The 57,671-nt window shown below is 69.3% G+C and carries 49 protein-coding genes; 23 read left to right on the forward strand and 26 right to left on the reverse strand.

What is annotated here, in order from left to right:
* The first annotated feature begins 386 nt into the window (after positions 1-386).
* Positions 387-857 carry a DUF6278 family protein gene (locus ACFYMC_RS17835; RefSeq protein ID WP_388525687.1) on the forward strand — a complete coding sequence of 157 codons (471 nt, stop codon included), beginning with the start codon at positions 387-389 and terminating at the stop codon, positions 855-857.
* Positions 858-1,141: 284 nt separating this feature from the next.
* Here ACFYMC_RS17835 and ACFYMC_RS17840 read toward each other — a convergent pair whose 3' ends face one another.
* Together ACFYMC_RS17840 and ACFYMC_RS17845 are read right to left on the reverse strand one after the other, a co-directional pair.
* Complete coding sequence (locus ACFYMC_RS17840) at positions 1,142-2,737, reverse strand: CocE/NonD family hydrolase (RefSeq protein ID WP_388525690.1); 1,596 nt, start codon at positions 2,735-2,737, stop codon at positions 1,142-1,144.
* A 107-nt stretch (positions 2,738-2,844) separates the two neighbouring features.
* Positions 2,845-4,071 (reverse strand): Ig-like domain-containing protein, encoded by a 1,227-nt coding sequence (locus tag ACFYMC_RS17845; protein ID WP_388525692.1) that lies wholly within the window; start codon positions 4,069-4,071, stop codon positions 2,845-2,847.
* A gap of 278 nt (positions 4,072-4,349) precedes the next feature.
* On the opposite strand from ACFYMC_RS17845, the gene ACFYMC_RS17850 reads away from it, so the two are divergent.
* Genes ACFYMC_RS17850 through ACFYMC_RS17870 form a run of 5 tightly spaced genes read left to right on the forward strand, consistent with a single transcriptional unit; the run spans position 4,350 to position 9,899 of the window.
* Positions 4,350-5,459 (forward strand): lipid II:glycine glycyltransferase FemX, encoded by a 1,110-nt coding sequence (locus ACFYMC_RS17850; protein WP_388525909.1) that lies wholly within the window; start codon positions 4,350-4,352, stop codon positions 5,457-5,459.
* Positions 5,456-7,111 carry a murein biosynthesis integral membrane protein MurJ gene (gene murJ, locus ACFYMC_RS17855; protein ID WP_388525695.1) on the forward strand — a complete coding sequence of 552 codons (1,656 nt, stop codon included), beginning with the start codon at positions 5,456-5,458 and terminating at the stop codon, positions 7,109-7,111. The genes ACFYMC_RS17850 and murJ overlap by 4 nt, the downstream gene beginning before the upstream one ends.
* Before the next feature lie 54 nt (positions 7,112-7,165).
* Positions 7,166-7,846 carry a response regulator gene (locus tag ACFYMC_RS17860; protein ID WP_388525697.1) on the forward strand — a complete coding sequence of 227 codons (681 nt, stop codon included), beginning with the start codon at positions 7,166-7,168 and terminating at the stop codon, positions 7,844-7,846.
* Between the two features lie 8 nt (positions 7,847-7,854).
* Positions 7,855-9,384 (forward strand): ATP-binding protein, encoded by a 1,530-nt coding sequence (locus ACFYMC_RS17865; RefSeq protein ID WP_388525700.1) that lies wholly within the window; start codon positions 7,855-7,857, stop codon positions 9,382-9,384.
* Positions 9,381-9,899: a hypothetical protein gene (locus ACFYMC_RS17870; protein ID WP_388525703.1), complete on the forward strand. Its 519-nt coding sequence runs from the start codon at positions 9,381-9,383 to the stop codon at positions 9,897-9,899. The genes ACFYMC_RS17865 and ACFYMC_RS17870 overlap by 4 nt, the downstream gene beginning before the upstream one ends.
* 199 nt (positions 9,900-10,098) lie before the next feature.
* On the opposite strand, the gene ACFYMC_RS17875 is transcribed toward ACFYMC_RS17870, so the two are convergent.
* A complete protein-coding gene (locus ACFYMC_RS17875; RefSeq protein WP_388525706.1) occupies positions 10,099-11,358 on the reverse strand; it encodes a phosphatidylserine/phosphatidylglycerophosphate/cardiolipin synthase family protein in 1,260 nt (419 codons plus the stop codon).
* A gap of 163 nt (positions 11,359-11,521) precedes the next feature.
* Positions 11,522-12,250 (reverse strand): hypothetical protein, encoded by a 729-nt coding sequence (locus ACFYMC_RS17880; RefSeq protein ID WP_388525709.1) that lies wholly within the window; start codon positions 12,248-12,250, stop codon positions 11,522-11,524.
* A 307-nt stretch (positions 12,251-12,557) separates the two neighbouring features.
* Between ACFYMC_RS17880 and ggt the strand changes: the two genes are divergently transcribed.
* The 9 genes from ggt to ACFYMC_RS17925 all read left to right on the forward strand — a co-directional run bounded on the left by ggt (position 12,558) and on the right by ACFYMC_RS17925 (position 22,701).
* On the forward strand, positions 12,558-14,384 hold the full coding sequence (ggt, locus tag ACFYMC_RS17885; protein WP_388525712.1) for a gamma-glutamyltransferase: 1,827 nt from the start codon (positions 12,558-12,560) through the stop codon (positions 14,382-14,384).
* Positions 14,385-14,469: 85 nt separating this feature from the next.
* Positions 14,470-14,643, forward strand: a complete 174-nt coding sequence (locus ACFYMC_RS17890) for a hypothetical protein (protein WP_388525715.1) — start codon at positions 14,470-14,472, stop codon at positions 14,641-14,643.
* Positions 14,644-14,725: 82 nt separating this feature from the next.
* Positions 14,726-16,045: a hypothetical protein gene (locus ACFYMC_RS17895; protein ID WP_388525717.1), complete on the forward strand. Its 1,320-nt coding sequence runs from the start codon at positions 14,726-14,728 to the stop codon at positions 16,043-16,045.
* A 190-nt stretch (positions 16,046-16,235) separates the two neighbouring features.
* Positions 16,236-17,078, forward strand: coding sequence for a nitrilase-related carbon-nitrogen hydrolase (locus ACFYMC_RS17900; protein WP_388525720.1), 843 nt, complete (start codon positions 16,236-16,238; stop codon positions 17,076-17,078).
* Positions 17,079-17,113: 35 nt separating this feature from the next.
* Positions 17,114-18,367, forward strand: a complete 1,254-nt coding sequence (locus ACFYMC_RS17905; protein ID WP_388525912.1) for an aspartate aminotransferase family protein — start codon at positions 17,114-17,116, stop codon at positions 18,365-18,367.
* A gap of 63 nt (positions 18,368-18,430) precedes the next feature.
* The gene (gene hydA, locus ACFYMC_RS17910; RefSeq protein ID WP_388525722.1) at positions 18,431-19,834 is read left to right on the forward strand and encodes a dihydropyrimidinase; all 1,404 of its coding nucleotides are present in this window, start codon (positions 18,431-18,433) and stop codon (positions 19,832-19,834) included.
* 31 nt (positions 19,835-19,865) lie between these two features.
* On the forward strand, positions 19,866-20,882 hold the full coding sequence (locus ACFYMC_RS17915; RefSeq protein WP_388525724.1) for a TIGR03842 family LLM class F420-dependent oxidoreductase: 1,017 nt from the start codon (positions 19,866-19,868) through the stop codon (positions 20,880-20,882).
* 765 nt (positions 20,883-21,647) lie between these two features.
* On the forward strand, positions 21,648-21,998 hold the full coding sequence (locus ACFYMC_RS17920; protein ID WP_388525727.1) for an FAD-dependent oxidoreductase: 351 nt from the start codon (positions 21,648-21,650) through the stop codon (positions 21,996-21,998).
* Positions 21,999-22,023: 25 nt separating this feature from the next.
* Positions 22,024-22,701 (forward strand): hypothetical protein, encoded by a 678-nt coding sequence (locus ACFYMC_RS17925; protein WP_388525730.1) that lies wholly within the window; start codon positions 22,024-22,026, stop codon positions 22,699-22,701.
* A gap of 19 nt (positions 22,702-22,720) precedes the next feature.
* Here the strand turns inward: ACFYMC_RS17925 and ACFYMC_RS17930 are convergent, their stop codons facing one another.
* On the reverse strand, positions 22,721-22,930 hold the full coding sequence (locus tag ACFYMC_RS17930; protein WP_388525733.1) for a hypothetical protein: 210 nt from the start codon (positions 22,928-22,930) through the stop codon (positions 22,721-22,723).
* A 15-nt stretch (positions 22,931-22,945) separates the two neighbouring features.
* Positions 22,946-23,092, reverse strand: a complete 147-nt coding sequence (locus ACFYMC_RS17935; RefSeq protein ID WP_388525736.1) for a hypothetical protein — start codon at positions 23,090-23,092, stop codon at positions 22,946-22,948.
* 347 nt (positions 23,093-23,439) lie between these two features.
* Here ACFYMC_RS17935 and ACFYMC_RS17940 point away from each other — a divergent pair, with 347 nt between their 5' ends.
* Entirely contained in the window at positions 23,440-26,310 is a 2,871-nt protein-coding gene (locus tag ACFYMC_RS17940; RefSeq protein WP_388525739.1) for a collagen binding domain-containing protein, read from the forward strand.
* A gap of 135 nt (positions 26,311-26,445) precedes the next feature.
* On the opposite strand, the gene ACFYMC_RS17945 is transcribed toward ACFYMC_RS17940, so the two are convergent.
* The 5 genes from ACFYMC_RS17945 to ACFYMC_RS17965 form a co-directional block, all read right to left on the reverse strand.
* The gene (locus tag ACFYMC_RS17945) at positions 26,446-26,901 is read right to left on the reverse strand and encodes a CBS domain-containing protein (RefSeq protein WP_388525742.1); all 456 of its coding nucleotides are present in this window, start codon (positions 26,899-26,901) and stop codon (positions 26,446-26,448) included.
* A gap of 9 nt (positions 26,902-26,910) precedes the next feature.
* Positions 26,911-27,105: a hypothetical protein gene (locus ACFYMC_RS17950; RefSeq protein ID WP_388525745.1), complete on the reverse strand. Its 195-nt coding sequence runs from the start codon at positions 27,103-27,105 to the stop codon at positions 26,911-26,913.
* Entirely contained in the window at positions 27,098-28,702 is a 1,605-nt protein-coding gene (locus tag ACFYMC_RS17955; protein WP_388525748.1) for an AAA family ATPase, read from the reverse strand. The genes ACFYMC_RS17950 and ACFYMC_RS17955 overlap by 8 nt, the downstream gene beginning before the upstream one ends.
* Positions 28,695-29,558, reverse strand: coding sequence for a universal stress protein (locus ACFYMC_RS17960; RefSeq protein WP_388525751.1), 864 nt, complete (start codon positions 29,556-29,558; stop codon positions 28,695-28,697). The genes ACFYMC_RS17955 and ACFYMC_RS17960 overlap by 8 nt, the downstream gene beginning before the upstream one ends.
* Positions 29,559-29,818: 260 nt before the next feature.
* A complete protein-coding gene (locus tag ACFYMC_RS17965; RefSeq protein WP_388525754.1) occupies positions 29,819-31,153 on the reverse strand; it encodes a phosphoribosyltransferase family protein in 1,335 nt (444 codons plus the stop codon).
* 358 nt (positions 31,154-31,511) lie between these two features.
* Between ACFYMC_RS17965 and ACFYMC_RS17970 the strand changes: the two genes are divergently transcribed.
* Positions 31,512-32,363, forward strand: a complete 852-nt coding sequence (locus ACFYMC_RS17970; RefSeq protein ID WP_388525757.1) for an inositol monophosphatase family protein — start codon at positions 31,512-31,514, stop codon at positions 32,361-32,363.
* A 143-nt stretch (positions 32,364-32,506) separates the two neighbouring features.
* Positions 32,507-33,928: a phytoene desaturase family protein gene (locus tag ACFYMC_RS17975; protein WP_388525760.1), complete on the forward strand. Its 1,422-nt coding sequence runs from the start codon at positions 32,507-32,509 to the stop codon at positions 33,926-33,928.
* A gap of 22 nt (positions 33,929-33,950) precedes the next feature.
* Here ACFYMC_RS17975 and ACFYMC_RS17980 read toward each other — a convergent pair whose 3' ends face one another.
* Positions 33,951-34,799 carry a class II glutamine amidotransferase gene (locus ACFYMC_RS17980; RefSeq protein ID WP_388525762.1) on the reverse strand — a complete coding sequence of 283 codons (849 nt, stop codon included), beginning with the start codon at positions 34,797-34,799 and terminating at the stop codon, positions 33,951-33,953.
* A 131-nt stretch (positions 34,800-34,930) separates the two neighbouring features.
* Between ACFYMC_RS17980 and ACFYMC_RS17985 the strand changes: the two genes are divergently transcribed.
* The 3 genes from ACFYMC_RS17985 (at position 34,931) to ACFYMC_RS17995 (ending at position 38,614) form a co-directional block, all read left to right on the forward strand.
* The gene (locus ACFYMC_RS17985) at positions 34,931-36,409 is read left to right on the forward strand and encodes a glutamate--cysteine ligase (protein ID WP_388525765.1); all 1,479 of its coding nucleotides are present in this window, start codon (positions 34,931-34,933) and stop codon (positions 36,407-36,409) included.
* A gap of 127 nt (positions 36,410-36,536) precedes the next feature.
* Complete coding sequence (locus ACFYMC_RS17990) at positions 36,537-36,965, forward strand: hypothetical protein (protein WP_388525768.1); 429 nt, start codon at positions 36,537-36,539, stop codon at positions 36,963-36,965.
* Positions 36,966-37,108: 143 nt separating this feature from the next.
* Entirely contained in the window at positions 37,109-38,614 is a 1,506-nt protein-coding gene (locus ACFYMC_RS17995; RefSeq protein ID WP_388525771.1) for a DNA-3-methyladenine glycosylase 2 family protein, read from the forward strand.
* 83 nt (positions 38,615-38,697) lie between these two features.
* Here the strand turns inward: ACFYMC_RS17995 and ACFYMC_RS18000 are convergent, their stop codons facing one another.
* Together ACFYMC_RS18000 and ACFYMC_RS18005 are read right to left on the reverse strand one after the other, a co-directional pair.
* Entirely contained in the window at positions 38,698-39,189 is a 492-nt protein-coding gene (locus ACFYMC_RS18000; RefSeq protein WP_388525774.1) for an NUDIX domain-containing protein, read from the reverse strand.
* 40 nt (positions 39,190-39,229) lie between these two features.
* Entirely contained in the window at positions 39,230-40,948 is a 1,719-nt protein-coding gene (locus ACFYMC_RS18005; RefSeq protein WP_388525777.1) for a BCCT family transporter, read from the reverse strand.
* Positions 40,949-41,091: 143 nt separating this feature from the next.
* On the opposite strand from ACFYMC_RS18005, the gene ACFYMC_RS18010 reads away from it, so the two are divergent.
* Entirely contained in the window at positions 41,092-42,246 is a 1,155-nt protein-coding gene (locus ACFYMC_RS18010; RefSeq protein ID WP_388525780.1) for a glycerate kinase, read from the forward strand.
* 141 nt (positions 42,247-42,387) lie between these two features.
* Here the strand turns inward: ACFYMC_RS18010 and pssA are convergent, their stop codons facing one another.
* The 12 genes from pssA to ACFYMC_RS18070 all read right to left on the reverse strand — a co-directional run bounded on the left by pssA (position 42,388) and on the right by ACFYMC_RS18070 (position 56,810).
* Positions 42,388-43,239, reverse strand: coding sequence for a CDP-diacylglycerol--serine O-phosphatidyltransferase (pssA, locus tag ACFYMC_RS18015; RefSeq protein WP_388525783.1), 852 nt, complete (start codon positions 43,237-43,239; stop codon positions 42,388-42,390).
* Complete coding sequence (locus ACFYMC_RS18020) at positions 43,226-43,882, reverse strand: phosphatidylserine decarboxylase (RefSeq protein ID WP_388525786.1); 657 nt, start codon at positions 43,880-43,882, stop codon at positions 43,226-43,228. The genes pssA and ACFYMC_RS18020 overlap by 14 nt, the downstream gene beginning before the upstream one ends.
* A gap of 171 nt (positions 43,883-44,053) precedes the next feature.
* The gene (locus ACFYMC_RS18025; protein ID WP_388525789.1) at positions 44,054-45,268 is read right to left on the reverse strand and encodes an acyl-CoA dehydrogenase family protein; all 1,215 of its coding nucleotides are present in this window, start codon (positions 45,266-45,268) and stop codon (positions 44,054-44,056) included.
* 2 nt (positions 45,269-45,270) lie between these two features.
* Positions 45,271-45,795 carry a MaoC family dehydratase gene (locus tag ACFYMC_RS18030; RefSeq protein WP_388525791.1) on the reverse strand — a complete coding sequence of 175 codons (525 nt, stop codon included), beginning with the start codon at positions 45,793-45,795 and terminating at the stop codon, positions 45,271-45,273.
* A 15-nt stretch (positions 45,796-45,810) separates the two neighbouring features.
* Positions 45,811-46,785 (reverse strand): HpcH/HpaI aldolase/citrate lyase family protein, encoded by a 975-nt coding sequence (locus tag ACFYMC_RS18035; protein WP_388525794.1) that lies wholly within the window; start codon positions 46,783-46,785, stop codon positions 45,811-45,813.
* Positions 46,782-48,833, reverse strand: coding sequence for a protein meaA (locus ACFYMC_RS18040; protein WP_388525797.1), 2,052 nt, complete (start codon positions 48,831-48,833; stop codon positions 46,782-46,784). The genes ACFYMC_RS18035 and ACFYMC_RS18040 overlap by 4 nt, the downstream gene beginning before the upstream one ends.
* Before the next feature lie 21 nt (positions 48,834-48,854).
* Positions 48,855-50,192, reverse strand: coding sequence for a crotonyl-CoA carboxylase/reductase (gene ccrA, locus ACFYMC_RS18045; protein ID WP_388525800.1), 1,338 nt, complete (start codon positions 50,190-50,192; stop codon positions 48,855-48,857).
* A 452-nt stretch (positions 50,193-50,644) separates the two neighbouring features.
* Positions 50,645-51,526: a TetR family transcriptional regulator gene (locus ACFYMC_RS18050; protein WP_388525803.1), complete on the reverse strand. Its 882-nt coding sequence runs from the start codon at positions 51,524-51,526 to the stop codon at positions 50,645-50,647.
* A 115-nt stretch (positions 51,527-51,641) separates the two neighbouring features.
* On the reverse strand, positions 51,642-53,453 hold the full coding sequence (locus ACFYMC_RS18055) for a 3-hydroxyacyl-CoA dehydrogenase family protein (protein ID WP_388525806.1): 1,812 nt from the start codon (positions 53,451-53,453) through the stop codon (positions 51,642-51,644).
* 347 nt (positions 53,454-53,800) lie between these two features.
* Positions 53,801-54,376 (reverse strand): HEAT repeat domain-containing protein, encoded by a 576-nt coding sequence (locus tag ACFYMC_RS18060; RefSeq protein ID WP_388525809.1) that lies wholly within the window; start codon positions 54,374-54,376, stop codon positions 53,801-53,803.
* A gap of 17 nt (positions 54,377-54,393) precedes the next feature.
* Positions 54,394-54,942 (reverse strand): GNAT family N-acetyltransferase, encoded by a 549-nt coding sequence (locus ACFYMC_RS18065; RefSeq protein WP_388525812.1) that lies wholly within the window; start codon positions 54,940-54,942, stop codon positions 54,394-54,396.
* A gap of 290 nt (positions 54,943-55,232) precedes the next feature.
* Positions 55,233-56,810, reverse strand: coding sequence for an alpha/beta hydrolase (locus tag ACFYMC_RS18070; RefSeq protein WP_388525815.1), 1,578 nt, complete (start codon positions 56,808-56,810; stop codon positions 55,233-55,235).
* Between the two features lie 267 nt (positions 56,811-57,077).
* On the opposite strand from ACFYMC_RS18070, the gene ACFYMC_RS18075 reads away from it, so the two are divergent.
* Positions 57,078-57,521, forward strand: a complete 444-nt coding sequence (locus tag ACFYMC_RS18075; RefSeq protein ID WP_388525817.1) for an SRPBCC family protein — start codon at positions 57,078-57,080, stop codon at positions 57,519-57,521.
* Positions 57,522-57,671 lie beyond the last annotated feature (150 nt).

Raw genomic sequence — 57,671 nt, forward strand, 5'->3', positions numbered from 1 at the left:
GCTACATCACCCCACTCGAAACCCGGGTCCGACTGCAACGCGACTTCACCCCCGCAGCGTAAGTTTCCGCTGTCCACGGTCACGGGGGAGCTTCAGAATGACTCGTCTAGGGGGGCCAGGAGGAATGCCGGGACTGTGGCCCCCCACGGGACCAGCGCGACTTTTCGACGACCGTTTCAAAGCGGTGGCACTGGAGCAGCTCGATCGGGTGCCCTGGGGCGCGGATCACCGCGCGACCCCCGGAGCCCGGGCGGGCTCGTCCTGCGGGCCCCTGGTCAGGGCGGCGCGGGGGTGCTGGGGGATGTCGAGTGGCCGCGCGTACCAGCCGGCGGCGGAATTGGCGCGCCTGTGGTGATCACCGGTCTGCTGGTGCCACGCTGGAAGGCATGAAGCTCCCTTTCCTGGGCGCCTGGCGCAATCGACACCAGCCGGTGTCGGGTTCGGTGTTGGCCACGGCTCTCGATCGTGATCCGGACGGTGTGATCGAGTTGCTGTCGGAGTGTGAGCTCCTGCGCTCGCAGGCGGCGACGGCGGGTCTCGTTCTGGACGAGACGCCGGCTTCCCTGGAGGCGTTGGACCAGCTCAAGCCGCGTTGGCGGCGCGATCCGGAGATGGTTCCGTGGCTGGGCAACGATGCCGGGCTCTACCTGGGAACGGTGATCGTTCGTACGGTTCCGGAGGCTCGCTGGGTGGTCTGGCCGAGTGGTCAGCCGGTCATCGCGTTGGCATCCGGGCGGGAGATCAACGTTGTGGAGTCCGGCCTGTCCTGGGCGTTCACCGGCTCTCCGGAGCTTTCGCAGGTGTATGCGGAGGTCGCCGAGCTCAGGGGGTGGGGCAGTCGGGCGAATCATCCCTGAATAACGTTTATACCCCCTTTATGCGTGTCGGAGTGACCGCGCTCGCTGGGGCGGATACGTTGCGGTGACCTCGATACGCGGCGACGGATGGGCAGGACCGTACATGGGTGTCGACCTGGCGATCGGGCCGCCCGGGGCTGGTGTGGTGGACGGGGGTCGGCGAGGAGCGGGTGACTGCCGCGCTCCGACCCGGCCCCTGCGCCGGCGGAAGGGTCGGCCGGGCGGGCCGGTGAAGGAGCTGCCGGGCTGGGAGTAGGGGACACCCGCCCGGCAGCGGCCGGAGATCACTCCTTGCGCAGGGGCACCGTGACGTACGAGGGGTCCGTGCGCGGCGAGGAGAAGGTCAGCTGCGCGCCGGTCGGGTTGTGCTCGATGTAGAGGGGGTCGACGGTGTCGATCACCAAGGCCAATCGGTGTCCGGCGGGCACGTCGTAGGAGGTGGCGAACAGGTCGAGGTCCACGGGGAAGGCGCGGCGCGGGGTCCTGTCGTGGAAGGTGTACGGCGCGTTGCTGATCAGTTTGCCGATGCCGAGCGGACCCACGTCGTACAGGTAGGCGACGAAGGTGCCGCTTGAGCGCGTGCTGGTGACGGTGGTGTGGAGCTTGGCGCTGCCGCGTACGTGTCGTTCCCCGGTGCCTCGGTCGGATTGCCAGACGGCGGCGAAGAAGCGTGGCAGCAGAGGGATCGATGCCATCGGAGGGGTCTTGAGGAACTGGTCGAGGGTGCTGGACAGCAGCAGGAGACCGCCGTTCGCTCCGGAGTCGACATTGGCCCACAGGTGTTCGCGATCCCCCAGCGCCAGTCGTTCGCTTGCCCGGGCGCCGACCTCCTGCCAGCTGCCGTACTCCTCGTAGCCGCCGCCGGTACGGGACTTGAGTCGGACGGGCGCCTCGGTTTCGACGCCGTTGCGCTCACCCTTGAGGTGGTGGTCGAACCAACGGTGAGCGCTTGTCCAGGTGTCGTTGGGCAGGCCGAAGAGGCCGCTGCCCTCGGCGGTGGCGTGGTCGCCGGGACGGAACTCCAGGCGCTTGGGACCCTTGAGCTCTTCGAAGAAGTCGGCGTACTGGTCGGGTGCGAAGATCGTGTCGCCCCACGCGTTGCCCAGCATGACGGCGGTGTTGTTGACGTTCAGCTCGTTGATCTTCTCCGCGGGGGACCGTTGCCGACCCCACTTGATCATTTCCTGCTCCTTGGACAGGTCCGAGGCGAGGAAGTCGCGCAGGATGCGCTTCAGTTCGGAACTGGGGCGCCCGGTCAGCGATCCGCTCAGGCCGAGCAGTGCGGCTGCCTGCCGGTGCTGGGTGCGCCCCGAGTAGATGGACTCGATCAGGTCGGCCCACCCGCTGAGTGCCACCACCGCCTTGACCCGTGGGTCGTGTCCTGCGGCGAGCAGGCAGATCCCGGCGCCATAGGAGACGCCGGCCATCCCGATGTGGGCCGGGTCAGCAGGGGTGTTGGCCAGCGCCCAGTCGATGACCGCGGACGCGTCCGCGACGTCCGGTGGTCCGGCCACCTCGATCTCCCCGCCCGAGAGCCAGAAGCCGCGCGAGGTGTAGCTCACCACGACGTAGCCGGAGTCCGCGAGCTTGCGGGCCTGGGCTGCGTATTCGATCTGTGGCAGACCCCAGCTGGTGGGCAGCACGAGGAGCGGGTAGCGCTGGTCCGCCCGCGCCTTCGCGGGGGTGAAGACGTTGCCCTTGAGGGTGACTCCGCCGGAGCCCGGGATGTCGTGGAAGCGGACCTGGGGGAGACCGCTGGTGGCGCTCAGGGTGGTTGGAGAGGGCAGGTTGGGCGCTGCCTGTGCCTGGTGGGGAGCCAGGCCCAGGGCTGCGGCGGCCAGTAGGGCCGCCGCAGCGGTAGCCGCGGTGGGGGTCCGCATCGGTCACTCCTCGTCGCGCCGGAATCAAAGTGACCCGACGGTAACCGGGAACCCTTACCGGAGGTAACTGGTCAGTAAGTTACGTGCCGGTAACAATTTGGAGTAACTTAGCTGCGCTGTGCGGTCGTTGATCCACCCGACAGGGCGCTCCTGGCCTGCCACTGTGTCCAGGACTCGTTCCACTCGCCGTAGCCATTGCCGAGCTTAGGCTTGCCCTTGCCGCCATCGCCCACGACTTCGAAGGGGTCCCCCACCTGCACCTGCCCGTAGACCTTGGCGGCGTTGGCGTCACTCATGCCGACGCAACCGGAACTGGCGTTCGCGCGGCCGAAGTTGTTGTTGTTCCACGGGGCTGCATGGGCGTACATCCCAGACCAGGTCAGCCGCATCGAATAGTCGACCATCTTGTCGTACGCGTCCCCGAGCCCGACCGTCTGGGAGTCCATCCGGATGGTGCCCTCCTTCGCCATCACGACGAGCTTGCCCTGCCAGGAGGCCTTCTGGCCGCCCGGAGTGCCAGCGGAGATCGGAATCTGCTGGAGCGTCCTGCCGTCCCGTTGCAGGGTCAACTGCTTGGTGTCCAGATCGACCTTGATCCGTTGGTCCTTGCCGATGGTGAACTCGGTGCGGTAGTCGCGGACGAAGAAGCCGCCCCCCTTTCCGGAGTCGACGCCGTTCAAGTTCGCCTGAAGCTCCACCTTGGTGCCGGACTTCCAGTACTCCTTGGGCCGCCAGTCCACCCGGTCCTTGCCCGAGTAGTCCTCGATCCAGCCCCAGGAACCCTCGGTCGCGTTGGACGTGGTGACCTTCAACCGGCGCTCGACGGCGGCCTTGTCCGTCACCGGGTTGTCGAAGACGATCGACAGCGGCTGGGCGATCCCAACCGTGGTTCCCTTCCCGGGCGCCAGGGTCAGCTTGTTGACCCGGTCCGCAGCGGCGGTGGTGAAGCTCGCCGAGGCGGCGGCGCCCTCGCCGTTCTTCGCCTCGACCGAGTAGGCGGTGCCGGGAGAAGCATTGCGCTCCGAGGTCCAGCTGCGGCCGTCGGCGGATATCTTGCCCGACAGCTCACCTCCCTTGGCGTCTGTCACCTTGACGGTGGAGAGCCGCCCGTCCGCGATGGATACCAGCACCGGCTCACCGGCCTTGGCTGCCTCGCCCGTCAGATTGACGGTGAGGGACATCTTCGCGGGGGCCTTCGCCTCCGCGTCGACGGCCGCTTCGGGGGAACCGCCCCCCGAGCAAGCGGTCAGGGCAGCCACCAGGACGGCCGTACCGGCCAGCGCGGCACGACCGGTCCGTCGGCGGAGCGTCAGGGGGCGGTATGTGCGGGTCAACGGGAAACCTCCGAAGGATTATCGGTCCGCAAAGGGAGAGGGCATGAAGGGACTCTAGGTTGCTCATCGGGCGGAACTCCCTGGTGAGACCGGTATGACGGTGGCTGAAGCACAACGGTCATCATTCGGTCACATACCAAGCGCGGACCGGTCACGGATGGCTGTGAGTCTCTTCGTCGATCCCGGAACTGACAGGAGACGGGCGGACCGGAAGGGCCTATGACGTGTGTGCGCTGCTTGCGACCCCCGCTGAGACGGACCGCTTGGGGCAGGTGGAGGTGCGTGCTCTTCCCGGCGACGACTACCTCAGGTATCTCGCAGGCCGAAAGGAGGCGAGCTTTCTGCAGTACCCGTCCTGGGCCGAGGTGAAAGAACACTGGGCTTCCGAAACCATTGGCTGGCACCGGACTTCGGGCGAGCTCGTCGGGGCCGCACTCGTTCTCTACCGCCAATTCCCCGGCACCCGCAAATACTTCGCCTATCTCCCGGAAGGACCGGTCATCGACTGGGCGGATCCTGCGGTCGACCGCCTGCTGGAACCGCTCAAAGCACACCTGCGTCGGGCGGGTGCCTTCGCGGTACGGATGGGACCCACGCCCGAGTACCGGCGATGGGACGCTGCCGACGTCAAGGCCGCGACCGGTCCCGGGCGTCGGATATCCGACGTGTTGGCCACCGAAGTCGACCCGCTCGGTGCGGCCGTCGCCGATCGGTTGCGGAGCCGGGGGTGGACCCGGTGCGGCGGAGAGTCCGATGCGGACGCCCAGCCCCGGCACGTCTTCCGCGTGCCGCTGCACGGCCGCTCCCGCCCGGAGCTGTGGGCCTCACTCAACCAGGAATGGCGCAGGAACGTACGCAAGGCCCAGAAGGCCGGTGTGGAGATCGTCATCGGCTCCGCCGCCGACCTGCCCGAGTTCTACCGACTCCTGGAGATCACCGAGGCGCGCGACGGATTCCGCCTGGGTCGCTCCCTGAGCTACTACCACAACCAGTACCGGGCGTTGAACGCGGAGGAGCCGGGCCGGATGCGGCTCTACCTCGCCCGTCACCAGGGCGAGGTCCTGGCAGCCCACACCATGATCACCACAGGCTCCCGGGTCTGGTACCAGACCGGTGCCTCCGCCGACCACCGCCGCGAGGTGCGTCCCAGCAACGCCCTACAGTGGCGCATGCTGTGTGACGCCCAGGCACTGGGGGCCGCCGAATACGATATGCGCGGGGTACCCTCCACCCTCGACCCCGAGGAACGTCCGTTCGGCCTGCTGCGTTGGAAGCTCGGCACCGGCGGCCGGTTCGTCGAGACCCTCGGAGAGTGGGAGACCCCAATGACCGGAGCCACCAACCATGCGCTGTACCGCGCCTTCCAGGCATACCTGGGCCGCCGGTGACCGCCACCCAGGTCCAGGCAGCCGCGGTGCCCGCGGCCAAGCGGTCGATCCTCCGCAGCGGGGCCGTCATGGCGGCCGGCTCCGTGGTCTCCCGTGCCACGGGGTTCGTGCGCTCCGCAGTGGTAGCGGCGGCCCTGGGCACGAGCCTGCTCGGCGACGGCTACACCGTGGCCAACACGATCCCCAACATCATCTACATCCTGCTGATCGGTGGGGCGCTCAACGCGGTCTTCGTCCCCGAACTGGTCCGTGCGGCCAAGGAGCACCAGGACGGCGGCGCCGCCTACACGGACCGGCTGTTGACGGCGTGCACCGTCGCCCTGCTCGTCATCACCGCCGCCGCCGTTCTGTCCGCGCCGTTGATCGTGGATGCCTACACCGAGTACACCGGCTCGCAAGCCGAACTCACGGTCGCGCTCGCGCGCTACTGCCTCCCGCAGATCCTCTTCTACGGGCTGTTCACACTGCTCGGCCAGGTACTCAACGCGCGAGGCCACTTCGGGGCGATGATGTGGACCCCGGTCCTCAACAACCTCGTCGTCATTGCCGTCTTCGGGCTCTTCCTCGGGCTCGCTGGGGGCGGTGAGGCCGGGTTCAGCAGTTCCGACACCCGGCTCCTCGGCTGGGGCACGACCGCGGGGATCGTCGTCCAGGCGCTGGCCCTGCTCCCTTCACTTCGCTCCGCACGGTTTCGTTGGCGTCCCCGTTTCGACTGGCGTGGCAGCGGACTGGCCCGGCCGATGCGCTCGGCGGGCTGGCTGGTCATGCTCGTACTGACCAACCAGGTCGCCTACTGGGTGGTCACCCGCCTGTCGACCACCAGCGGCGTTCAGGCCGCCCGGGATCACCTCGTGGGCGGCGCCGGCTACATCGCCTACAGCAACGCCTACCTGCTGTGGGCCGTGCCCCAGGGAATCGTCACCGTCTCCCTGGTCACCGCCCTGATGCCCAGGATGAGTGCCGCCGCGGCCGATGGCGACCTCGCCAAGGTGCGGTCCGACGTCGGTTACGCGCTGCGCAACAGCGCCGCCGTGATCCTGCCCGCCGCCGCCCTGCTGCTGGCCCTCGCCCCCTGGGTGGTGGGCAGCGTGTTCGGGTACGGGCGGACCGGTGCCGCGGACGTCGAGGTGATGGCCGGGATACTCATGGCCTTCGCCCCCGGGCTGATCGCGTTCTCCGGGCAGTACGTGCTCTCCCGGGGGTTCTACGCGCTCTCCGACACCCGCACGCCCTTCTTCCTGAACCTGGTCATCGCGGCGCTACATGCCGCGGGAGCTCTGGCCGCCTACCTGTCGCTGCCGCCGAGGTGGGCTGTCACCGGCATGGCGGGGGCCTACTCGATCGCGCTGTGCGCCGGGTTCGCCGTCACCGCATACGCCTTGACCCGGCGGCTCTCTCCCGGGCCCGGCGCTACCGTGCTGCGATCGGCCACCCTGCGGATGCACCTGCGGTTGTTGGTGGCCTGCCTTCCCGCCGGGCTGCTCGGCTGGTTGACCGCACGGCTGGTGGCCGACTCCGGTGCCGGCGATCTGGCCAGCGCAGCGGCGGGTACCGCAGTGCTCGTCGTGGTGGTGCTCGCCCTCGCTCCGCTCCTACGGGTGACCGAGGTCAGCGCCCTTCTCGATCCGCTGAGGCGAAAGATGCGGCGATGAGGGTGCTGGAGCGGAACGGGGAGACGATGATCAACACCTTGGGATACTGACTTTATGTCGCGCGTACTTTTGATCGAGGATGACCATTCTGTGAGAGAAGGGGTCGGCCTCGGGCTGCGCCGACGCGGGCACGCGGTGCACGCGGCCGAAACCGGGGAGGCGGGCCTGGCAGCGCTGACCGAATTCCGACCGGAACTGGTCCTACTCGATCTCATGCTCCCCGGCATGAACGGGGTACAGGTGTGCCGACGCATCCGCGAGCAGAGCCAGCTCCCGGTCATCATGCTCACTGCTCGCGGCGATGACTTCGACATCGTCATCGGCCTGGAGGCCGGCGCTGACGACTACATCGTCAAACCGGCCCGCACCGAGGTCATCGAGGCCCGCATCCGCGCCGTGCTGCGTCGCCTGACCGGCCCGGCCGGCCACCCCGGCACCGAGCGGTACGGGGAGTTGACCATCGACCGGGCCGGGCTGACGGTCACCAAGTCCGGAGAACGGCTCCCGCTCGCGCCCAGTGAACTCAAGCTCCTCCTGCACCTGTCGGCCGCCCCTGAACAGGTCTTCAGCCGCCAGCAGCTCCTTGAGTACGTCTGGGACCACAGCTACCACGCCGACGCCCGACTGGTCGACGCCTGTGTGCGCCGCCTGCGCCACAAGATCGAAGACCCCGCCGACCGCCCCAGGTACATCCAGACCGTGCGGGGCTTCGGCTATCGCTTCGGCCCCCTGTGAGTGCTGAAGTGAAATCCCTCCGCAAGCGGCGGACCACCCCGCAACCCGACCCGACCGCCGCGGCCCGCCGCGATGAGCCTTCCGGTCCCCGGCCCGCCCGCCGGATCTCCCCGCTCGGCCTGCGCACCCGTCTGATCGCGGCCTTCCTACTGGTGGCGGCCATCAGCTCGGTCACCACGGCCGCACTCACCTACCGGGAGGCGCGCACCGCCATCCTCAAGCAGAGCCAGGACACCGCCGTCGCCAGCATGCGGGACCAACTGGAGAAGGTGGAGCTGTCCTCCCTGCCGCCGCCCAAGGAACTGCTGCGCGCCCTCGCAACCGAGATGGCCTCGCGCGGCAAACCGCACCCGTGGACCGTCTTCGCCGAATACGGCGATCTCCGTGTCTCCTCGACCAGTTCACCGACGTCCACCGTGGTCACCGAGGAGATGCGGACCGAGGCTCACAAGACCACACACAGCTCCTTCCAGCGGGTGGTCAAGGGCGGGCGGGTCTACCTGGCCTTCGCCGTTCCCACCATGTTCGAACAGGGCGGCGTCAGAAGGCCCTCGGGCGTCGTCTTCTACGGGGTCATGGCCCTCGACGACGAACAGGCCACCATCGAGGCGATGGTGCGCGCCGCCCGCGACGGGGCCCTGCCCGCGTTGGCAGTCGCCGTCATCCCGGCCCTGCTCGCGGCACGGAGCGTGCTGCGCCCGGTACGGGAACTGCGGCACGCCACCCAGCGGATGGGCCGTGGGCGGCTGGACATCCGGATCCAGGCCAAGGGCCGTGACGAACTCGCCGAACTGGCACGCACCTTCAACGAGACGGCCAGTGCACTGGAGGAATCGGTGGACGAACTCCAACAGGCCGAGGCTCGCGCGCGCCGGTTCGCCGCCGATGTCTCCCATGAGTTGCGCACCCCGTTGGCGGGGATGCTCGCCGTCACCGAACTACTCGACGAGGACGCCGATGGACTGGACACCGATACCGCCGCCGCGGTCCGACTCATCAGCACGGAGACCGGCAAACTCGCCGTCCTCGTAGAGGACCTGATGGAGATCTCCCGCTTCGATGCCCGTGCCGCCGAACTGAACCTCGACGAAGTCGACTTCGCAGAAGCCGTCCGTCAGACGCTGCGCCGTCGCCACTGGGCCGAGGAGCAGGTCCGTGCAGTGGTGCCCGCCGGCATCAGAGCCCGCGTCGATCCACGGCGGTTCGACGTGATCCTCGCCAACCTGGTCGCAAACGCGCTGCGGCACGGCAGCGCGCCGGTGCTCGTCACCGCGCGCGCTGAGGAGCGCACAGCCGGCGAGTTCCTGGTGATCGAGGTCCGCGACAACGGGCCGGGCATCAGCGAGGAGGCGCTGCCCCACATCTTCGACCGCTTCTACAAGGCCGATGCGGCCCGTACCCGCTCGGCGGGCAGCGGACTGGGCCTGGCCATCACCTTGGAGAACGTACGGCTGCACGGCGGTACGGTGCGCGCGGCCAACTCCCCCGCATCGGGAGCGGTCTTCACCGTGGAGATCCCTTTGGAGGCCGGGGCGTGAGGGGCCCGAAGGCGGTACGGGCTGTGGCGGTGGCACTGGCTGTCACGCTGCTCGCCGGCGGCTGCGGAATACGGGCGACCGCCCTGGTGGCGGCGGGTGACCCCGCCCAACTCGATGACACCGCAGTGGATGTCGGAAGGGGCTGGGTGCTGTTCTTCATCGGGCCGGATGACAGGCTGATGCCCGTCGTCCGGCCCGAAGCCGAGCAGAGCGACACCAAAATGGCGTTGGACGCTCTGATCGAGGGGCCTTCGGAGACCGAGCGGGCCGCGGGCCTGCGAAGCGAGGTACCAAAGCCCCGGAAGGGCGCGATATCGATCCTCGTGCGCGGGGGCACGTCGGGTGGGGTGCAGCTCCAGGTCCGCCTGTTCGAAAAGCTCCAGGGGTTGTCGAAGCTCGCCCGACGTCAGTTGGTCTGCACGGCCGCTCACAGCAGTGGCCTTGGAGAGGCGCGAGTCTCGGTGCTGGGCCTGGACGGTGAACTCGCCGCGACACCCTGCGAGACAGGGCCCTGAGGGGAGTGCGAAGGAGGAAGGCGGAGCAGGGCGGGCCGAGGCCCGTCCCGCAGTCCCCGGTGGGCGCGGGACGGCACCCGCGGGGCCTCGCCGCGTTGTCGAACCGCCCGAACGCACCCGGTATGAAAGCGACCCTCCGCCTGGCGCCGCACCGAAGCCGACGCCGGACGCTCACCCACCGGGTACTGCCGGACAGCCCTTAGCCGACAAGGGTGCAGATGCCACCGTTGGAGCCGTTGAGTACCTCGTCGAAGTTGTGCTCGTACCGCCCGTAGAGGGACGGGTCCTTGATCTTCAACAGCGTCTCGTCGTTGCCCCGGAGGTTGGGGAAGGTGTAGTTGTGGCTTCCCGTGAAGACCACCTTGCTGTTGATGAGACCGTCGTAAGTGCCCTCAACCAAAAGGTACTTCGAGTGTATCCCGATGTTCCGGCTCACGCCGTCCTCGTCGGTAGCCGTCGAACGACAGATCCGCAGGGAGTTCAGGCCGCCGCCCATCAGCGTCTGTCGCACCTCAGAGCCCAGGTTGCCGCTCTCGCCGTTGTAGTAGACGTAGACCGAGCAACCGGCGGCCCTCAGCCGGACCAACTCCTGCGCGACCTCCGGGCGCGTGAAGGCGAACATCGCCACGCGCACCTTCGTAGCCTCGCCGCCCGGATACCGAGCACAGTCGACCTTGCCGAGAAGGTCCACCACCGGATCGCCCTCCGCGCGCGGGAAGAAGGTGCTCTCGTATGGACCGGCCTGGGTCGTTGAGGCGTACTCGGGAAGCCCTGCTCCTTGCCCCTGCGTCAACTGCGCCTTCCAGTAGGACCGGTAGGCGTCGTAGAGCTCCACCCGAGAAATCGTCACCGCGTTGTTGTAGTACTGGTTGAGCTGGGTCGCGGTCAGGTTCGCGGAGGTTTGGAAGACGACGTTCTTCACACCCGCCGTCTGTGAGAAGAGGAAGAACTTGTTGTGGTTGATCGGCGGCTTCGAAAGGTCGGTGCGGTTGCCGATGCACCCACGGTCCATCGGGCACGCGAAGACGAAGGAGTCCTGTGCGGTGTCGGTTCCCAGGGCCGACGACTTGGACAACCGCGCGTACTCGCTGCCCGCCGCCGTCCTGCCCGCGTCGTCCATCAGGACCCTCACCTTCACGCCGCGCTGCCGCGCCGCGATCAGAGCTACTCCCGCCTCGTTGTCGTTGAAGAGGTAGATCGAGCCGTAGATCTCCGAACCGGGTGCGGCATTGGCTATCAGGCCCAGAAGCTGTGACTTGATGCTTTCCCGGTCCGACTGGACATCGGAGTCGGGAATGTTGAAGGTGGCCACCGGCGAGGTCGGTACCGAGAAGCCCTCGCTGGAAGCCACAGCCGCTGGTGCGAGCCGGGGTCCGCTGGGCACGGTGAGGGGTAGCGCGACGGCCAGGGCCACAGCCGCAGCCGTGGCGGCAAGTCGAGCGAACGGCCGAACGTGCATGTGAGGAGTCCGATCAAGGGAGGCAGGTGGGGCGTTCACCAGTGCGCATGCAGGGAACGCCTGGATGGTATCCAACGGCCATGCATGCCGGCCGCTCGCCCCGGGCGAGGCGCCCGACCGGCGGGAAGGGACCCTCGTCCCAGGGCTGCGGTCTCACCAACGATCACGTGGTCACCGGCACCTGCGCCGTCCGAGCAGCCGCCGTCACATCTGCAATTAGTTCCGTCACGTCTGGCCCGTAGGCCTGGGAGTTGACGACCTTCAGCAGCAGGCAGAAGGACCGCCGGCGGTAGCTACGAGCCAGTTGCTCGTGGTGGCGGGCGAGGTAGCGGGCAGCAGCCTGGTTGCTGATCGCGGTCTGACCACTGAGCAGGAACACCGGTCGGGCGCTCTGCTCCTGAGTCAAACGGGCGAGCAACACGTACTCCACCAAGCCCTTTTCCCAGCGGTAGGTCTCCCCACCCACCTTGATGGCTCCCCGATCCCGGCGTTCCTCGCTGTCGTGGTCGACGCCCACCCCCGGCAACAGGGACCGGAGGTGGGCGGCCGTGCGCACGTTGGAGATTGGTCCGCCGACGCAGAACTCCGCCCTTTCCCCGAAGCCCTGCTGTGCCGACTCATGGGCGACGATCTGGAGGTTCGCCTGGCAGTCCTTGATCAACGCCGATATCTCCAGCAGGGCGAAGGCGTCGCTCCGATGCACCGACCATTCGTTCGCGCCCATCTGACGGTTCACCACGAAGAGGCAGTCCGAACCGGTGGGCAGGCCGAAAAAGGCCTGCTTGCGGCGGAGCCTGCGCCGCCACAGGAAGGAACGGGCGAACCACCCGATCGCGGCGCTGACCCCCGTGGCCACCACACCGAGCACGATGTTGCGTACGTCCTCATTCATGGCGCGGATGCTAGCGCTGCCAAGAAGGCCCGCCCCAAGCCGCTTCTGTTCTCGTGGTCGTCGCGCTCCCTCGCTCGGCCGGGCACCGTCGGGGTGGTGGAGGCGGGGCGCTGGCGCGACGCCATCTGGTGACGGAGCGCCCCGAGGCGGTCAGCCTTCCCGGTCGTCGGCGGCCCTTCCCCTGAGCGTGGCGGCCGGCCCGGACCTCTGCGGGTCCTGTGCTCGCCATGCCGTCCGTGTCGGAGGTCCTGACGAGAGCGGGGAGGTGAAGTTAGGCTGCGCGCACCCTTGTTGACTGGAGGTACGCATGCCTCGTTCAACCGCCCGCTTGCTCGGCCGGAGCGTGCTCGCCGTGTCCCTGGTGTCCTTGGTGGGGATAGGTGCGGCACCACCGCCCGCTGCTGCAAAGGAGCCGGCGCTCGCCAAGTCTCCTGTCGCCGTCGGCTGGGGTGGGGCCGTGGCCAGCGTGGACGCCGACGCCTCGGCCATCGGCATCGCGGTCCTGCGGGCGGGGGGCAACGCGGTGGACGCGGCCGTCGCCACCGCAGCGGCGCTCGGCGTCACCGAACCGTACTCGGCCGGCATCGGCGGAGGCGGCTACTTCGTCTACTACGAGGCCAAGCACCGCCGGGTCCACACCATCGACGGCCGCGAAACCGCACCGGCCAGCGCCGATGCCTCGCTCTTTCGAGAGGGTCAACTGCCGGGCGGTGCTCCGATCCCCTTCGCCGAAGGTCAGACCAGCGGACTGGGCGTGGGAGTCCCCGGCACTGCGGCCACCTGGGAGAGCGCCCTTGACGCCTGGGGAACCCGTTCCCTGCGCCAGCTCCTGAAGCCCGCGCAGAAGCTGGCGCGACGTGGATTCAGCGTGGACGCCACCTTCCGAGCCCAGACCGAGCTCAACGAGAGCCGCTTCGCGGACTTCCCCGACACCGCCCGGCTCTTCCTGCCTGACGGACGGTTACCGCAGGTCGGGAGCACCTTCAAGAACCCGGACCTGGCCGACACCTATGCCGAACTGGCGCGCAAGGGCACGGGGGTCCTCTACCGCGGCGCGATCGCCAGGGACATCGTCGACACCGTGCGCCGGCCGCCCGTCCGAGCGGACGCCACCCGGCAAGTCCGGCCCGGCGACATGACCATGGCCGACCTACGCTCCTACGACACGCTGCGCCGGAAGCCGACCCGCGTGTCCTACCGTGGCCTGGACGTGTACGGCATGGCACCGTCCTCGTCCGGTGGAACCACCGTCGGTGAAGCGCTCAACATCCTGGAAGGCGGCGACCTCTCCGCACTGGACCAGACGCGGTACCTGCACCGCCTCATCGAGGCCTCGCGGGTCGCGTTCGCCGACCGAGGCCGCTGGGTCGGGGACCCCGACTTCGAACGGGTCCCCACGCGGGCGCTGCTGTCCCAGCGGTTCGCCGATTCCCGCGCTTGCCTGATCAAGGACGATGCGGTGCTGACCAGCCCGCTCGCTCCCGGAGACCCGCGCAAGCCCCGTGCCTGCCAGGCTGCTGCGCCCGCCGCGCCCACCACGTACGAGGGTGAGAACACCACCCACCTGACCGTTGCCGACCGTTGGGGCAACGTGGTGTCGTACACCCTGACCATCGAGTCCACCGGCGGAAGCGCCATGACCGTGCCGGGGCGCGGGTTCCTGCTGAACAACGAGCTGACGGACTTCTCCTTCGCGCCGGCAAGTCCCGAGGTCGTGGATCCCAACCTGCCGGGCCCCGGGAAGCGCCCCCGTTCCTCGATGTCCCCGACCATCGTGTTGAAGAAGGGGCGGGCCGTCCTCGCGCTGGGCTCGCCCGGGGGCTCGACCATCATCACCACCGTGCTGCAGAGCCTGACCGGACACCTGGACCGCGGACTGGCTCTGGACGCCGCCATCGCCGCGCCGCGGGCCAGCCAACGCAACCAGACCACCACGGAGCTGGAACCCGGCTTGTGGGACAGCCCGGTGCGCCCCGCTCTGGAAGCGCTGGGGCACCGTTTCCGGCCTAACGCTGAGATCGGTGCGGCCACCGGGGTGCAGCGCATGCCGGACGGCCGGTGGCTCGCTGCCGCCGAGGCGGTTCGTCGGGGCGGTGGAGCGGCCATGGTCGTCCACCCCTGGGGCAAGCCGTAGTCGCTGGCGGGTCCGTGCCCGTTAGCAGGCGCGGACCCGCCGGCCAACCGGAGCAACGCGAGGTGAGGATCGGTCCCGATCGGGCATGCGTGCACTCGTGGCTTCCTTCGACACGACCAAACGCCTGGGCCTGACGCTGCTCGGTGGCCTCCTCGCGGCCGGCCTGCTGCTGGTTTCCGCACGTGCCGACGCGGCACAGACGGTGGCCGGATCTCGTCTGCCCGGTGATCCCTCATGCCACCCCGCCACGTACAGATGAACTGAGCGTAGCCCGCCTGTAACACGGATGGGATGCAATGCCCTGCGGACCGCAACGATCCTGTCGCTGAGGGGTGTGTCCCATGTCGGTTAGTCAACTTCCGGAACAGGCGGCGTCCTTCGCCGAGCACCTGCGGCGGATGGTGGGACTGCTTGACCGGCGGTCCGGGTGGTACGCGGCCTTCGAACGACGTGAACCGCAGGCCCTACGGGCCTGTCTGGACGGGGTCGTGGTCGCTCCCTGGGATCTGGTCGAGTCCTTGCTCCAGGACCTGGCTTCGGCGCGCGGCAGTGACTTCGCCGCCCCCGTCGCCGAACGTACCGCCCACATGTGGTCGGCAGCGGTGTGCGCGGTGGACCACGCCCCGGCCGGGGCACAACGGCTGGGCACGGAACTCGCCGCAGCGCGTCGCGCGCTCGGTGCGGCCGAGGAACACCACCGGGCGGTCTGCGCGGACCTGGAGGCCGAGCCGGCAGCCGTGCAGCGGCAGACGATGGAGGGCGAACTCGCCTGGGCCCGAGCCGATCTGCTGCGGGCCCAGGCCAGGTGCCGGGAACTGGACAACCGCCTCGCCGCCCTTCGTGGGGCGGCCTCACCGTCGGATTCCGCCCCGTCCGCGGTCACCGGTCCGGTCGAGGAGCGCTCGGCGAAGCGGTCGTCCCCGAGGGCGGCCCGGCTGCGGCGCACCGGAACGCGCGGAGCGCGCTTCGCCGGGGTGGAGGGGGAGGCGCAGGCGCCGGTCCTGCCCGCACTGAGCGGACCGGACGAACCGTTGGGCGTCTCCGGGCCGACGGGGGCACGGTTCGGAGCTCGGCCCGCCGAACAGGTCCTCGCGCGGGCTACGCCCGCCGGTGCCGGGCGGGCGGAGGAGGAAGCGCAGTCCTTCGTCGCCGAGGTGGTGGGCGAACTACTCGTACTGCGGGCCCGTGGGATGACCGGCGAGGCCTATGCCGTGCTCTGCCGGGCTGCGGCAGGGCCGCCGGCCGCCCTGCCACTGTTCGCCGTCCAGCTGCGTCGGTCTGGACTGTCCGCCGACTGGGCCACCTTGCTCTGGGAGGCGGCTTCGTTGCCCCCGGAACGCCTGGCCGCTGCGGCTGGTGCGCTGGCTGCCTCCGGCCGCCCCCAGGATTGTGGCCAGCTGTTGCGGCAGGGTGTGGCGCGCCCGCCTGCGGAGATCGCGGACGCGGTGCTGGCGCTGACCGATGCGGGTCGGCAGGCGGAGGCGGCAGCCCTGCTGGACGCGTTCGTGCGGGTGCGCAGCGCCCAGGACTCCGCCCTGCTCACCGAGCGCGATCCACGACGTCTGGCTCCCCGGCTGTTGGAGACGGCCGGTGCCGTCTCCGAAGCCCGTGGCCGCGAACTCGCGCATGCGCTGAGGGTTGCCGGGGTACCTCTGGGCTGAAGGTGTGGGCGACTGATCTGGGCACCCCCAGAGCAGCTCGAATTCGACCACTCTGCGGCGAAACATGATCGACTCGGCCGGTTAACGGCGATGGTCTTGCCCCACGCTGGGACGGGGCTTACGTTCTCCTACCTACGCATCGTGTCTACGGGCGTAGAAGCTCTCTGACGTCCCGTCGAAGGAGCAGCTCATGGCCAACGTCGTCCGTGCCGCACTGGTCCAGGCCACCTGGACCGGCGATACCGAATCCATGATTGCCAAGCACGAGGAGTACGCGCGTGAGGCCGCCCGGCAGGGTGCGGTCGTCATCGGATTCCAGGAGGTCTTCAACGCGCCGTACTTCTGCCAGGTGCAGGATCCCGAGCACTACCGCTGGGCCGAACCCGTCCCCGACGGCCCGACCGTGCTGAAGATGAGGGAACTCGCCCGCGAGACCGGCATGGTGATCGTCGCACCCGTGTTCGAGATCGAAAGATCCGGCTTCTACTACAACACCGCCGCAGTGATCGACGCCGACGGCACCTACCTCGGCAAGTACCGCAAACACCACATCCCCCAGGTCAAGGGATTCTGGGAGAAGTTCTACTTCCGGCCCGGGAACGCGGGCTGGCCCGTCTTCGACACCGCGGTCGGCCGGATCGGCGTCTACATCTGCTACGACCGTCACTTCCCCGAAGGCTGGCGCCAACTCGGACTGGGCGGAGCACAATTGGTCTACAACCCGTCCGCCACCCATCGGGGGCTCTCCTCCCACCTGTGGCAGTTGGAGCAGCCCGCGGCGGCCGTCGCCAACGAGTACTTCGTCGCGGCCATCAACCGGGTCGGCCGTGAGGAGTACGGCGAGAACGACTTCTACGGCACCAGCTACTTCGTCGACCCGCGCGGGCAGTTCGTCGGCGATCCCGCCAGCGACAAGGAAGAGGAACTCCTCCTCCGAGACCTCGACTTCGATCTGATCGACGAGGTCCGCAAGCAGTGGGCCTTCTACCGCGATCGCCGCCCGGACGCCTACGAGGGGCTGATCAAGCCGTGACCGGAAACAGCCTGCACGACCGCCACCGCTCGGTGATGCCCGACTGGCTCGCGCTGTACTACCGCCACCCCATCGAACTCAGCCACGGCGAAGGCAGACACGTCTGGGACACCGAGGGCAACCGCTACCTGGACTTCTTCGGCGGCATCCTCACCACCATGACCGCGCACGCCCTGCCGGAGGTGACCAAGGCCGTCGCCGAGCAGGCGGGTCGGATCATCCACTCCTCCACGCTGTACCTCAACCGGCCGATGGTGGAACTCGCCGAACGGATCGCCACCCTCTCCGGCATCCCCGAAGCCCGGGTCTTCTTCACCACCTCCGGCACCGAGGCCAACGACACCGCGCTCCTGCTCGCCACCACCTACCGCCGGTCCAACCAGATCCTGGCGATGCGCAACAGCTACCACGGACGGTCGTTCTCCACCGTTTCCGTCACCGGCAACCGGACCTGGTCCCCGACCAGCCTCTCCCCGCTCCAGACGCTCTACGTGCACGGCGGGGTCCGAAGCCGCGGTCCCTTCGCCTCGATGAGCGACGAGCGTTTCATCGAGGCCTGCACCGCGGACCTAGAGGACGTACTCGGCCAAACCCGAGGGGGAGTGGCCGCCCTGATCGCCGAACCCATCCAGGGAGTCGGCGGCTTCACCTCACCGCCCGACGGGCTATACGCCTCCTTCCGCAAGGTCCTGGACCGCCACGACATCCTGTGGATCAGCGACGAGGTGCAGACCGGTTGGGGTCGCACCGGAGAACACTTCTGGGGTTGGCAGGCGCACGGCCAGAGCGGTCCGCCCGACATCCTCACTTTCGCCAAGGGCATCGGCAACGGAATGTCGATCGGAGGGGTGGTAGCCCGGGCGGAGGTCATGAACTGCATCGACGGCAACTCGATCTCCACCTTCGGCGGTTCCCCGGTCACCATGGCCGTGGGCCAGGCCAACCTCAACTACCTCCTGGAACACGACCTCCAGGGCAACGCCCGCCGCGTGGGCGGGTTGTTGCTGGAGCGGCTGCGGGCCATCGGCGCGACGGTGGACTCCGTCCGCGAAGTACGAGGTCGTGGACTGATGGCGGGCATCGAGTTGGTCAAGCCCGGAACCGACCGGGCTGATCCGGACCGCGCGGCAGCCGTATCGGAGGCAGCCCGAGAAGGCGGTCTCCTCATCGGCAAGGGCGGCGGCCACAACACCAGCGTCCTGCGCATCGCCCCACCACTGTCGCTGACCGTCTCCGAGGCCGAGGACGGCGCCCACATCCTCGAAGAGGCCCTGCACAGCGTTGGTTGACGAGCATCCCGCCGAGCCCGGGCCGGCCCGCGGCCCCGCTCCCCGCCCGAGAGGGGACCTCACATGTCCACGCGCACCTTGATCCGTGGCGGCCTGGTCATCACCGCCGCGGAGGAGGCCCATGCGGACGTCCTGATCGAGGACGGTCGCATCGCGGCACTCGCCGCCCACGGTTCGGTCGCCGCCGAGAGCTGGACGGCCGACCGGATCATCGACGCCACCGCCAAGTACGTGATCCCGGGCGGTGTCGACGCCCACACACACATGGAACTGCCCTTCGGCGGTACCTTCGCCTCGGACACCTTCGAAACGGGCACCGTCGCGGCAGCCTGGGGCGGCACCACCACCATCGTGGACTTCGCCGTGCAGAGCCCTGGATCCCCGCTGCGCGCCGGACTGGACGCCTGGCTGGCCAAGGCCGACGGCAAGTGCGCCATCGACTACGGCTTCCACATGATCCTCTCGGACGTCAACGAGGGCACTCTCAAGGAGATGGACCTCCTCGTGCAGGAGGGGATCACCTCCTTCAAGCTGTTCATGGCCTATCCCGGGGTGTTCTATAGCGACGACGGGCAGATCCTGCGCGCCATGCAGCAGGCCGAGCGCAACGGCGGCCTGATCATGATGCACGCGGAGAACGGCATCGCCATCGACGTCCTGGTCGAACAGGCCCTCGCCCGTGGTGAGACCGACCCCCGTTACCACGGCGAGGTCCGCAAGGCCCTCCTCGAAGCCGAGGCCACCCACCGGGCCATCCAACTCGCCCGGGTCGCCGGTTCCCCGCTCTACGTCGTCCACGTGTCGGCCGAGGAGGCCGTCGCCGAACTCGCCGCCGCCCGGGACCGGGGGCTGCCCGTCTTCGGCGAAACGTGCCCGCAGTACCTCTTCCTGTCCACGGACAACCTCGCGGAGCCCGGCTTCGAGGGAGCCAAGTACGTCTGTTCCACCCCGCTGCGCCCCGAGGAGCACCAGGCGGCCCTGTGGCGGGGGCTGCGGACCAACGACCTCCAGGTGGTCTCCACCGATCACTGTCCCTTCTGTTTCAAGGGACAAAAGGAGCTCGGCCGTGGCGACTTCTCCAAGATCCCCAACGGGCTGCCCGGGGTGGAGAACCGCATGGACCTCCTCCACCAGGCCGTCGTGGACGGACACATCAGCCGCCGGCGCTGGATCGAGATCGCCTGCGCCACGCCGGCCCGGATGTTCGGGCTGTACCCGCGCAAGGGGACCCTGATGCCCGGGGCCGACGCGGACGTCGTCATCTACGACCCGCAAGCCCAGCAGACCTTGTCCGCCACCACCCACCACATGAACGTCGACTACTGCGCCTACGAGGGCAAGCAGATCACCGGATCGGTGGAGACCGTGCTCTCGCGCGGCGAACTGGTCATCGACCGGCGCACCTTCACCGGACGGGCCGGCCACGGAGCCTTCACCCCCCGTGCCACCTGCCAGTACCTGAACTGAGCACGCACCACGCCGATCTAGGAGCACCGCCTTGGACTTCGGACTCGTCCTGCAGACCGACCCGCCCGCATCCTCCGTGGTCGGGTTGATGCGCCGCGCCGAACGCAACGGCTTCCGCTACGGCTGGACCTTCGACTCCGCCGTCCTGTGGCAGGAGCCGTTCGTCATCTACAGCCAGATCCTCGAACACACCCGGCTGCTGACGGTCGGCCCCATGGTCACCAACCCCGGAACCCGCACGTGGGAGGTCACCGCCTCCACCTTCGCCACGCTCAACGACATGTTCGGCAACCGGACCGTCTGCGGCATCGGCCGCGGCGACTCCGCGATGCGAGTGGCCGGCCGCAAGCCCAACACACTGGCCCGGCTCGGCGAGGCCATCGACGTCATCCGCGAACTCGCCGAGGGCCGTGAGGCCCTGGTCAACGGCAACCCCGTTCGGCTGCCCTGGGTGCGGGACGGCAGCCTGCCGGTGTGGATGGCGGCGTACGGGCCCAAGGCGCTGGCCCTCGCCGGACAGAAAGCGGACGGGTTCATCCTCCAACTCGCCGACCCCTTCCTCACCGAGTGGATGGTCAAGGCCGTACGGCAGGCCGCCACCGACGCCGGGAGGGATCCGGCGGAGGTCACCATCTGCGTGGCTGCCCCCGCCTACGTCACCGCCGACGACTCACCCGAGGCCCTGACCCACGCCCGCGACCAGTGCCGCTGGTTCGGAGGCATGGTGGGCAACCACGTCGCCGATCTCGTCGCCCGCTACGGAGACGGCTCCGACGCGGTCCCCGGCGAGCTCACCGCATACATCAAGGACCGGCAGAGCTACGACTACAGCCACCACGGCCGCGCCGGGAACTCGTCCACCGAGTTCGTCCCCGACGAGATCGTCGACCGCTTCTGCCTGTTGGGCCCCGCCGAGGCCCACATCGCCAAACTCCGCCACCTGCAGGGGCTCGGCGTCGACCAGTTCGCCGTCTACGACATGCACGATGCGAAGGAGTCGACCATCGACGCCTACGGGCAGCACATCATTTCAGCACTGCGGGACTAGGTGTTCTGTCCAGGCACGTCATGTCTCACGGATGGCGTGGTGCCGAGGCGCCAGCGACCGGAGGCAGCCGGGCCCTGAGGATTGGTGACTGCCCGGGACCCCCCGCACTCACGTGGTGGTCGACGCATCGGTGGCCGGGCGGCGACGATCAGTTCCCGGTCATGCTGCTCTCTCCAAGGCTGGGCGGAGTGCGCACCCAGAGCTCGGCGTGGGCAGAGGGGCTGGCCACGAGGTCACGGGCTGTGCCCATCACGTCGTGAGCGAAGTCGTCCCACTCCTCCAGCACGCGGCCTGTCGGGGCGGAGGTAGCCGGAGCCGCTGCGGACCGGCTGGCGACGGCCCCTGCAGATGAAGGACCCCGCTGCACGTCATATCGCTCACCGTAGGGGTTCTGCCGCAGTGAGTCCGTCGTTCAGTGCGGCAGGGGATCGGTGGGCGGGCCGCGACGACGCGGCGGAAGAGGGCTTGGGCGGCGGTGGTGATGTCGGTGTCAGTCTGGGTGTGGTGGCAGGGGCCGGTGTAGGCGTGGGTGAGGAAGTCGGCGGTGAGTTCGGGGTCGGGGACGTCGAGCTCCCCTGCGGCGTGGCTCTGCGCGAGGAGCGTGACGAGCAGGTTGGGGGCGGCGCCCAAGGGTTCCTCGCCGGCTGCGCCGCCGCTTGGAGCCGAAGTAGAGGTAGACCGTGTCCTTGGCGACCCACCTGTGGTCGGGCAGCCACATTTCCTCCAACGGGAATGGAATCGATCGAATGACCGTTGGTCAGTAGTATGACCACTGGTCATTCGATCCCGTCAAGCCCCTTCGGAGGCAGCTCATGGCACCACACCGACGGCGACCTGCACACCGTCGAACTGGCCGACGGCACCCTCCTCAAGCGCCAGACCCTGCTGTGGCCGCAGCCGCAGCGCCAGGTCCCCCGCGTGGAACGCCTGGCCAAGAACCACGGCCTCGCCCTCGACGACGACGGCTACGTCACCGTGGACGACAGCCGTCGGACCAGCATCCCCGGCCTCTACGCCGCCGGCGACCTCACCGCAAGGACCTGGGAACAGGGAGCCGTCCCCGCCGTCGCCGCCGGAGCCGCCGCCGACGCCATCCACTTCGCCCACCTGGCCTGACGGCCCCGACCCACCGGAGCCCTCCGTGCCCGAGCAGGACTTCACCGACTACATCGACCGCATCGGTGACCGCACCACCCTCTACCAGGCCGTCGCCACCTACACCCGAGCCCGCCGTGTCCTCTACCCCGGCAGCTACCTCGACCTCGCCCCTTCCTACCGCTGGCCCGACGTCACCTACCTCGACGCTGACACCCGCGCCCGAAAGGCCTTCCAGGGCCCGGACGCCACCACGCTCGCCATTCGGCACAAGCACTACCCCCAACAGCCCCGCATCGCGTTCGTGCCCGGCGACTACACCCGCACCCTCAAGGATCTGTCCGCGGCCGAGTGGGATCTGGTGATCTCCCTGTACGCGGGCCCCGTCTCCGAACACGCCACCCACTGCCTGCGCCCCGAGGGCTGGCTCCTGGCCAACAACAGCCACGCCGACGCCGGCCTCGCTCACCTCGACCCCCGCTACCGGCTCGCCGCCGTCCTCCACCACCGCTCCGGCCGCTACCGCCTCACCACCGACGACCTCGACCGCTACCTGCAGCCCAAACGCCCGCCCCACCCCACCCGCGAACAACTCCACGCCGCAGGCAGGGGCGCGGCCTACACCCACCCGGCTGCCGCCTACCTCTTCCGCCTCCACCCCACACACGCGAACGGTAGCCCCGGCCCGGAATCCCGCCAGAACGCCGCAGGCCGACACCCCTGACCGAGCCCGCCGGGCACGTTCACCTCACCCACTCGTGGACGCCGTCCTCTCCGGCTTCGTGGCCGTCGCCGTCGAGGAAGTCGTTCGCCTCGTCCTCGGTGAGCTCGCGCATCCCCACGTCTCGCCACAGTGGGTAGTCCTCGTACGGCAGGGAGGTGATCGGCCGGTCGCTCTGGCCCGGTTGTGCCTCGGCGTTCACTCGAACCTGGATGGGGTCCTGCGGCGTCATCACCACCTTGTCGATCTACCGGAACGGCTGCTCCTCGGCCAGGAGCTCCGGATCCAGGGACCACGCCACCCACGTGTCGAACGAGGCCAGCATTCGGTTCCAGGGGACGACCTCGATCCGTGCGTCAGGGTCCGCCGCGAAGAGGCGGGCTTGCTTGAGCACGCAGATCCGCTCCGGTCATCTCTCAGATCGTCTTGCCGCCCCTTCCCTCCTGGAGGAATCGGCAGACGAGCAGGTCCGAGCAGTACGCCTGTCGGCCGTTGGTCGAACGCACACCCCAAGTCGGCAGATCTCGGAGCATCCGATACTCCGCGACGGCACCTTCTACGACACGAACCCCCGAACCAGCCACCGCATGAAGGCCATGGGCTTGACGAAGGACATATAGGCACCCCGCTGGTGTAGTGCGATCGGGTGATGCTCGGTGTTCCGTGCACGTGAGTGAGGGTTCCGGGTCGCTGGTGGCCGCAGTGTGTGACGAAATATCAGCTCTGGCAGGAACGAGGACCATGACCGCGGCACTGAGAGTTCCAGGACTGGGCAAACGGAGATGGCTGGGGGGGCTGGCCCTACTGCTCGCGCTGCCCGCCTCGGCTGGCCACTCACTTTCGTCCGCGGCGGGCGTCACGCGGGCGGAGGGCAGTGTGACGGTCACCGTCGTGCGTGATGTCGACTCGGACGGCAGTTGGACGCCGGCTCTTGAAGTCGGTGAAGAAGGCATCCCGGTGACGCTTACCGACGCATCAGGAAAGAGCGGGCAGGGGCTCACCGCAGCGGATGGGAAGGTCGTGCTCTCTCCGGCCGCCCTGGGGCTGGCCGGTGGGCGATACCGCGTCGAGGCGTTGATCCCGGCTGCCAAGTCGTTCCTGCGGCCGGCCCAGGCGGGTGGCCCTGCGCCCTCGTTGTCTTCTCTCGTCGAGTTCGTGGATGTCACCACCGGCGACGCAGAGGTCCTCACCGGGGTCCACAACCCGGCGGACTACTGTCAGGCCAACCCCGACCTGGCCACTCCCTGCTACCGTCAGAGCGCACCGGGGACAGTGGGGACCAAGGCGCTCGTGTCATGGCCATACGACCGGACGGGCACCTCACCGGCCCCCGTGGACGAAGCCACCTTCGAGGACATCGGCGCCACCTATGGACTGGCGCACCGAAGGGACACCGACCAGTTGTTCGTCGGTGCGCTGACCAAGAGACTGATGCCGTACGGACCTGCCGGCCCGGGCGGGATCTACCTGGTCGACCGCGAGACCAAGCGGACCTCCTTGTTCGCGACGGTTCCCGACGCGGGTGACGCCGTGCATTCGGTGGACCTGACCCGCGACACAATGGAGATCAACAACGCGGTCGGCAAGGAGGGTCTCGGTGATCTCGACCTTGCTGACGACGGTCGCACCCTCTATGCCGTCGGCCTGAAGTCCAAGAGCCTGTACGTGTACGACACGGACGGAGCGGGCCCGGCCACGCCGGCCGCGACTCCCAAGCAGGTCATTGCGATCCCTGACCCCGGATGTCCCAGTGGCGCCGAGGACTGGCACCCGTACGGTCTCGGAACGCGTGACGGGGACGTTTACGTAGGGGGCACGTGCAGTGCGGAGTCCTCTCAAAAGGACGAGGACCTGAGGGCCTTCGTGTTGAAACTGTCGGGAGATACCTTCTCCACGGTGATCGGGCACGATCTCGCGTTCGAACGGGGCATGGGCTACGCAGCTGTCGACGGGGACACCCACTGGCGGCACTGGCTCCGGACTTGGGACCCGTACGCCTGGTTCCAGCAGGCAAACTTCCCCCAGCCGCTGCTCTCCGACATCGTCTTCGACCGCGACGGATCGATCATCCTCGGATTCCGTGACAGGCTCGGTGACCAGGCCGGATACGAGGCACTCGCGCCAGAAGGCAGCACCGACACCGTACCGCGGTCCCTTTTCGCCGCTATGGGCGACATGATCCGGGTGTGCAAGACCACGGGGGGCTGGGTGTGGGACAGCGAGTCCGACGCCTGCCCGAACCACTTCACCCCGGGCAGTGCGCCGCCGCAGCAGGACGGTGTGAAGGAGTACTACTACGCGGACTCCACGCTGGGGCAGCTCGGCGAGTCGCTCCAAGGAGGTCTGGCGTTCGCACCACGGTTCACGAAGACGGTGTCCACGATCGTGGACCCGCTGGACATCTTCACCGGTGGTGTGCGCAAATTCGACAACACCACCGGCGCGGGCTCGGACGACTACCAGGTCGACGGCGGCCAGGGGTCCTTCGGGAAGGCCAACGGCCTCGGCGATCTGGAGCTGCTGTGTGACGAGGCACCCGTACAGATCGGCAACCGGGTGTGGTTCGACCGGGACCGCGACGGAATCCAGGACCCGGGCGAGGAGGCAATCCCCGGTGCCACGGTCACGCTGAAGGACAAGACCGGAACCGTCGTGCAGACCACGAAGACCAACGAGCGGGGCGAGTACTACTTCCAGGTCGAGCCGCGCACCGACTACCAGATCACCTTCGACGTGACGACAGCCGATACAGCAGGCATCCCGGAGAAGCCCGCCGCTTCGGATCTCATCCCGACGGCGAAGGAGCGCGGTCCGAACCGGTCAGTGGACTCCAACCCGGACCCGGCCACCCAAACAGAGACACTGACCACCGGCGGCGCAGGCGCGAACGACCACACCCACGACGCCGGCTACCACGTCCCCCCGACCGTTGGGTTGAGCGTCGTCAAGCGCGATGCCTCAACCGACACCCTGCTGCCGGGTGCGGTGTTCCAGCTGTGGCGCGAGACCAACGGGCAGGCCGGATTGCAGCCGACCGGCGCCGAAGCGGACACCCGCGTGGGAGACCCCTGCACGACCGGAGCCAACGGCGTCTGCACGAGCACGGGGCTGCCGCTGGGTGCGTACTACTGGCAGGAGACCAAGGCCCCGGACGGGTACCGGCTGCCTGACCCAGCGGTCAGCGGTCCGCATCAGCTCACCGAGAAGGACTCCGGGCGGCATTTGAGCGTCACTGTGACCAACCAGACAGTCCACGGCAGGATCAACGTCCTCAAGAAGGACGCCGTCTCCGGAAGGCCCCTGCGAGGTGCGGTCTTCGAGCTGTGGCGGGAGACCAACGACATCGCCGGTCTGCAACTGACGGGGACGGCCTCTGACACCAAGATCGGTTCTGCCTGCGCCACCGACGGCGAGGGACGATGCGATTTCGCGGGGCTCGCGCTCGGTAGCTACTACCTGAGGGAGACCGCGGTCCCCGAGGGGTACCGGCTGCCTGTCAATCCTGTGAGTGGTCCGCACACGCTGACGGTCGACAACACCAGCGACGGTATTCACCTCGTGCTGGTCAACCAGCGCGGTGAGCCCGACAAGGGTGAGGGCCGTATGAGGTAGGACCAAGGGATCTCGTACTCGACGGGTCAATCGGGCCAGGCGTCTCTGGCGCCGGTGTCGGTGGTAGGTGCGCTCGATCCAGGTGACGATCGCGATCCGCAGCTCCTGGCGGGTGGCCCAGGTGCGGCGGTCAGCTCAGGCTCCACCCGTACCCGGGCCCGCCGGGGGCCCGGGAGGTTCCTCCAGGACGCCCCATGCGACCGGGCCGAGCAGGTCGGCCAGGCGCTGGAAGACGTCGATGAGGACGTCGTCCACTGTCAGGACACCCACGACCCTTTGCCCATCGAGCACCGGCAGACGGCGGACCCCTGTCCTGCGGAACGTCCGGTAGGCCTCGTGGATGTCGTCGGTGACGCTCACCGTGATCACGGGCGAGGTCATCACCGCATCGACCTGCTCGTTGGCGTCCAGCCCCCGGGCGAGCGCGCGCACCGTGAGATCGCGGTCCGTGACGATGCCGTGGAGGGTCCCGTCCCGCGTGACCAGCACCGAGCCGACCGCGTACTCGTCCATCTGCCGGGCCACTTGGCCCAGGGGCGTCCCGGTCGGGACGGACAGTGCCGGACTGCTCATCGGCTCGGAGACCTTCATCGTGTTCTCCTACAGTCCTTGGGAGAGCAGGAGCTCGTGCGCCAGCCGGGCGCCGCGGGCCGCCTCTGTCTCCATGTCCTCTTCCTCCCGCGGGACTTCCTCCAGTTCCGCGGCCAGTGCTCGCACGGCCTGGGCCAGCACCTGCACCTGGGCCTGAAGGATGCGCAGCCTCTCGTGCTCGTTGGGAGCGAGGTTCTCAGTCATCGTGCCTGTCCTCTTGGTGCTCCATGGAGGGCCGGCGGAATACCGGGGCTTGGCCGGCGCCATGTGGACGGATCGCCGTCAGCGCCCGGGTGACCGCGCTCTCCAAGGAGCCGCTGGTGTCCACCCTGACGGCTTCCGGCCACGCAGCCTCCCGCTCCGCCATGGCCCTCGCCACTTCGACGTCGGCATCGGAGGCCCCGGCCGCGCGGGCACGCAGGCGTGCCACCGTCGTATCGGTCGGGGACTGACAGTGCAGCGCGACGAGTTCGGCACCGGTCCGCTCGGCCACGTGCCGGGCAGCCTCGCGCTGCCCGGAATCCGACCAGGAGGCGTCGAGCACGACGGACTCACCGCGGGACAGCAGGGTGGTCGCGCGCTCCAACAGGGTCGCGTACGTCCGGGCGGTCCACTCCGGCGTATACAGGCCCTCGCCGTAGGGAGCAGCGGCGCTCTGGTCGACCGGGATGCCCGCGAGTTCCTTGCGGAGCCGGTCACTGCTGAGCAACGTGACGCCGAGGCGGTCCGCCAGCGCACCGCAGAGCGTGGACTTCCCGCTGCCGGGTAGCCCTCCCACGACGGTCAGGCCGACGACGGAGGCACGCAGGTGCCCCAGAGTTGCCGCGATCAGGCGTCGGGCCGCGACGGCCGCGGCGGGGGCCCCCTGGCCGGCCCGGATCACGCAGACCTTCGCCCGGACGAAGGCGCGGTAGGCGACGTAGTGGTGGCGCAGGGACGGGGGCGCGTAGTCGCCGGAGTACTCGCCGTACTGGGCGAGGAAGAACGCCGCTGATTCCGGGGCGCCGAGCTGTTCGAGGTCCATGGCGAGGAAGGCTGCGTCGTCGAGGCCGTCGACGTAGCGGAGGTGGTCGTCGAACTCCAGGCAGTCCAGGACGCGGGGGCCGTCGTCGAGGCAGAAGATGTCTTCGGCGAGCAGGTCGCCGTGGCCGTCCACGATCCGACCCTGCGCGATACGGGAGTCGAACAACGGCTCGCGACCCGCGAGGTAGCGGAGGGCCAACTGCTCGATGCGTGCCACGTCCTCGCGCACCCGGTCGTCCTCGGCCAGTGAACGGACCTGACCGAAGCTCGCGTCCCAGCGCGAGGCCAAGGCGTCCCGGGTGCCCTGGGCATCCACGTCCGCATGGCGTGCCGCGTGGGCGTGATGGGTGGCGAGCAGCCGCGCAACGGCCCGCAGGGCGTCGTCGACGACCGCCCCTTCCCGTACGAGCCGGGCCAGCCGGCGCTCCGCCGGCATGCGGCGCATCACTACGATCGGCTCGGGTTCGGCCGTGTGCGGCACCCGGACCTCGCCCACCCCCAGGTAGACGTCCGGGGCGAAGCGGCGGTTGAGAGCGACCTCCTGCGCGCAGGCCTCCCGCCGTCCCTGAACAGTGGTGTAGTCCAGGAAGCCGAGATCGACCGGCTTCTTGAGCTTGTAGGCACGGTCGCCGACGAAGAAGACGACCGCGGTATGGGTCTCGCGGAGTTCCGCCCGCTCGAACTGGTGCGGGTCAGGTGCAGCGTCGGACCGGAGTACGAACGGGGCGTCCCGACCCGCAGCTGCGACCGGCTCCTGCTCGTGGCTGGCCTCATTCATGGGGAACGACGACGACCGGACAGCGCGCGTGGTGCAGGGCGGCCTGGGTGACGGGGCCCAGGCGCGGCGCGAGTACGGTCCGGTGCCTGCGTCGGCCGACGACCAGCAGCTCGGCTCCCTCGGTAGCGCGCATCACGGCCTCGGCAGGGCTTTCGAGACGGATGACATCTGCCGGCTCCACACCGGGGTACTTCTCCCGCCATGGGCGAAGGACCTGCTCCAGTTGTTGGTGTGCCTTCTGCGACATCTCCTTCGTGACGTCCTCGTCCGTGCCCCAAGGCGAGCGCGCGCGGAGAGGAAGGCTCCGGCCGTGCACGACCAGCAGGGAGGTACCGCGTGCCGCGGCGGCGTCGAAGGCGAACGCGAGCAGGTCCTCGCAGGGGCCGTTCAGCTTGACCGCGACGACGACGTTGCCCCTGGGCGACGGGGCCCCGGCCGTCTCCGCGGGGCGCACCAGGGCCACGGGCCGGGTTGCTCGGGCCACGACGGCCGTGCCGACGGCCCCGAGGAAGTAGCTCTCGGTGGGGGTCGGACCGAGCGATCCGAGGACGGTCAGCTCGGACTCCGATGCCGCCTGCAAGAGTGCGCTCTGCGCATCGTCGGCGACCAGATCCGCGGTGATCGTCAGTCCCGGATGGCGGGCCTGGAGCTCCGCCTGCGCGTGCTGCACGAGCCGTTTCGCCCAGTAGTTCTGGTCGGTCTCCGCGGGTGCGTGGGTCGGTTCGGGCGCCAGCATGGGCCAGGCGTGGAGCAGGCGCAGTGCGTGCTTGCGGCGCTCCGCCTCGTCAGCGGCCCAGTAGGCGGCGGCCGTGCTTTCGGGTGAGCCGTCGAGGCCGACGGTGACGACTGGATCCATGGCTGACTTCCTCCGTCTCGTACGACGTCGGGTGGACGAGACCTTCGGGCTCGGCAGCCGCAGGCCGAAGCGCGCGGTTCCCCCTCTTCGAGGATTACCGCAGATCGTCCTGGCGCGCATGCGGGCCGGCCCCGGGCGCGCAGGGTTGACGCGCAGGGGCAGTCTCTGGACGCAGTTCTGTCCGGCCGGAGGGCTTTTGCGTAGCCCGTCGGGAGCCTTGGTGTGCTGGTCGGACGCCGGCTCCTGACCTGCCGCTGCCCTCAGGGGCGCGGGGCGGGGCGGGCCGCCGTCGCCATGTGGTCGACGAACCAGCTACGGGCGAGGTCGGTGACCTCGTCCAAAGCCCCGGGCTCCTCGAAGAGATGGGTGGCGCCGGGCACGACCACGAGCTGTTCCTCGCAGCGCAGCCGGGCCTGTGCCGTGCGGTTGAGGTCGAGCACCTGCCGGTCCAGCTCTCCGACGATCAGCAGTGTCGGTGCGGCGACCGCCGGCAGCCGGTCCCCGGCCAGGTCCGGTCTGCCGCCGCGGGAGACGACCGCGGCGATCCGCGCGGCCGGTTCGGCTGCTGCCCAGAGCGCGGCTGCTGCCCCGGTGCTGGCACCGAAATACCCGGTGGGTCGCCCCTGGGCCTCGGGCTGTTCGCGGAGCCAGCCGGTGGCGTTGGTGAGCCGTCGGGCGAGCAGGCCCGTGTCGAAGACGTTGACCCGGTGCAACTCCTCCTCCTCGGTGAGGAGGTCGAACAGCAAGGTGCCCAGCCGTGCCTGGTTCAGGCCCGTCGCGACGAACCGGTTGCGGGGACTGTGCTGGCTGCTGCCGCTGCCATGGGCGAACACGACGATGCCCAGCGCATCCTCGGGCACCGTCAACTGGCCCCGCAACACCAGTGAGCCCGTCCGCACCCCCACCTCCCGGTCCTCGGGCACGTCCCGCCCTGCCGCTCTGCGGCGGGTGCGCACCGGCCGGGTCAGGGATTCCTCCAAGCACGCGATGACCTCGTCGTCGTCGATCTGGGAGAAGTCGGCGTAGAACTGACCGACTGCGTAGAAGTTGCGTGGAGCGTGCAGGCACAGGAACTCGTCGGCGTCAGCCCCCAGCCGCGCGGTCCAGTCATGGGGTGCCACGGGTACCGCCAGCACGACTCGCGTGGCGCCGCGGGCACGGGCGATCTGGCAGGCCGCGCGCGCTGTCGAACCTGTCGCGACGCCGTCGTCGACGACCAGGACGGTGCGGCCGTCGAGCCTGATCGGTTCTCGTCCGCCCCGGTATCGACGGGCGCGTGCCTCCAACACCTTGCGCTCACGGGCCTCTGCGGAAGCCAGCTCGCTCCCGGAGATGTGCGCGGCGCGCACCACCTCCTCGTTGATCACGTGGACCGAGCCCTCACCGATCGCTCCCATGGCCAGCTCGGGTTGGAACGGCGCGCCCAGCTTTCGAACCAGGCAGACGTCCAGCGTCGCGCCGAGCGCGCCGGCGACCTCCTCGGCGACCGGAACCCCTCCGCGTGGCAGCCCCAGCACCACGACGTCCAGACCCGAGAGGTGCTTCAAGCGGGCTGCCAGCTGTCGGCCGGCGTCCCTGCGATCCACGAAGAACACGGTGCGGCCTCCTCACCCGAGAAACCCGGCGGAGCAGCGGGCCACGTGTTGCGCGCCATACCTCCATACTCGCTCCGGCCGTGCAGGGGCGCCCGTCGCGGTGGGGGGCGCCCGGGCCGTCGGCGGTAGCCCTTGTGCGCACGCTTCGGCGCCTCACAGAAGGGCTCGCAGCGGCACCATGGCCCCCGGTGCGCAGGGTGCGGGAGCCAACCGGGGCCTGCCGGCCCTCATCGACCGCTGACCCTCGCGGGCGGCGCCCGGCGGGAGTCGTGGAAGTTCACCGTGATTCCACCCACCGTCGCACCCTTTTGGTGGGAACGTCGGAGGGGCGTGCTTTGCTGGGTGCATGATCGATGAAATGGACGAGACGCTCACGACCTTCCTCGACACGGGACTGGACCAGGTAGAGGAGGCGGTCCGCAAGGCCGCCGCCGTCGAGATCATGCCGCGGTTCCGTCAGCTCGCCGCACACGAGGTGGACCAGAAGAGCGGCCCGCACGATCTGGTGACGGTCGCCGACCGGCGTGCCGAGGAGCACCTGACGGCCGCGCTCACCGCTCTGTTGCCGGGCTCGGTGGTGGTCGGTGAGGAGGCCGTGCACGCCGATCCCTCGGTCTACGGGGCGCTGCGTGCGGACGCCCCCGTGTGGGTGGTCGACCCGGTCGACGGCACCCGTCAGTTCGTCCACGGTGACCCTGCCTTCTGCACCCTGGTCGCGCTCGCCCACCGTGGCGAGCTGGTCGCTTCCTGGACCTTCGCACCAGCCCTGGAGGAGATGGCCACCGCGGTGCGCGGACGGGGGGCCCGACTGAACGGCGAGCTCATCCGATCCGGTGCGCCCGGGCCCGGCGCACCCCTCGAAGTTGCCACCTCGCACCCGGACTTCATCGATTCGGACCAGGTCCGGGCACTGGCCGGGCTACAGGTTGCCGGGGTAAGCCCGCGCCCTTGTGGGGCGGCGGGCCTGGAGTACCTGCGGGTGGCCCGCGGCACCCTGGACGCCCTGGCCTTCTCGTGGCAGTCGGCCTGGGATCACGCCGCGGGGTTGCTGCTGGTCGCGGAGGCGGGTGGCGCGCAGGCCACCTTGACCGGGCAGGCGTTCCGGGTCGATCGGGACAACGAGCTGCCGTTCGTGGTGGCGCGGGATGCCGAGACCCTGGGGCGAATCGGCGACCTGCTGCGCGGCGACCGAGGGGCGTCCGTAGTCTGAGGGGCGACCGGGCCCGTGGCGGTCGGTGGGTGCGGGCCACCGCGTACGGTGTGGTCTTCGCCGGCCGAGCCGATCAGCGGCCGGAATATCCTGGGACTGACGGGTCCGGTAGCACGCGGGCCCCGGTGAAAGGGGGCCGACAGGTGTCGTCGATCCTTGATGCCGTCGTCGTCGGGGCCGGGCCCAACGGGCTGACGGCCGCCGTCGAACTGGCGCGACGCGGGATGAGGGTGGAGGTCTTCGAGGCTCGCGGCACGGTGGGCGGCGGAGCGCGGACCGAGGAACTCACGTTGCCGGGGTTCTGGCACGACCCGTGTTCGGCGGTGCACCCCTTGGGGGCAGCCTCCCCGGTGTTCAAGACCATGCCGCTGGACCGGTACGGACTGGAGTGGCTGCATGCGCCGCTCCCGATGGCGCACCCCTTCGACGACGGTACGGCCGCGGTGCTCTCCCGCTCGGTCGCCGAGACCGCCGCCTCCTTCGGTTCCAGGGACGCCGGTGCCTACCGTCGCCTGGTCGCTCCCTACCTCGGCAGGTGGGACACCCTGGTGAGGGACTTCATGTCCCTGCCGTCGACCGCGCTGCCCCGCGACCCGGTGACGCTGGCCCGCTTCGGGCTGTCCGGTCTGCCGCCGTCGACCTGGCTGATGCGGCGCTTTCGAGACGACAGGGCCCGGGCCCTGTTCGCGGGACTGGTCGCTCATGTGATTGCTCCGCTGGGCGGTATCGGCACGGGCGCGGTGGGTCTGGTCTTCGCCCTCGCCGCGCACACGGGCGGGTGGCCACTGGCCCGTGGCGGGTCCCAGTCGATTTCGGACGCCTTGGCGGGTTACCTGAAGGACCTCGGGGGAGTGGTCCACACCGGGTTCGAGGTGCGGCGCCTGGACGACCTGCCTCCGGCCCGGGCCTACGTCTTCGACACCTCACCCACGGCGCTGGCCCGGATCGCCGGGCTGGGGCGGGCCTACCAGGGCTTTCGCTACGGCGCGGGCGCGTTCAAGATCGACTACGCCCTGGACGGGCCGGTGCCGTGGACCGCGCGGGCGGCCCGCCGAGCCGGCACCGTGCAGATCGGCCCGAGCAGTGCGGAGATCGACCGGGCGCTGCGCCAGGCGGTCGGTGGAACCGCGCCCACCAGACCGTTCCTGATCACGGCTCAGCCCAGCCTGGTCGACCCGGATCGCGCACCGGTGGGCAAGCACGTCTTCTGGGCCTACGGGCACGTGCCGCACGGCTGGAGCGGCGATCTGACCGAGGCCGTGGAGCGACAGTTGGAACGTTTCGCCCCTGGTTTTCGCGATCTGGTATTGGCCCGGGCCACCGCGGGTCCACCCGAACTCGCCGCGCGCAACGCCAACTACGTGGGCGGTGACATCGCCTGCGGGGCAGCGTCGGGTCTGCAACTGCTGCTACGTCCTTCACTGACCGCCTTCCCGTACGCCACCCGCCATCGCGCGGTGTTCCTGTGTTCCGCTGCCACGCCGCCCGGCCCCGGAGTACACGGGATGTCGGGGCACAACGCGGCCAAGGCCGTCTGGCGTCGTCTCAAGGAGAGGCCCACCTGAGCCGTTGACCCGCAAAGCGCCCTCAGGGGAGCGGTTCGGGGATGAACGGGAGGTAGTCGGCGATGCCGGAGGGAACCACCGTGTAGCTGCCCTCCGGTAGTTCGTTCCACACGCCCGGCAGGTCGCCCAGCGGCTCCGACACCACGAGCCGCGTCTGGTCGCAGACCCCGCGCAGGAAGTCCAGGTCCGGGTGGAGTTCGCGGATCGCGTCGGTACGGCTGCTGTAGAAGAGCGATCGGGCCGTCTCGTGGCTGGAGTAGCGGAAGGCCCACAGGGTCCTGCCGTCGGAGACGGCGATCGTCATCTGGAGCGGGTTCAGGACGCCGTGTTCCTTGCCCAGTCGTTCGACGAGGCCCGCCATCCGGGCCACGGCCCTGGGCACGTCCTGGTCCAGCCCGAAGGTGACGGCGAGGTAGAACATCACCTCGGAGTCAGTGGACCCCTCGATGGCGGAGAAGAGCGCCGGGTCGACGGCGAGGCACAGGTCGCGGCGCAGCCGGTGGAAGTCGGTGATCGAGCCGTTGTGCATCCACAACCACCGGCCGTGGCGGAAGGGGTGGCAGTTGGTCTGTTGGATGGCGGTGCCGGTGGAGGCGCGCACATGGGCGAAGAACAGCGGGGAGCGCACGTGGTAGGCGATCTCGCGCAGGTTCCGGTTGTTCCAGGCCGGACCGATGTCTCGGAAGACGGCCGGGGAGCCGCCGTCCGAGACATCGGCCTGGCTGTACCAGCCGACGCCGAAGCCGTCGCCGTTGGTGGTCTCCACGCCGAGCTTCGAGTGCAGGCTCTGGTCGATCAGCGAGTGCGCGGGCTTGTAGAGGATCTCGTCGAGAAGGACGGGTGTTCCCGCATAGGCCAGCCATCGGCACATGGACACCGTCCCCTTCCCGCGCACGGAGGGCGTGCGCCCTCCGAGCCTAGACCAGAGATTTCCGTAATGCCCCCTATGTCGGGTCGTGGGAGGCTGGAACCCAGGGCTGCCGAGGCGACTCGGGAGGGTCGATGGGTCGAGATGTCCCAGCGTTGGTGTTCACCCGTGAGGACCGCCGCCGATATCGCGAGAAGATGCAAACCTGCCTCGACGCCTTCGCCAGCATGCTGCACGAGGCCCGCTTCGACACGGAGCGGCCACAGGTCGGCCTGGAGATCGAGCTGAACCTGGTGGACGAAGCGGGCGAGCCGGCCCTGCGCAACGCCGACGTGCTCCGGGCGATCGCCGACCCTGCCTGGTCCAGTGAACTGGGCCGCTTCAACCTGGAGGTCAACGTGCCACCGCGCCGTCTGATCGCCGGCGGCCCCGAATCCTGGGAGCAGGAAATCCGCGACGCCCTCAACCACGCGGAGAACAGGGCCTGTGAGGTCGGAGCCCACCTCGCCATGGTGGGCATCCTGCCCACCCTCCAGCAGAAGGACGTGGGCGCCCACGCACTCTCCGAGAACCCGCGCTACCACTTGTTGAACGAGCAGGTGTTCGCCGCCCGGGGCGAGGACCTGCGGATCGCCGTCGACGGTGTGGAGCGGCTACGGATCTACGCGGACACCATCACTCCGGAAGCGGCTTGCACCAGCACGCAGTTCCACCTCCAGGTCTCGCCGGAGGACTTCGCGGGATATTGGAACGCGGCCCAGGCCATCGCGGGTGTCCAGGTCGCCCTGGCGGCCAACTCGCCCTTCCTCTTCGGCAAGGAACTCTGGCGCGAAACCCGCATCCCGCTGTTCGAGCAGGCCACCGACACCCGTCCAGAGGAGATCAAGGTGCAGGGCGTACGCCCACGGGTGTGGTTCGGCGAACGCTGGATCACCAGCGTCTTCGACCTGTTCGAGGAGAACCTGCGCTACTTCCCCGCCCTGCTCCCGCTCTGCGAGGAGGAACAACCCCTGGAGAGGCTCGACGCCGCGCAGACACCCCAGTTGGCCGAGCTGACCCTGCACAACGGCACCATCTACCGCTGGAACCGCCCGGTCTACGACGTCGTGGAGGGCAGGCCGCACCTTCGGGTGGAGAACCGGGTGCTGCCCGCCGGCCCCACCGTCGCCGACGTCCTCGCCAACGGCGCCTTCTACTACGGCCTCACCCGCGCCCTCGTCGAGGAGGAGCGCCCCGTCTGGTCGCGCATGTCCTTCGCCGTCGCCGAGGACAAACTGCATACCGCCGCGCGCGAGGGCATCGATGCCCGGCTGTACTGGCCGGGCATGGGGGAGGTGCCGGTGGTCGAGCTGGTTCTGCGTCGACTGCTCCCGATGGCCCATCGGGGACTGGAACGCTCCGGCATGGACACTGCATGGCGCGAGCCCCTGCTGGGCGTGATCGAACAGCGCTGCGTCACTGCCCGCAACGGCGCGGTCTGGCAGTCGGAAGTCCTGCGCCGCATCGCCGACACCGCCTCGGTGGGCCGTCATGAGGCGCTGCGCCGGATGACCCAGCAGTACCTGGCGTACATGCACCTGAACGCCCCGGTGCACACCTGGCCGGTGGAGTGAGGCCAAGGTCGTCGGGCGGTGCCGCCGATCAGTGTGTTCAGCGGTCCGGGTCGGCGGGGCGCGTGCGGGCCTCTTTCCCATGTGCGAGCTTTGCGTGAAACATCCCGTTCCTTGAAAGGCTGCGCCCATGAAGCGGCTGCTGGCGTCCGGCGTGCTCTGCGTGACCGTGGCCCTGTCCCTCACCGCCTGCTCCAGCGATGAGGAATCGCCGGCCGAACAGGCCAGCAAGGCCGCGGCCCAGGTGTGCACGAACCTGACCACGCTGAAGTCTGACAGCGCCGCACTGCGCGCACTCAATCCGGCCTCCGCCACGAAGGACCAGATCAAGGAGGCCAACGACGCCGTCCAACAGGACTGGGCCAATGTCAAGGAGAGCCTCGCGACCTTGGACGAAACCCGGAGCCAGGCGGTCGAGGACGCCACCGAGGACCTCAAGAACGCCTATGAGGACCTACCCGGCGACGTCACCGGAAGCCAGGCGCTCACCGAGCTACAACCGCAGATCAACGCCCTGGACAGCTCGGTGTCCGCCGCGGCCAGCGGTCTCAACTGCTGAGGGCGGACCGTCTGGGCGGCTGGGCGCACCGACCGACCCACCCTCCAACGCGTGGTGCCGCAGGCAAGTGGACCCCGGGCCGGCGGACGTCCATGTCGAAAATCCGCCAGCCCACCGGCCCGGGCACGGCCGATCCTTAGGTGGTGCACACCGATACCGAGCGCTGCGTGCGGGCCGTCCAGTCCAAGGACGCCCGATTCGACGGATGGTTCTTCACGGCCGTCCTGACCACCCGGATCTACTGCCGCCCCAGTTGCCCGGCGGCGCCGCCGAAACCCGCGAACATGACCTTCCTGCCCAGTGCGGCGGCCTGCCAGCAGGCGGGCTTCCGGGCGTGCAAACGCTGCCGCCCGGACACCAGCCCCGGTTCGCCCGAATGGAACGCCCGCGCCGACACCGTGGCCCGAGCGGTCCGGCTGATCGGGGACGGGGTCGTCGACCGCGAAGGCGTCACGGGCCTTGCCACCAGACTGGGCTACTCCACGCGCCAGATCGAACGCCAGTTGCAGGCCGAGCTCGGCGCCGGCCCGCTCGCTCTGGCCCGCGCGCAGCGGGCTCAGACCGCCCGGCTGCTGATCGAGACCACCGAGATGCCCATGGCGGAGCTGGCCTTCGCCGCCGGCTTCTCCTCGGTCCGCACGTTCAACGAAACCGTTCGCCAGGTCTTCGCCCTCACCCCCGGTGAGCTTCGGACACGGGCTGGTGGGCCCATGCCCTGCGGGCGCGTTCCCGTTCCCCACCGAGCCCCCGGCGCCCTCGCCCTGCGCCTGCCGTACCGTGCGCCCCTGAACCCGGACAACCTCTTCGGGCATCTCGCCGCCACCGCGGTTCCCGGAGTGGAGGAGTGGCGCGACGGCTGCTACCGGCGCACCCTGCGGTTGCCCCACGGGCCCGGCGTCGTCGCGCTGAGCCCACAGCCTGACCACATCGGCTGCCGGCTCTCCCTGACCGACCTGCGCGACCTGACCAGCGCGATCAGCCGGTGCCGCCGGCTGCTCGACCTCGACGCCGATCCTCAGGCCGTGGACACCCAGCTGAGCGCGGACCCGCTGCTGGCACCGCTGGTGCGGCGGGCTCCGGGACGCCGGGTCCCGCGCACCGTGGACGCCGCGGAGTTCGCCGTTCGCGCGGTCCTCGGTCAACAGGTCTCCACGGCCGCCGCTCGTACCCATGCCGCCCGACTGGTCCGTGCCCATGGGGAGCAGGTGCAGGACCCTGATGGAGGGCTCACTCACCTCTTCCCCACTCCGCAGGCCCTGGCCGCGCTGGACCCACTCGCCCTCGCCCTACCCCGCAGCCGACGCGCAACCCTCACCACCGTGATCGACGCGCTCGCCGACGGCTCGCTGTCCCTGGGCGTCGACGGCGACTGGGACCGGGCTCGGGCCCAGCTCTCTGCGCTGGCCGGATTCGGACCTTGGACCGTCGAGGTGGTGGCGATGCGTGCCCTCGGTGACCCCGATGCGTTCCCGGCCTGCGACCTGGGCGTGCGCCGCGCCGCGCAGCGCCTCGATCTGCCCCGGACCCCGGCCGCCCTGACGGCCCGGGCCGAGGCCTGGCGACCCTGGCGTGCCTATGCCGTCCAGTACTTGTGGGCGACCGACGAGCACCCGATCAATCGTCCGCCGCGCCCGCCTGGTGCGCTCTGAGCCCCGCAGTAGTCGTGGTGCGGCCGGCTCCACCGGTCCCCCTGGGGGCCGCCGCCCTGGCCCACATGCCACGGCTGGGCCCGTCAGGCCGGTGCCACACCGTTCTCCAGCTCCACGGGGCCGGTGCCGCCCACCAACGCGGCGTAGGCGGCGCTGATCCGGGTGGCCAGAGATCCGGGCAGGTAGTCGCAGAGTTCAGCCGCCTCCACCAGGCTCCAGGAGAGGAGCTCCGCCTCCTGGAGCCTGATGGAGGCGAGAGTTCCGCCGTCAAGCACCCCGCCGTCAAACACGTAGGCCACCAACGGGGGCCTGCCATCACCCAAGGACCAGTCCACGGCGAGCAGACGGCCGGGCTCCACGACGAGACCGATCTCCTCCAGGGTCTCCCTGGCGGCGGCTTGGCGCGGGGTCTCGGCCGCATCGGACTCGATGGTCCCGCCCGGAAGCGTCCAGCCCTCGCGGTAGTTGGGCTCCACGAGCAGGACGCGGCCAGCAGGGTCACGGAGCAGTACGGCCGCTCCGGCCAGGACCTTGGGCAGGCCGGCTATGTACACGGTGTAGTCGGACGGGCTCATGGCGGCCACCCTACGGGCCCGCGCCCCTGCGGACCGCCGCTCAGTACTGGGGACCGCGAGGAACCTCGCCCGGGTCCTCGCGGTCCCGCCGGGCCTCGGCGGCACGCCGTAGCCGGGCGTGCCGGTCCGGGCCACGCTCGCTCATGGCCTCGCCCAACATGGCGCGTACCGCGTCGCGTACGCCGTGCAGCGGGTGGTGACGGGCCGGGCCGGCGCCCGGGTCCTCCCGCACTTCCTTGACCAGTGACCAGCACAACAGCAACATCACGATCACGAAGGGCAGCGCCACCAAGATGGTGGCCGTCTGTAGGGACTTCAGCCCGCCTGCGACGAGCAGCACGGCGGCCACCGATGCCATGAGCACCCCCCAGATCACCACCAACCAGGTCGGCGGGTGCAGTGAGCCGCGGCTGGTCAGGGACCCCATGACCAGAGAGGCGGAGTCGGCGCTGGTGACGAAGTAGGTCATCACCAGCAGCATCGCGATGTAGGACGTCAAGGTGCCCAGGGGCAGTGCGTCGAGCATGGCGAACAAGGAGGCCTCGGCGCCTTCACTGACCTTGGAGGCGAGGTCGGCGGCGCCCGTGGCGTCCAGACGCAGGGCGGTGCCGCCCATGACGCAGAACCAGATCACGGTGGCCCCGCTGGGCACCAGCAACACGCCCACCAGGAACTCCCGGATGGTGCGACCCCGCGAGATGCGGGCGATGAAGGTCCCCACGAACGGCGCCCAGGAAAGCCACCAGGCCCAGTAGAAGATCGTCCAGGCACCCAGCCAGGCGCTGTCGGTGAAGGCCCCGGTACGGCTGGCCAGGGGCAACAACTGGTGCAGGTAGCTGCCCACGCTGGCCGGGATGACGTCCAGGATGTACACGGTCGGGCCGACGAGGAAGACGAAGAGCGCCAGACAGGCGGCCAGCACGATGTTGATGGTGCTCAGCCACTTCACGCCCCGGTGCAGCCCGGAGAAGGCGGACACCACGAACGCCGCGGAGAGAGAGCCGATGATCGTCAGCTGGAGGCCGGTGGAGTCCTCGATACCGGCCGTCAGGTTCAGACCCTCGGCTACCTGGAGGGCGCCCAGGCCGAGGCTGGTCGCGGTGCCGAACACCGTGGCGAAGACGGCGAGTAGGTCGATGACCCGCCCCTGCCAACCCCTCGCCCGACCCTCGCCGATCAACGGGACGAAGGCGGACGAGAGCCGGTTTCCGCGGGCCTTGCGGAAACCCGCGTAGGCCAGCGCCAACCCGGCGATGCCGTAGATCGCCCAGGGGGTGAGGGTCCAGTGGAAGAAGGAGTAGTCCATCGCGGCCTGTGCGGCGGCGGGCGTCTGCGGCGCAGCACCACTGGCGGGCGGTGGCGAGAGGTAGTGCTGGAGGGGCTCGCCGACCCCGTAGAACATCAGGCCGATGCCCATGCCGGCGCTGAACATCATCGCGACCCATGACAGGTTCGTGAACTCGGGCTCCGAGTCGTCGGCCCCCAGTCGGATCCGCCCGAACCTGCTGAACGCGAGGACCACGCACATCACGAGGAAGACGTCGGCGGCGATGACGAACAGCCAGGCGAAGTTCTCCAGGACCCAGTTCAGGGAAGTGGTGGAGACGGAGTCGAAGGAATCCGTTGCGAGCGCTGCCCAGGCGACCACGGCCAGCACCACGGTCACGCCGGTGATGACGAGGACGCGGTCCGGCTCGCCCTCACCCGGGGGGCCGGTCGGACTGTCGGGCAGGGGTGGGTCCAGTGATTCCGTGCTCATGTGGCCCCACTATGGCCGCGCTTATAGAGATATACAGACGTGGCGCGCCGTATGTGGTGCAGGCCACCCATGGGCACCGGGCCGTGCTCCGGATAAGGTCAGGAACGGCGCGACTGCACGTTCGACAGCAAGGGATAAGCAAGGTGGCGGACGGAGCGGTAACTGAGGCCGCGCGCGTGCTGATCGCGGCGGACAAATTCAAGGGCTCGCTCACGGCCGTACAGGTCGCACAGCGGGTGACGGCCGGACTACGCGAGGTGGTCCCCGGCCTGGAGGTCTGGGCCCTGCCGGTGGCCGACGGCGGCGACGGCACGGTCGCGGCTGCCGTGGCGGCCGGGTTCGAGCGCCGGGAAGTACGGGTTACCGGCCCTCTGGGCGAGCCGGTGGTGGCGGCCTTCGCTTTGCGGGGGCGGACCGCGGTGGTCGAAATGGCGGAGGCATCCGGGCTCCAACTCCTTCCCGCGGGGGTCTTCGCGCCGCTCACCGCGACCACCTACGGTTCTGGTGAACTGTTGCGGGGGGCGCTGGACGCCGGTGCCCGACAGATCGTCTTCGGCGTGGGTGGCAGTGCCACCACGGACGGCGGGGCCGGCATGCTCGCGGCGCTCGGCGCGCGCTTCCTCGATGCTGCGGGCGAGCCCGTCGGGCCCGGTGGCGGCCCGCTGATCGAGATGGCTTCGGCGGACCTGTCGGGCATCGACCCGAGGTTCGCCGAGGTCGACCTGGTCCTGGCCAGTGACGTCGACAACCCACTGACCGGCCCGAAGGGCGCACCTGCCGTCTACGGGCCGCAGAAGGGCGCCACTGCCGAGGATGTGGCGTCCCTGGACGCCGCCCTGGCGCACTTCGCGCGGGTGCTGGAGAAGGCAGTCGGGCCGAGCGCAGCCGAGTATGCAGCGGCCCCGGGGGCAGGTGGTGCCGGCGGCATCGGATACGGCGCCCTGGTCGGTCTGGGAGCGCGGTTCCGCCCGGGCATTGAGTTGATGTTGGACGTCCTCGGTTTCGGTCCGGCCCTGGAGCGAGCCACCTTGGTGATCACCGGAGAGGGTTCGCTCGACGCGCAGACGCTGCACGGCAAGGCTCCGGCTGGGGTGGCGGCAGCCGCCCGCGCCGCGGGCAAGGACGTGGTGGCGGTGTGTGGCCGGCTGGCCCTGCCCCCGCAGGCCCTGGCAGCCGCGGGCATCCGCCGCGCCTACCCCTTGACGGGCATCGAGCCCGACCCGGCCGTGTGCATCGCCGAGGCGGGGCCGTTGCTGCAACGGGTGGCCCGGGACATCGCCCGGGACCTCTGGGGCTGACGTCCTCGGGGCGGGGGGAGGCTGAGAGCGCGGCGAGCCACTGGCGGCGGGGACCGCGCCGGCCAGCTTGTGAGCCGAACGGAAGAAGACGTGAGCCCCGCCCGAGTAGGGCGGGGCTCACGTCTTGGTCCCACCGGTGGGCTACGGCAGCTGGCCCGCCCGGGCTTCGCGCCGGTTGTGCCGGAAGGTGTTCACCCGGCGGGTCGTTGCGAACAGCGGGATGGTCGCGGCCATCACGATCTGCAGGGCGCACCCGGTCTGGAGCAGCAGCTCGCCGCCGGGGGCGTCGAAGGCCCAAGCAGCGAGCATGCCCATAGCCCCGACGATCCAGCTGAGCATCGCCACCGCGAGGACGCCTCGCGGCTTGGGGTACTCGACCCGGCTCACCATCAGCCAGGCCACCCCGATGATCGCCAGCAGGGTCGGAACGAAGGGCAGCTCCAGCAGAACGATGGAGACCACCGTGAGGGCTCCGAAGGGGCTCGGCATGCCCTGGAACATGCCGTCCTTCAAGGTGACACAGCTGAATCTGGCGAGTCTGAGCACCACGGCGAGCAGCACCACGATCGCTGCGAGTGCCGATACCCGCTGGTGCGCGTCGTCGGCGACCATGCCGTAGACGAGCACGAAGTAGGCGGGTGCCAATCCGAAGCTGATCAGGTCCGACAGGTTGTCCAGTTCGGCACCCATGGGGGAGCTGCGGAGCTTGCGCGCCACCAGCCCGTCACAGAGGTCGAAGATCGCGGCGAGCAGCATCAGTATCACCGCGGTCGCGGCACTGTGACGCGCCATGCCGGATTCGTCGCTGCCAGTGAGGTGCGGGATCAGGATTCCGGTGGTGGTGAAGTACACCGCCATGAAACCGCAGGTGGCGTTACCGAGGGTGAGGGTGTCCGCTATTGACAGCCGCAGCGAGAGCGGCATGTCATCCGCGTCCTCCTCCTCGGCCTCCGGTACCCAGCTCGCCTGTGTCTCCGGGTCAGTCACGGTCAATTCGAGTCACCCCCGCAGTAGTGGCCTGTCCGACCTCGACCGCTACCTCGACCCCCTCGGGGAGGTAGATGTCGACGCGGGAGCCGAAGCGAATCAGGCCGATGCGGTCACCCTGTTCCACCTTGGTCCCCTGCGGGATGTAGGGGACGATCCGGCGCGCCACCGCGCCGGCGATCTGCACCATCTCGATGTCACCAAGCTCGGTGTCGAAGTGCCAGACGACGCGCTCGTTGTTCTCGCTCTCCTTGTTGAACGCCGGGACGAACCCGCCGGGCACGTGCTCCACGGAGGTCACCGTGCCGGCCAGGGGCGCGCGGTTGACGTGGACGTTCAGAGGGCTCATGAAGATGGCGACGCGGGTGCGCCCGTCCTTCCACGGCATGATGCTCTGCACCACACCGTCGGCGGGCGAGATGACCCGTCCCTGGGCGATCTCTCGCTCGGGGTCGCGGAAGAACCACAGCATGCCCGCCGCGAGCGCGGTGGTGGGCACGGCCACCGCGGCCCAGCGTCCGGACTTGCGGGCCCGGGTCAGGCTGAGTGCCGCGGTGGCAACGGTCGGCAGGAGCCACGGCGATGCTCCGCGCGCGAGGCGTCCACCGAGGGGGCCGACGCGAGGTGCAGAGGTTTGGCTGTGGGGCATGGATGACCTTCGTAGCGGATGATGCCGCGCTGGGAAACGGAGGACGGCGGCTTTGACCTCGATGCTATCGGGTGGCGGTAGCAACAGGGAAAGCCAGAAGCCGAGTCGGTGGCACGAAACCGGTGACCGGCTGTGATCCCTTTCGCGGAAAAACCGCTACAAAAGGGACCTTCAGCCCTGAACTCGATACTCCTCAAGCAACCGTCGACCGATGATCATTTTCTGGATTTCGGCGGTACCTTCGCCGATCAGCAGCATCGGCGCCTCCCGGTAGAGGCGCTCGATCTCGTACTCCTTCGAGAATCCGTAGCCGCCGTGGATGCGGAAGGCATCCTCGACGACCTCCTTGCAGTACTCGGAGGCGAGGTACTTCGCCATCCCTGCTTCGAGGTCGTTTCGCTCCCCGGAGTCCTTTTTGCGTGCTGCGTTCACCATCATCGCATGGGCGGCCTCGACCTTGGTAGCCATCTCGGCCAGCTTGAACTGGATCGCCTGGTGCTGGGCGATCGGCTTGCCGAAGGTGTGGCGCTGCTGCGCGTAGGAGACACCCAGCTCAAAGGCCCGCTGGGCGACCCCGCAGCCGCGGGCGGCGACGTTGACCCGACCGACCTCGACGCCGTCCATCATTTGGTAAAACCCTCGGCCGGTGGTCCCGCCGAGCACGCGATCGGCCGGAATGCGCAGTCCGTCCATGATCAGCTCGGTGGTGTCGACCCCCTTGTAGCCCATCTTATCGATCTTGCCCGGGATGGTCAGCCCTGGTCGGACCTCGCCGAAGCCGGGCTCCTTCTCGACCAGGAAGGTCGTCATCGAACGGTGCGGCGCAGCGGCCACCTCCGAAGCGGAGTGTCCTTCGTCACTTCTGCACAGCACGGCCACCAGGGTCGAGGTTCCGCCGTTCGTGAGCCACATCTTCTGGCCGTTCAGCACGTACTCGTCGCCATCTCGGACCGCCTTCGAGGAGATGGCGGACACGTCGGAGCCGAGCGCCGGCTCCGACATCGAGAACGCGCCGCGTACCTCACCGAGCGCCATCCGTGGCAGGAAGTGGTCCTTCTGCTCCTGGGTGCCGTGCTGCTTGAGCATGTACGCCACGATGAAGTGGGTGTTGATGATGCCGGAGACCGACATCCAGCCACGCGCTATCTCCTCCACGCACAGGGCGTAGGTGAGCAGCGACTCACCCAGGCCGCCGTACTCCTCGGGGATCATCAGCCCGAAGAGGCCCAGTTCCTTGAGACCGTCGACGATCGCCTGGGGGTACTCGTCGCGGTGTTCCAGCTCGGTGGCGACCGGAATGATCTCCTTGTCCACGAAGTCCCGCACGGTGGACAGGATCTCCTGCTGGACCTCGGTGAGGCCGGCGGTCTGGGCGAGTCGGCTCATGGCTACTTCTCCGCGCTCTTAGTGGGGGTGTTCAGCTCCGGGCGGCCGGGCTGCTCCCCGCCGCGCTCCTTGATGTATGTCTCGGTGGGGACCATGACCTTGCGGCGGAACACGCAGACCAACGTGCCGTCCTGCTTGTACCCCTTGGTCTCCACGTAGACGATGCCGCGGTCGTTCTTGGACTTCGACGGGGTCTTGTCCAAGACCGTGGTCTCGCCGTAGAGGGTGTCGCCGTGGAAGGTCGGCGCCACGTGCCGCAGGGACTCGATCTCCAGGTTGGCGATGGCCTTCCCGGAGACGTCCGGCACCGACATGCCCAGCAACAGCGAGTAGATGTAGTTGCCCACCACCACGTTCTTGCCGAAGTCGGTGGTCTTCTCGGCGTAGTTGCTGTCCATGTGCAGCGGGTGGTGATTCATGGTCAGCAGGCAGAAGAGGTGGTCGTCGTACTCGGTGACCGTCTTTCCGGGCCAGTGCTTGTATACGGCACCGACCTCGAACTCCTCATAGGTGCGTCCGAACTGCATGGGGCTCAGGCTCCTCTAGGCCGTGGGGATCTCGAACTTGGACGTGCGCTGCATGCCGGCCGCCCGGCCCTTGCCCGCGATGACCAGTGCCATCTTCCGGCTGGCCTCGTCGATCATCTCGTCGCCGAGCATCGCCGAGCCCTTCTTGCCGCCGGCTTCCGAGGTGCACCACTCGTACGCGTCCAAAATCAGTTCCGCGTGGTCATAGTCCTCCTGGGAGGGGGAGAAGACCTCATTGGCGGCGTCCACCTGACCCGGGTGCAGCACCCACTTGCCGTCGAAGCCCAGCGCGGCGGCGCGCCCAGCCACCTCGCGGTACCCGTCGACGTTCTTGATCTGGAGGAAGGGGCCGTCGATCGCCTGGAGGTTGTGCGTCCTGGCAGCCATCAGGATGCGCATGAGGATGTAGTGGTAGGCGTCCGCGGGATAGCCGGGCGGCTGCATGCCGACCACCAGGGACTTCATGTTGATCGAGGCCATGAAGTCGGCCGGGCCGAAGATGATGGTCTCCAGCCGAGGTGAGGCGGCGGCGATCTCGTCGACGTTCACCAGACCCTTGGCGTTCTCGATCTGCGCCTCGATGCCGATCTTGCCGACCTCGAAGCCCATGGTCTTCTCGATCTGCGTCAGCAGTAGGTCGAGCGCCACCACCTGCTGGGCGTCCTGCACCTTCGGCAACATGATGCAGTCGAGGTTCTGCCCGGCGCCCTCGACGACGGTGACCACGTCGCGATACGTCCAGTGGGTGGTCCAGTCGTTGACCCGTACCACGCGGGTCTTGCCCGTCCAGTCGCCCTCGTTGAGGAACTTCACGATGGTGTGGCGCGCCTCCGGCTTGGCCAGCGGGGCGCAGGCGTCCTCCAGGTCCAAGAAGACCTGGTCCGCGGGCAGCCCCTGGGCCTTCTCCAGGAAGCGCGGGTTGGACCCGGGTACGGCCAGGCAGGAACGGCGCGGGCGCAGCCGGTTCACGGGGGACATGGGCGTGGTCATGCGGGGACCTCCAGAGGGTCGAGCTTGTTCGCTTTCCGGATCTCATCGACGATACGGCCGATGATCTCCGTAATACCGAAGTCCTTAGGGGTGAACACGGCGGCCACTCCGGCCGCACGCAGCTGCTCCGCGTCGGCGTTGGGGATGATCCCGCCGACGATGACCGGCAGATCGCCCGCGCCGGCGGTCCGCAGCCTGTCCAGTACGTCCGGTACCAGCTCGCAGTGCGAACCGGAGAGGATCGAGAGTCCGACGCAGTGCACGTCCTCTGCCAGGGCTGCGGACACGATCTGCTCCGGGGTCAGCCGGATCCCCTGGTAGACCACCTCGAAGCCGGCGTCCCGGGCCCGTACGGCGATCTGCTCGGCGCCGTTGGAGTGGCCGTCCAGGCCGGGTTTGCCCACCAGGAGGCGTAGCCGGCCGGCGCCGAGGTCCTTCGCGGTCCGGGCCACCTTCTCGCGCACCTCGGCCAGCGGGGTGCCGGCCTCGGCCGTCACTGCCAAAGGCGCGGAGGAGACCCCGGTGGGGGCTCGGAACTCGCCGAACACCTCACGCAGTGCCCAGGCCCACTCGCCGGTCGTGACGCCCGCGCGGGCGCACTCCAAGGTGGCCTCCATGAGGTTCTCCTCACCGGCCGCGGCCACCTTGAGCCGTTCCAGTGACTGTTGCACCGTGGGGAAGACGAACGGATCGCCGAGCCCCTGACGGTCGGAGGCTTCCTGGCGCTCGGCGCGCCAGCGGGTGAGTGCGGCCACCACCTCGGCCTCCACTGCCCCGTCCACCGTCATGATCGCGGTGTCCAGGTCGGCGGTGAGCGGGTTGGGCTCGGTGCCTTCGAAGATGTTGACGCCGATGACCTTCTCGTCTCCGGCCTCGATACGGGCGCGTCGCTCGGCGTGCGAGGAGACCAGTTGGGACTTCAGGTAGCCGGACTCGACGGCCGCCATCGCCCCGCCCATCTCCTGGATCCGGTCGATCTCGGCCAGACACTGCTCTTCCAGGGCGCTGACCTTCGCCTCGATGACGTGGGAGCCCTCGAAGATGTCCTCGTACTCCAGCAGGTCGCTCTCGTGCGCGAGCACCTGCTGGATGCGCAGCGACCACTGCTGGTCCCAGGGGCGTGGCAGGCCCAGGGCCTCGTTCCACGCGGGCAGCTGGACGGCGCGGGCTCGGGCGTCCTTGGAGAGGGTGACGGCCAGCATCTCCAGGACGATGCGCTGCACGTTGTTCTCCGGCTGCGCCTCGGTCAGGCCGAGCGAGTTGACCTGCACGCCGTAGCGGAAGCGGCGCTGCTTGGCGTCCTCGATCCCGTACCGCTCCCGAGTGACCTTGTCCCAGATGCGGCCGAAGGCGCGCATCTTGCACATTTCCTCGATGAAGCGGACGCCGGCATTGACGAAGAAGGAGATGCGCGCGACCACCTCGCCGAAACGCTCCGGGGGAACCTGGCCCGAATCGCGGACCGAGTCAAGCACCGCGATCGCGGTGGACATGGCGTACGAGATCTCCTGGACCGGTGTGGCCCCCGCCTCCTGGAGGTGGTAGCTGCAGATGTTGATCGGATTCCACTTGGGGATGTGGTTGACGGTGTACGCGATCATGTCCGTGGTCAGGCGCAGGCTCGGACCCGGCGGGAAGACGTGCGTTCCGCGGGAGAGGTACTCCTTGACGATGTCGTTCTGGGTGGTGCCCTGGAGCTTGGTGATGTCGGCACCCTGCTCCTCGGCGACCACCTGATAGAGCGCCAGCAGCCACATGGCGGTGGCGTTGATGGTCATCGAGGTGTTCATCTGCTCCAGGGGGATGTCCTGGAACAGCCGCCGCATGTCGCCCAGATGCGAGACCGGAACGCCCACTCGGCCGACCTCACCTCGGGCGAGGATGTGGTCGGGGTCGTAGCCGGTCTGCGTGGGCAGGTCGAAGGCCACCGAAAGGCCCGTCTGCCCCTTGGCGAGGTTGCGGCGGTACAGCTCGTTGGACGCCTCGGCTGTGGAGTGGCCGGCGTAGGTCCGCATGAGCCACGGCCGATCCTTCTGACGCTCTGTCATCTACGCACTCAGCCTTAGACCTTAGATGTTGCGGAAGCGGTTGATCGCGTCGAGGTGCGTGGCGCGCATCTCGTGGTCACGGACCCCGAGGCCTTCCTCGGGGGCCAGTGCGAGGACGCCGACCTTGCCCTGGTGGAGGTTGCGGTGGACGTCGTAGGCGGCCTGGCCGGTCTCTTCCAGGGAGTAGACCTTGGAGAGGGTCGGGTGGATCTTGCCCTTGGCGATCAGCCGGTTGGCCTCCCAGGCCTCGCGGTAGTTGGCGAAGTGGGAGCCGATGATCTTCTTGAGCGACATCCACAGGTAGCGGTTGTCGTACTCGTGGTGGTACCCCGAGGTCGAGGCGCAGGTGACGATGGTGCCGCCCTTGCGCGTGACGTACACGCTCGCGCCGAAGGTCTCTCGACCGGGGTGTTCGAAGACGATGTCGACGTCCTCGCCGCCGGTGAGTTCGCGGATGCGCTTGCCGAAGCGCTTCCACTCCTTGGGGTCTTGGTTGTGCTCGTCCTTCCAGAACTTGTAGCCCTCGGCGTTGCGGTCGATGATCGCGGTCGCGCCCATGGCCCGGCAGATGTCCGCCTTCTGCTCGCTGGAGACCACGCAGATCGGGTTGGCGCCGCCGGCCAGCGCGAACTGGGTGGCGTAGCTGCCCAGTCCACCGCTGGCTCCCCAGATCAGGACGTTGTCGCCCTGCTTCATCCCGGCGCCGTTGCGCGAGACCAGCTGCCGGTAGGCGGTGGAGTTGACCAGCCCGGGGGCGGCTGCCTCCTCCCAGGAGAGGTGGTCCGGCTTGGGCATCAGCTGGTTGGACTTGACCAGGGCGATCTCGGCGAGACCGCCGAAGTTCGTCTCGAAGCCCCAGATCCGCTGCTCGGGGTCGAGCATGGTGTCGTTGTGGCCGTCGGAGGACTCCAGCTCGACCGACAGGCAGTGCGCGACGACTTCGTCGCCCGGCCGCCAGGCGTTCACGCCCGGCCCGGTGCGCAGGACCACGCCCGCGAGGTCGGAGCCGATGACGTGGTACGGCAGGTCGTGGCGCTTGGTCAGCTCCGACAGGCGCCCGTAGCGCTCCAGGAAGCCGAAGGTGGACACGGGCTCGAAGATCGAGGTCCACACGGAGTTGTAGTTGACCGAGGAGGCCATGACCGCCACCAGGGCTTCGCCGGGGCCGAGCTCGGGGACCGGCACCTGGTCCAGGTGGAGCGACTTGCGCGGGTCCTTCTCCCGGGTGCTGAGTCCGGCGAACATCTCCATTTCGTCCTTGTGCACGGTGACCGCGCGGTACGAGTCGGGCAGCTTCAGGTTCGCGAAGTCTGCGGGCGTGGCGGCCTGCGACTGAATCGCGTCCAGGATTTCCTTCACGTGGTGCCTCCAGTGGGTCCCCCCGGACGGAGTCTGGGGGCGAAGCGCGTCTTGGCTTGAGGGAGACGCTGAGGGGACTTCGAAGGGTGGTGCTTGGAGGTGTGCCGTCGGTTCGGCTGAGGGGGCTTGCGGTGCTGTGGCAGCGCCTGGTGGGGCGCTTGAGGGTGCCTGTGACGCAGGCGTCCGGGCGCACAGCCAACGTGTGGACTGCGGGGACAGCCGATGTGTGAGAGGTCTGCGCGCATCGGCCGCTCGGACCACTTCAACGTATGGCACCCCGTGTCACTCGGCAAGGCACTGCGTGCCAAAAGTTTCTCTCATTTGCCCATTGACCTGCGCAGATGAGCGATGATCGATCAAAGCTACTCACGAGTAGGCACATCTCCGGACATAAGAAAAGGCCGCCCCCCAAGACTCAGGGGGCGGCCTGGACGACCGGTGCCACTTCAGGCTCAGCGGTTCCTGAGCGCGTCCTCGATGGTGCGCATGACCTCATCCAGAGGTGCGTCCGTCCGGGCCACCGTGACCAGAACGTCCGCGTGGGTCGCGATCCGCGCCGCCGGCGTGCCCGCGGCCCTCGGCTCCGCTCCGCCCGACACTTCCGACGGTTCCGCCGCGCCGGTCCGCCCCCCATGACCGCGGCCCGCGCCGATTCCCGAGCCGAAAGTCTGCCGCACGATCCCGAAGGCGTGGTCGAGCTGGCGCTCCACGTCTCCCTGGCCGCCCGCCCGCAGCCAACGGCGCAACACGTGATTGTGAGCGGTGACCACCGCGGAGGCGGCGACCTCGGCCAGCAGCGGGTCGTCATTGCCGTCGTGGTGGTCGCGCTCGTCGAAATGAGCCAGCAGATAGCGAGTGAACAGCCGCTCATAGCGGGCGACCGAGGCGATCTCCCGCTCCCGAAGCGTGGGCACCTCGCGGGTCAGCCGGTAGCGCTCCACGGACACCGCAGGTGAGGCCGCGTACATGCGCATGACCTCCTTGATGCCCCGGCACACGGTGTCCAGCGGGTGCTCGTCCACCGGAGCCGCATCCAGCACCGCCTCGGCCCGGGTCAGCGTGTCGTCGTGGTCGGGGAAGATCGCCTCTTCCTTGGAGCGGAAGTGACGGAAGAAGGTGCGCCGGGCGACCCCGGCCGCCGCCGCGATCTCATCGACGGTCGTCGCCTCGTAACCCTTGGTCGCGAACAGCTCCATAGCGGCGGTGGCGAGCTCACGGCGCATCTTCAGACGCTGGGCTGCGGCCCGCGACCCCGCGGCGCTCTCGGTGGCTTCTGGCGCGGCGGCTGATCGGGAGGTCTTGGCGGACTGGGACATAAGGCGAACGTACTGCATCTGCGCTGGAGAACGCGCCTGAGGGGGTGGATGCGGGGGAGGACCCTCTGAGGGTTGGGCCCGCCCGCCGGGCCCGAGGAGTCCCCCCCACGCATCCTGCTCTTGCGCGCCTCGGCTAGCGCCGGGCGTACTCACGGAAGCCGCGACCGGTCTTGCGGCCCAGGCAGCCGGCCGCGACCAGGTGCTCCAACAGGGGAGCCGGCGCCAGGCCCGGGTCCCGGAACTCCCGGTGCAGCACCTTCTCGATGGCCAGCGACACATCGAGACCGACCACATCGAGCAGTTCGAAGGGCCCCATCGGGTAGCCGCCGCCCAGCTTCATCGCAGCATCGATCTCGTCCAGCGAGGCGTAGTGGTCCTGGACCATCTTGATCGCGTTGTTCAGGTAGGGGAACAGCAGGGCGTTCACGATGAACCCGGCCCGGTCACCGCAGTCCACCGGGTGCTTGCGGATGCGCGCACAGACCGCACGCACAGTGGCGTGCACGTCGTCCGCGGTCAACACCGTACGGACGACCTCGACCAGCTTCATCGCCGGCGCCGGATTGAAGAAGTGCATCCCGATCACGTCCTGCGGACGGGCGGTGGCCCGGGCACAGGCGACGACGGGCAGTGAGGAGGTGGTCGTGGCGAGCACCGCCCCCGGCTTGCACACCTTGTCCAGGGTGGCGAACAGGTCCTGCTTGACAGCCAGGTCCTCGGCGACCGCCTCCACGGCCAGGTCGACCTCGGCGAAGGAGTCCAGCGACCCGGCCGGGGTGATCCGCGCCAACACCTCGTCCCGGGCCTGCCCAGTCATCCGTCCCTTGTCCACCGAGCGGGCAAGGGACTTGGCGATCCGGGCCTTCGCCGTGGCCGCCTTGTCCTCGCTGCGAGCCGCCAGCACCACCTCGTAGCCGGCCTTGGCGAACACCTCGGCGATTCCGCTGGCCATCGTGCCCGAGCCGGCCACGCCCACCCGGGACACCGCACGGCCCTCGCCGTGCGCCCCGGCCTCCGGCGCACTGAGCGCGTCACGCACCACCACGGGACTGCCCGGCGCCTCGTAGCTGTAGAAGCCGCGGCCCGCCTTGCGGCCGGTCAGCCCAGCCTCGGCCAGCTGGCCGAGGATCGGGGCGGGAGCGTGCAGCCGGTCCCGGGAGGAGGCGTACATGGCCTCCAGGACGGTCCGGGCGGTGTCGATGCCGATCAGGTCGAGCAGCGCGAGCGGGCCCATCGGCAGGCCGCAGCCCAGCTTCATGGCGGCGTCGATGTCCTCCCGGGAGGCGTACTTCGCCTCGTACATCGCGGCGGCCTGATTGAGGTAGCCGAAGAGCAGGCCGTCCGCGACGAAGCCGGGACGGTCACCAGCCGCGACCGGCTCCTTGCCCAGCTCGGCGCATAGGGCGGTCACGCAGTCCACGGCCCGGGGGTCGGTGAGGACGGAGGAGACGATCTCCACCAACCGCATGGTCGGGGCGGGGTTGAAGAAGTGCAGGCCGAGAACCCGCTCGGGGTGCGCCGACTCGGCCGCCAGCCGGGTCACGCTCAGCGCGTTGGTGCCGGTGGCCACGATGGCGTCCGGACGCACGATGAGGTCGAGCGCCGCGAACACCTGCTGCTTGGCCTCGTAGGACTCGGGGACCACCTCGATGACGAGGTCGGCGACGGCCGCCGCCTCCAGTTCACCGAAGATCCTGAACCGCGACAGGATGTTCAGGCGCTCCTGCTCGGTGAGGCGTTCCTTGGCCACCGAGCGTGCGGTGGCGGCTTCCAGCGCGGCGACCGCGCGGCGGGCCGCGCTCTCGTCGGTGTCGATGCCGATGACCTCGCGGCCGGCGCGTGCCAGAACCTCGGCGATGCCAGCGCCCATGGTGCCGAGACCGACGACGGCCACGGTGGACAAGGAGAGGGAAGAGGACGCGGAGAGGGTGGACTGATGGTCCATCACGGACTCCAGTGGATGAGTGACGACTGGCAGAGGGAACGCACACGGGCACCGCGCGGGTGACAGGGGCCCCGAGGAGGGCCGAACACACCGCGGAAAGACCCAGTGCGCCCGAGGCGCACGGCGTGCGGATGCTGGGAGAGGGGAACCGACGGGCTCTGTCCCGGAGCCGCGTCGTACGCGTTGCCGAACCGACCGGCACTCGAAGCGGCTGCGTCACCAGGCCGCGTCAAGGAGGAGATTCCGCCGCCGTGGTGACGGCTGGAGAATCACCTGAGCAGAGACTAACCCGTGAGTAACCCCGGGCGCCAGGGGAGGGGAGCTGTCATCTGGGCCGGCGGAGCCGGTCAGGGCAGCCGGCGCAGGGCCAGCGTCGCGGCCCGGGCCAGCCTCGGATGCGCCTGTGCCCGGGTGAGAACCGGCCGGGAGCTGGGATCGGCGAGCTCCCCGAGCCCCTCGACACAGGCCAACGCCACCCGCCAGTAAGGGTCGTGCGGCGTGAGCAGCCGCTCCAGCGTCGCCGTCAGGGCGGGGACCGACTCGGGCGCCCGCAGGGCGGCCAGCAGCCGCACGGGTTGCAGGGCGTAGGCGGTGCGCAGCGCATTGGTGGCCAGGGCCGCCGCGGCCCTCGCGGTGCGCGGATCACCGAGCCGGGCCAGTGCGTGGGCCGCGCTCGCACAACGCGGCGGATCCCGGTGGTTGAGCAGTAACACCAGGGCTTCGAAGGCCCGCCGGTCGCCCGCGCAGCCCAGCCGGAAGGCAGCGGTCTCCAGGGCCCACAGAGGCTGACCGGCCGAGGTCAGGACGCCGGCCAGGTCCTCGGTCCCCGCCTCCGTCAACAGCCAGCCGCAGGTGGCCCCCCGACCCTCCAGCGCCGCCTCCGCCCGCACCCGGGCACCGAGTGTCCTCAGCTGCTCATCCACCCTGCCCACGGTAGGCGTCAACCAGCCCGCTCAGGGCCGAAATCCCCGTCCCGGGTGTAGCGGACCTCGTGGACCGCGGTGCCTTCGATCTCGAAGCAGTCACTGGCCCCGTCGAAGGTGAAGCCGTATCGCTCGTAGAAGGCGCGGGCGGTGCGGTTGCCCTCCAGCACCCACAGCCGGGTCCGCCGGCGGCCCGCGGCGGCGCAGAGGTCCACAGCGGCCCGGAGCAGGGCCCGACCGGCACCGGAGCGCTGATGGTCGGGGTGCACGTACAGGGCGTAGACCTCGCCCTCCGCGTCGGGAGCCGGCTCGCCTTGGCCCCCTCGGTAGGGTCCGGCGCAGGCCCACCCGATGACCTTCCCGTGCCGCTCGGCGACCAGGTGCACCACTCCCGGTGCGGCCTCCGTCAGGTGCCGGCGGCGCACCTCGGTGTCCGCGGCGATGTCCATGGCGTCGAGGTACACCTGCGGTACGTGGCCGGCGTAGCTGCGCTGCCAGCCGAGGGTGCGGGCGGTGGCCACCGCGCGGGCGTCCTCGGGGGCCATCGGGCGGACGCGCACCGTCATGCCCGGCCCCCCGGGCGTGCGGGGGAGCCCCCGCCCGGTCCGAGGCGGCTGGCACCGCGGACCGCCGCGTTGCCGGGCGCACCCGCCTGCGTCCGGGAGCCGAGCGACCCGTCCGTGTGTGATGCGCGGCGCCAGGCGTGGTGGGACGCGCTCGGCGGGCGGCTGCCGGACGGATCGTGGCCGGTGCGGGACGCACGGCCCCTCAGGAGGAGACTCATGATCGCCATCTTGTGCCCCGCGGAACCGTGCGTACAACGGATTTCCGCGGGGACCGGGGCGCTTGGTCAGGGTCAGGGACGGAAGCCGAGGAGGCCGTGCAGCGTGGCGCCGCCCACGTTCGCCCCGACCACCGCTCGGGTGGCCGGTGTCGGGGTCGGTTCGGGTTGGGCGGGGCAGCTCGCGTCCACCGGCCCCTGTGCGGAGCGTGGCACCCGCCCGTCCGTCAAGTACCGCACCAGGTGTGCGTCCAGGCAGGAGTTTCCGCTCAGCGCGATGCCGTGGTTGCCGCCCCCGCTCTCGACGACGAGGCTGGACCCGGCCAACTTGCGATGCATCTCCAACGCGCCTTCGTAGGGGGTCGCCGCGTCCTCGGTGGCCTGGAAGAGCAGGGCGGGCGGCAGTTGCTCGTTGGCCACGTCAGGCGGGGTTTGGGCGGGCACCGACCAGAACGCACAAGGAGCGTTGTACCAGGCGTTGTTCCACGTCATGAAGGGCGCCTTCGCGTGGGTGTCCCACATGTCGGCCCGCCAGCGGGACCACTCCCGAGGCCAGGCCGAGTCCCGGCACTGCACGGCTGTGTAGACGCTGTAGCTGTTGCCGGCGGCAGGGTCCACAGCGCCGAACTTCCGGTACGCCTCCACGAGGGGTTTGCTCTCACCGCGCCAGTACGCCGCGAAGGCCTCGGCCAGATGCGGCCAGTAGCCGTTGTAGTAGCCGCCCGGCAGGAAGGTGTCCTCCAGTTCGGACGGGCCGACCTCCCCGCCGGCGGGCGCGTGTCGCAGGTCGTTGCGCATCCGGTACCACGCGTCTTCGACCTCCTGCGGGTCGCTGCCCAGGCCGTAGCGGTCGTCGTGGCGCGCCACCCAGGCGAGGAAGGCCTTGTGACGGGCATCGAACGCGGAGTCCTGGGCGAGGTTGGCCTGGTACCAGACCCCCGTGGGGTCGACCATCGAGTCGAGCACCAGGCGCCGCACCCGCTGGGGGAAGAGCCGTGCGTACACCGCTCCCAGGTAGGTGCCGTAGGAGTACCCCAGGTAGTTGATCCGCGGTGCGCCGAGCGCGGCGCGCACCACGTCCAGGTCCTTCGCCGCGCTGACCGTATCGATGAACGGCAGTACGTCGCCGTGCTTGGCGGCACAGCCCTGGGCGAACCCTTGGGCGCGTCGGAGGTTGGCCCGCTCGTCGTCCGCGCTGTGCGGAACCGAATCGGGGCGCACGGCTTCGAAGTGGCCGGTGGCGCAGTCCAGGGTCGGCTCGCTGCGGCCGACTCCCCGTGGGTCGAACCCGATCACGTCGTACTGGGCGGCCACTTCCCGCGGTAGCGCGGAAGCGATGAATCCGGCCAGTGCGCGACCGCTGCCACCCGGACCGCCGGGGTTGACCAACAGGGGCCCCTGGGACTTCTTGGCCGTGTGAGGCACCCGGGTCAGCGCGAGGGAGATCCGACGGCCGGCGGGTCGGTCGTGGTCCAGGGGTACAGCGACACTGGCGCACTGAAGGGTCGGGTACCGGGGAGTGGCGCACTTCTGCCATACGACGCCCTTTCCGGCGCCCGCGGCTGCCGCCGGCCCCTGGGCTCCGGGGGCAGCGGCCACGGTGCCCGCCAACACGGTGGCGACCGACAAGAGAACTGCTGCGCGCTTCATCAAAGGGGGCCTCCCAGCCGCCGGGGTCTGGGCGGAATCGTCCCGGAAATCCCAGCAGTCAGTCGGAGAAGTGCCCCGAATTGGCCCGATGTGATGATGCTTCAGCGCCCGGCTGCCGGAACCCGTTCGGCCGCTGGCACAGGTGCACCTTGAGAACCCGGCGAGTGGAACGAACGTTCGGCTCATGGCGAAGGGCCGGATTTGGGCGGCCGGGCCCGAGGTGGTTGGCTGTGCCCCCGATTGCCGGAACGAGTGCTGGAGGAACAGGGCATGGCGCAGGTCGAGGCCACCACGGAGCGAATCATCGCGGCCGACCCGGAGAAGGTGTTCGACACCCTGGCGGACTACGCCGGTACCCGGGCCAAGCTGCTTCCCGAGCACTTCAGCGAGTACGAAGTGCGCGAAGGCGGTGACGGCGAGGGCACCCTCGTGCACTGGAAGCTCCAGGCCACCAGCAAGCGCATCCGCGACTGCCTGCTGGAGGTCACCGAGCCCACCGACGGCCAGCTCATGGAGAAGGACCGCAACTCCTCGATGGTCACCACCTGGACCGTCACCCCGGCCGGCGAGGGCAGCTCCCGCGCGGTGGTCACCACCGTCTGGAACGGCGCGACCGGCATCGGCGGCTTCTTCGAGCGGACCTTCGCTCCCAAGGGCCTGGCCCGCATCTACGACTCGGTGCTGGAACGCCTGGCCGCCGAAGTGGAGGGCTGAGCGGGCCCGGACCGCCCCGTGCGGATCACCGGTTCGGGTGGTCCTGCACGGGGCGCTCGGGTGGCGACAACTTGACCACGTTGCCTTGCCGTTGGTGCTCTCGGCACAGTGGGTCCCGCCGTGCCGACCGTGCCGAGAACTGGAGCGTCC

It is taken from the genome of Streptomyces sp. NPDC006879 (assembly GCF_042869595.1).
Lineage (GTDB): Bacteria > Actinomycetota > Actinomycetes > Streptomycetales > Streptomycetaceae > Streptomyces.

Coding starts and splice junctions, on each gene's coding strand:
- ACFYMC_RS17840 (WP_388525690.1), bottom strand. CDS start 2,737: ATGCGGACCCCCACCGCGGCTACCGCTGCGGCGGCCCTACTGGCCGCC.
- ACFYMC_RS17960 (WP_388525751.1), bottom strand. CDS start 29,558: ATGGATCCAGTCGTCACCGTCGGCCTCGACGGCTCACCCGAAAGCACG.
- ACFYMC_RS17945 (WP_388525742.1), bottom strand. CDS start 26,901: ATGAAGGTCTCCGAGCCGATGAGCAGTCCGGCACTGTCCGTCCCGACC.
- ACFYMC_RS17890 (WP_388525715.1), top strand. CDS start 14,470: ATGCGTGCACTCGTGGCTTCCTTCGACACGACCAAACGCCTGGGCCTG.
- ACFYMC_RS17860 (WP_388525697.1), top strand. CDS start 7,166: ATGTCGCGCGTACTTTTGATCGAGGATGACCATTCTGTGAGAGAAGGG.
- ACFYMC_RS18075 (WP_388525817.1), top strand. CDS start 57,078: ATGGCGCAGGTCGAGGCCACCACGGAGCGAATCATCGCGGCCGACCCG.
- ACFYMC_RS18050 (WP_388525803.1), bottom strand. CDS start 51,526: ATGCAGTACGTTCGCCTTATGTCCCAGTCCGCCAAGACCTCCCGATCA.
- ACFYMC_RS18000 (WP_388525774.1), bottom strand. CDS start 39,189: ATGAGCCCGTCCGACTACACCGTGTACATAGCCGGCCTGCCCAAGGTC.
- ACFYMC_RS18035 (WP_388525794.1), bottom strand. CDS start 46,785: ATGACCACGCCCATGTCCCCCGTGAACCGGCTGCGCCCGCGCCGTTCC.
- ACFYMC_RS18040 (WP_388525797.1), bottom strand. CDS start 48,833: ATGACAGAGCGTCAGAAGGATCGGCCGTGGCTCATGCGGACCTACGCC.
- ACFYMC_RS17920 (WP_388525727.1), top strand. CDS start 21,648: ATGACCACTGGTCATTCGATCCCGTCAAGCCCCTTCGGAGGCAGCTCA.
- ACFYMC_RS17970 (WP_388525757.1), top strand. CDS start 31,512: ATGGACGAGACGCTCACGACCTTCCTCGACACGGGACTGGACCAGGTA.
- ACFYMC_RS17900 (WP_388525720.1), top strand. CDS start 16,236: ATGGCCAACGTCGTCCGTGCCGCACTGGTCCAGGCCACCTGGACCGGC.
- ACFYMC_RS17930 (WP_388525733.1), bottom strand. CDS start 22,930: ATGACGCCGCAGGACCCCATCCAGGTTCGAGTGAACGCCGAGGCACAA.
- ACFYMC_RS18055 (WP_388525806.1), bottom strand. CDS start 53,453: ATGGACCATCAGTCCACCCTCTCCGCGTCCTCTTCCCTCTCCTTGTCC.
- ACFYMC_RS17835 (WP_388525687.1), top strand. CDS start 387: ATGAAGCTCCCTTTCCTGGGCGCCTGGCGCAATCGACACCAGCCGGTG.
- ACFYMC_RS18030 (WP_388525791.1), bottom strand. CDS start 45,795: ATGCAGTTCGGACGCACCTATGAGGAGTTCGAGGTCGGTGCCGTATAC.
- ACFYMC_RS17985 (WP_388525765.1), top strand. CDS start 34,931: ATGGGTCGAGATGTCCCAGCGTTGGTGTTCACCCGTGAGGACCGCCGC.
- ACFYMC_RS17895 (WP_388525717.1), top strand. CDS start 14,726: ATGTCGGTTAGTCAACTTCCGGAACAGGCGGCGTCCTTCGCCGAGCAC.
- ACFYMC_RS17940 (WP_388525739.1), top strand. CDS start 23,440: ATGACCGCGGCACTGAGAGTTCCAGGACTGGGCAAACGGAGATGGCTG.
- ACFYMC_RS18025 (WP_388525789.1), bottom strand. CDS start 45,268: ATGAGCCGACTCGCCCAGACCGCCGGCCTCACCGAGGTCCAGCAGGAG.
- ACFYMC_RS18005 (WP_388525777.1), bottom strand. CDS start 40,948: ATGAGCACGGAATCACTGGACCCACCCCTGCCCGACAGTCCGACCGGC.
- ACFYMC_RS18065 (WP_388525812.1), bottom strand. CDS start 54,942: ATGACGGTGCGCGTCCGCCCGATGGCCCCCGAGGACGCCCGCGCGGTG.
- ACFYMC_RS17950 (WP_388525745.1), bottom strand. CDS start 27,105: ATGACTGAGAACCTCGCTCCCAACGAGCACGAGAGGCTGCGCATCCTT.
- ggt (WP_388525712.1), top strand. CDS start 12,558: ATGCCTCGTTCAACCGCCCGCTTGCTCGGCCGGAGCGTGCTCGCCGTG.
- ACFYMC_RS17955 (WP_388525748.1), bottom strand. CDS start 28,702: ATGAATGAGGCCAGCCACGAGCAGGAGCCGGTCGCAGCTGCGGGTCGG.
- hydA (WP_388525722.1), top strand. CDS start 18,431: ATGTCCACGCGCACCTTGATCCGTGGCGGCCTGGTCATCACCGCCGCG.
- ACFYMC_RS17990 (WP_388525768.1), top strand. CDS start 36,537: ATGAAGCGGCTGCTGGCGTCCGGCGTGCTCTGCGTGACCGTGGCCCTG.
- ACFYMC_RS17980 (WP_388525762.1), bottom strand. CDS start 34,799: ATGTGCCGATGGCTGGCCTATGCGGGAACACCCGTCCTTCTCGACGAG.
- ACFYMC_RS18020 (WP_388525786.1), bottom strand. CDS start 43,882: ATGCCCCACAGCCAAACCTCTGCACCTCGCGTCGGCCCCCTCGGTGGA.
- ACFYMC_RS17880 (WP_388525709.1), bottom strand. CDS start 12,250: ATGAATGAGGACGTACGCAACATCGTGCTCGGTGTGGTGGCCACGGGG.
- ACFYMC_RS17875 (WP_388525706.1), bottom strand. CDS start 11,358: ATGCACGTTCGGCCGTTCGCTCGACTTGCCGCCACGGCTGCGGCTGTG.
- ACFYMC_RS17905 (WP_388525912.1), top strand. CDS start 17,114: ATGCCCGACTGGCTCGCGCTGTACTACCGCCACCCCATCGAACTCAGC.